Origin of the sequence: Micromonospora sp. A200, assembly GCF_029893845.1 — a bacterium.
GTDB classification, from domain to species: Bacteria; Actinomycetota; Actinomycetes; order Mycobacteriales; family Micromonosporaceae; genus Micromonospora; species Micromonospora purpureochromogenes.
In genome coordinates, this window is sequence record NZ_JARXXY010000019.1 from 1 (window position 1) to 56,534 (window position 56,534).

The window sequence follows — 56,534 nt, forward strand, 5'->3', positions numbered from 1 at the left end:
AGGCCGGCCACGAACCCGGTGATGGCCAGGAAGCCCGCCGCGATCATCGCCATCTCGCCGAGGTCGAACTTCGACAGCGTCGTCATCAACGTGGCGATCGAGTCGAAGAAGCTGTTCAGCTGCGGGACGATCTTCTCCAGGTCCGAGGTGACCTGCTGAAAGGCCAGGCCCAGGCCGGCCACGAACCCGGTGATGGCCAGGAAGCCCGCCGCGATCATCGCCATCTCGCCGAGGTCGAACTTCGACAGCGTCGTCATCAACGTGGCAATGGACTCGAAGAAGCTGTTCAGCTGCGGAACGACCTTCTCCAGGTCCGTCTTGAACTGCTGGAACGCCAGCCCCAGGCCGGCCACGAATGCGGTGATGGCCAGGAAGCCCGCCGCGATCATCGCCATCTCGCCAAGGTCGAACTTGGCGAGGGCGTTGATCAGCGGGATGAGCCCGAGCGACAGCAGTACGACCGCGGCCGCGGCCTTGAGGGCGCCGGCGCCGAACGTGGCCAGGGCCGCGCTGACTCCGAACAGGAAGGCGACGATGATCGCCAGTCCGAGGGCCAGCAGCCCGAGCAGTCCCAGCAGTTTCCACAGGTCGATATTGGCGAGCGGGTCGGCGCCGGTGACGATGATCTGGATGGTGCCGGTCAGCCCGATGCCCTGGTTCAGCTTGTCCAGGATCGCCTGCAGCAGGCCGATGATCATGGAGCCCATCCCGCTGACCTCGGTGGCGAAGGCGGCCACCAGGCTCTCGATGCGGGCGAGGCCCTCGATGATCTGGTGCAGGTGCAGGTGCGAGCGCCCATCCAGCCAGCGCATGTAGCGGATGTGGTCGAGCAGTTCAAGGAAGGTGTTGTAGCTGAAGTACGCCACCGCCCAGCGGGTGGCCTCGATGTTGTCGAGCAGGCTCTCGTTCATCACCTGGACCTTGAGGCGTCGGTCCGTGATGCCGTTGAACACGTCGACCACGTCGATGCTCAGCATCCGCAGCCCGTTGTTCAGCTCCAGCAGGTGCGCCTCGATCCGATCCAGGGGCGGTCGTACCACGTCGATGAGGCCGCTGCGCACGTACGCGCCGATGATCCGGGCGCTGTCGTCGGTCAGTGACAGCGAGATGGGTAGCAGGCCGTCCACAGCGAATCACCCTCCTTTCTGGTGCGACCGGGCGCTCAGTGCCGGGTCTGTGCCCGGGCGCGGTCCATTTCGGCCTTCTGCTCGGCGAGGACGTTGGCGAGGAGCCGTACGTACGCCTGCCGCTCGTCGATCTCCAGTCCCATCGCCTCCGAATAACTCCAGTGCAGGTGGTAACCGAGAGCGAAGATCTCCTGACGGAGCCGGTCGGTCTCGGTCAGCTCGGGGTAAAAAAACTGGTCAGGTCCAGCGAGGTCCGCATGGGCCGGCCACAGGTGCCGCAGTCGAACTCGCGACTGAGGTCGAGGCCTGGCATCTCCTCGCGGAAGGCCCGTTCGATGCGGCCGCGGTCGCCCATCGTGAGGTCCGAGAGGATCTTCGTGCCGAGCGCCTCCCGGCGGTTGTCGGGCATCTCCTCGCCGTCGCCGCTGACGCTGATCAGGCAACGCGCCAGCAACGCGTTGGTGCCCTTGGCCGCGTTGTCCTTGGCGATCAGCGACACGCGTTCCTCGTCGGAGCCGATCGGGAGCCGGAAGCGCAGTACGTCGTACCAGGCGTCCTTGGCCCGGTCGTCGTACCCGTCCTCCAGTTCCACCACGATCTCCGGGATACCGGTACCGTCGCTCAGGCGCACGGGGAAGGTGTCCAGATCCTCGACGACTACGGTGGTCTCCCGGCAGGACGGGCAGGTGTAGCTGGCCTCCAGCTCGGTGCCGAAGGTGAGTTTGCGCAGTTCCAGCAGCAGGAAGTTGCGGTCCGGCGAGGTGAGCGCGCTGATGAGCTGCCGGTTGACCTGGGTGATCTCACCGAGGCCGCGTACGCAGCCGTTGAGCAGTTCGGTGACCAGCTTCCCGCCGTTGGCGCGCAGCTTGCGGTCGGCGAGCAGGGCCTCTTCGTGCCCGGTCATCTTGCGCAGCTTGGCGGCGCGGTGCAGTCGCCCGTCCGGGTCGAGATGGCCGACGGGAAGCCGCACCTCGTACTCGCGGGCCCGGCGCGGCCGGGTCTCGACCTCGGTCACCGTCACGAGACACGCTCCAAGCCCTCGTGCTCGAGCTCGAGGGTCTGCTTGAACAGGCCCGAGGACCCGGCCTCGAGATCGGAGAACTTCGAGGATTTGACCCAGGCGCCGTAGAAGGCGAACCGGAGCACCTCCTGGCCGTTCTCGAGTTTGATGACCGCGCCGTTGCGGCGGACCGATGAGGTCTGGGTGTTCCCGGTGAGCTGGAACATCTCGCCGAACCAGTCCTTGAAGAACCCGTCAAAGCGACTGCCGTCCACGTTGCGTTCGATCACCAGCGCGTCGAACTTGATGATGCCGCTGGCGATCTTGTGCACCGTCGGGGAGCCGCCATCGGGCTGCTCGATCGCCTCCGTCATGCCCTCGTTGAGGCCGGTGACCTTCGTGACGGGGCATTGGGTGCCCTCGATTTCCACGAGAAAACCGTGCGTACGGTATGACTCCTGGAACGTCAGCTCTGCCATGCGTCTCTGCCTTCCTGTGTGCTCGTGCCGCGATCCGGGCTCAGCGATCGGCGGCGGTGGCGCCGCTGTCCTGCTGGCCGACGACGATGAGGATCGCCTCGGCGGGTTTGGCCGGGTAGAAATAGACCTCGAGGGTGAACAGCCCGTTGGAGACGTCCGGCGGGGAGTTGTTCTCGGCGTCGCACTTGACGGTGAAGACCTGTTCGGCGGGGTCGGATCCGAAGGCACCCTGGCGCCACAGTCCCAGCAGGAACGGCGTGACGACGTTGAAGCGCACCATTCGGCGCAGGGCCTCGTCGTGGGGTTCCTGGGCGACCCAGGTCAGCCCGTCCCGCAGCGAACTCTTGATGAAGTTGAAGAGCCTGCGGACGTTCACGAACAGCCATCGCGGATCGGTGGACAGGGTCCTGGACGCGTCGACGATGATGCCGGCCCCGGGCAGCGCCCGGATGCCGTTGACGCCGCCGTTTCGCACGAGGTCGGTGTGGTCGGCATCGGTCATGTCGTACTCGACGCCGAGGGCGTCGCCGAGCCTGGCCTCGTCCCCGGCGGGCGCCTTCCACACGCCGCGGGCGTCGGCGATGCGCGCGTACGTGCCGAGGACCTGCCCGACCGGCGGGATCCACACCAGCGGCTGCGCGGCGGCGGTTGCCACGTCGGGGTTGACGACCTGGATCCACGGACCGTAGAGGGCGCCGAAGACCTTCCGGCCGCGCAGGGCAGCCGCGTACGCCTTCGCTCCCTCCCGGTCGAAGTTGTAGGGGACCGTTCCGACGAACATCGCGTCGCCCCGACGTTCGCAGTACGCGATCGCGCCTGCGGCCACGCCGACCGAGGTGGTCTCGGGGCACGCCAGCAGTTGGATGGCGGCCCCGTTGAAGGCCTCGAGACCCGTGCGCAGCGAGGGGTCGCCGAGGAAGGCGGTGTCGGCCGGGTCGGCGCCGTCGGAACCACCAGTGAGCGGATAGATCCCGGTGGCCGGGGCGTCGAGGCCGACGCCGGAGGCGCTGTCGAGATCGGTGACCACCAGGTACGCCGAACCGCGCTGCGGGTCATTGACCACCGCTTCCACGTAGGAGTCGTGACCGTCGACCATGCTGACCGGCCCGAAGCGTTCCACCTCGATGCCGTCCCTGCGGACCACGAGGTCGAACTCGACGGTGGAGATCCGCACGGCGGGGGCCGGCATCGCCGGGAACGCCAGGGAGGCGCCCCAGCCGATGAGCCGGTACGTCTCCGAGGCCGCGGTGAGCTCACGGAAGGCCTGTGAACCGGCGACGGGGGTGGCGCCGGTGAGTCCGAGCGCGGTACGGGCGTCGCCGCCGGCCGCGGGGGCGGCCACGGCGATCGTGGAGCCGGTGCCGTCGCTGTTGGCCAGCAGCGCCAGCCGGTTGTTGTGGGTGATCTCGGCGCTGAAGGCCGTGGCCTGCCGGTTGATGGCGGCGACGACCTCGGCGACGGTGATCGCGGCGGGGCTGGCGAAATCACCGGTGTGGAACACGACCGTCTCACCGGGGCCGCCGTTGGTGGTCACCAGAATTCCCGCGCCGTCAGCGACAGTCGCCGCGACCGCGGCGGTGGAGATGACGTGGCCGCGGACGGCGAACCGCACGGCGGAGCCGACCCGGAATCCGCTTGCCGAGGACAGCGCCGCGACGGTCCGGCCCGCGGCCAGGGAGCCATCGCTGTTGGCGTTGGCGCCGGTGAAGCCGAGGCTCGCCGGGGCGGTGATCGCGAGGCGGGACCACACGCGCGGGTCGGTGGACACTGCGGCGACGGCGATGTGCCCGTCGGGGGTGACCGCGGCTCGTACCGCCGTGGTCTGCCGGTTGATCGCGGCGGCCACCTCCTGCGCCGAGGCGGCGCCGATGGTGGCGAAGTCGCCGGTGTGGAAGGTGACCGTGCTGACCTGGTCGGCGCCGCGGATGGTGACGGTGAACTGGGCGGTGGCGCCGTCGGTCACGGTGAAGGGTTCAGCGGTGGCGCCGACGGCCTGCGCGGGCACCGAAGCCACACCGAGGGGGTGTGCTTCGATGGCGACGCTCAACGCGTTGCCCCAGGCGCCGGGATCGGCGGCACCCCTGGCTCCGGCGCGCAGGCGCAGTGTCGGTACGGGCGTGCCGGCCCGGTCGTTGACGTCCGTCGTGGCCGGTACGGCGCCCGCGCCGACGACCCGGACCACGTACGCGGCTGAGCCGCCGTTGTCGAAGAAGCCGCGCACCGCGTACGCGCCGAAGGCGTCGGGTGTGTAGCCGCCGAAGTTGGCGACGAAGTCGGCGAAGCCGCGGATGCGTATCGCCCGGTCCGGAGCGCCGCGCTGGCTGCGGATGAGCAGCCCTGCGATGGAGGTGGGTGCGGATGTGATCGTCGGTGATGACTTGCCGTCGACTTCCACGACGGTGACACCGAGGTTGATGGTCATCAGGTACCCCTAGGCTTCCGTGGCGGAGCCGCCGCCGGGCTGCTGGCCGACGATGATCTGGACGGTTTCGGCCGGACGGACCGGGAAGAAGTAGACCTCCACCTTGAACAGCCCGAGGTCGACGTCGGATGGCGGGTTGTTCTCGGCGTCGCACTTGACGGTGAACACCTGCTCGGCCGGATCCGAGCCGAAGGCGCCCTGTCGCCACAACCCGAGCAGGAAGGGTGTGATCACGTTGAACCGGACCATCTTCCGCAGCGCCTCGGTGTGCGGCTCCTGCCGTACGAAGCGCAGTCCGTCCCGTAGGGAGGCCTTGACAAAGTTGAACAGCAGCCGGACGTTCACGTACTGCCAGCGAGTGTCGGTGGACAGGGTCCGCGAGGCGGCGACGGCGGGGCTGCGCCCACCGGGCGACACGATGCCGTTCGTGCGGCCGTTGCGGACCAGATCGTCGTGCTCGCCGGCGCTGAACCCCGCCGACAGCGCCAGGGCGCCGCGCACGGTGGCCGCGTCGCCGGCTGGGGCCTTGTGGATGCCCCGTTCCTGCTCGGTTCGCGCGTACACGCCCATGACGTGGCCGTCGGGCGGGACGAACCTGACCGGTGCGGGACCCACCCCCGCGGGGTCGACGACCAGGATCCATGGCGCGTACAGGGCCCCGTAGACCTTCGAGCCCTGGAACTGGGCCGAGTACGCCTTGACGGTCGCGGTGTAGTGGGCGACGGTCTCGGTGTAGTCCGAAGCGGATCGGGGAGTCACCCCGGCCGGGGAGCCACGGTCGGGCGCCGAGCCGACGTACATGCAGTCGCCGCGTGCGGCGGCGTAGTCGAGCGCGCCCCGGGTCACCACAACCCCGCCCGCCGCGGCGAGCAGGTGGGTGTCGGGCACGGCCAGCAGTTGCACGGCTGCGGTGTCCAGGGCGTGGAGGCCGGTGCGCGCGGCGGCGTCGCCGAGGATGTCGCCGGCCGCGGCGGCGTTCTCACTTCCTCCGGTGAGGGCGACCCCGCTGACGACCGCCGGGAGGTCGACGCCGGGTCCGGCACCGCTCAGGTCGGCCATCGTGACGTACCGGGAGCCGGTGACGGGATGGTTGAGGCGGTCGAGGACATAGTCGGCCGAGCCGGGCTGCATCGACAGGTTCGGCCAGGTCTCGACGACGTTGAAGGCGCCGGTCGCGGGGTCCTGCTGCCTGATGACCAGGCGGAACTCGGCAGTGGTGACGGCGACGCCCGCGGCGACGGCCTCACCGGTGGCGGCGCCGATCGTGACCATGCGAGTCGCCCGATCGACGGCCGTGACGACGCGGAAGAGCGTGGTCGTGGAGGCGACGCGCAGGACGGTGCCGACGTCGACGTTGGACGTGGAGGCCAGCTGGAGGGCGGTCGCGGTGGCGGTCGCGGCGGCGCTGGTGGTCGTGGTCGCCCCCGGGTCGTCGCGTACGTCGATGCGTAGCGCGTGCGCCCAGACTCCCGGGTCCACGACGCCGCGGTACCCGGAGGTGACGCGCAGGCTGGGGGCGGGGGTGCCCTGACGGTCGTTGAGGGTCGCCCCGGCCGGCAGGCTCCCGGCACCGGTGACGCGGACGATCTGTGCCTCGCGTCCGCCGTTGAGGAAGAACCCGGTGACCGACTGCGGGAGGTAGCCGTCGGAGTGGTGGCCGCCGAAGCGCGCGGCGAACTGGTCGAGGCTGGTCACGCGTACGGCCTGGTTCGGCACGCCCCGGCGGGTGCGTCCGACGAACGCCGCCACCGATGTGGGCGCGGCCTGCAGCGCGGGACTGGCCCGCCCGTCGACCTCGGTGACGTTCACCCCTACCTGAAGTGGCATCGCTACGACTTCCTTTCTGGCGACATCCGTACCGTTCCCTGCGCGACGAGGCGAAGGAGCGGGCCCTCAGCCGCCATGTCGCGGGCGACGACGAGGCGTCCGCGGGCTGGCAGCACACACCGGCCGGTGGGCAGCTGCAATTCGATGGGGGCCGAGGTGAGGTTTTCCACGACCGTGGTTTCGGCGGCCGGCCGGCAGACGAACCGGGCGGGTTCGGTCCGGTAGGGATCGCTGTGCGCGGCTTCGCCGGTGAAGCCGAGTACGGCTGCGGCATCGGGCAGGTCGCCGGCTGGTTCGGTGACAGTGAGTCGGGAGCCGACGCCCTGGGTGGGCGAGGTGATGTGTAGGCGCCCCTCGCCAGTGGCTCTGGCGACCTTGCGACGCAGTTGGCGGTTGATCCGCGCGGCGACGTCCTCGGCGGTCCACTGCTCGTGTTCTTCGTCGTCGAAGGTCACCTTGCGGGCCTTGCCGTCCACATGAACGGTCATGGAGGCCGCTGGCGGCAGCTCGTACGGCCCGCAGTGAACGCTGGTGAGACGGGCTGAGCCGGGACCCTGGCCGCTGGCGGTGACCCTCCCACCCGGGCCGAGCCCGAGGGCGGCGGCCGCGGTGGACGCCACCGGGTCCACGTCGAGGACCGTGGTCTCGCCCGTGTCGACCGTGGACAGCACGAGATTGCCCTCGGCATCCACGTCGCCGGTGACGCCGTCGAAGGTGCCGACAGCCTCGGCGAGGTCCTCACCGGTCGTCTCCAGATCTCCCCCGGGGGTGGTGGTCGCCCGTCGGAGATTCGTCCCGTCGAACACGAGGGTCTGCCACGGTCCGTCGTCGACGCGCAGAACGAGGGTGGCGCCCTCGGTGAGTCGGTAACTGGTCATATCCGCAGCACGATTCCTTCCTGGTCGTCGGGGCCGGGCACCGGCGGCGACTCCGGTCCGCTGGGATCCCACGGGGTGTCCAGCGGGCCGGACAGCACCTGTCCCTGCCGCGCCCACGGCACCTCGGCGCGTGCGCCCTGCTCGATGCGGGCGCCGATGTGCAGATAGATGGGGGCGGGTACGGCGCGGGCCCGGATGTCCAGCGGCGGTGGCAGCAGCGTCTGCACTGGCAGGACGGTGCCGTTGACCCGCAGGCCGGTGTCGACCCCGATGAGTCGCAGGATCTCCGTGCGCAACGCCAGTGAATGCCCGCGATGGCTCGCCGCGGGCAGGATCTGGTATTCGGCGAGGACGGGCCGCGGGGGCGGGCGCAGGCTGCACACCGTGAGCCCGTCCCGCACGCGGAACGAGTCGCGCTGCCGGATGTTCCAGCCTCGCTCGGGATCCTCGCGCTGATCCGTGAGCGTGATCAGCAGGACCGGATCGGGCAGCTCGCCGACGTCCGTGACCTCGGTGAACGGCGCCTCTTCGACGACAACAGGGGCCGTGACGGTGACGCTCGCCCCGGGACCCGTGGCCGCCGTCAGGGCGGGTTGAATGGTCAGGGTCGTGGTTCCCGCGACCTCGTCGTGCACCGCCTCGGTCACCGAGTGGCGCCCGCCCGCGCCATCGATCGCGATCCGGTTGCCGGCGTACAGTGCGCGATTGAGCCCGACGACGAGGGTGCCTGCGCCGGCCGCAGCGGGGTGCACCGGCAGCGCGGTCACGCCGGGCAACGGCAGCCCGTCGAGCAAGCCGGCCAGCGCCGCCTCCACATCCGACAGGCTCTGTTCGTGGACGGCCAAAAGCTCGTCGAGGTAAATCTCGAACGGCACGTTCGTCAGGACTCGCAGGGAGAACCAGGTGATCTGGCTGCGCCGGTCGCCGGCAATGCCGAAGCGGTGTTGCTCCCACGTGCGCCTGTCGTTGACTGGTACGAGCCAGCGGTGCTCTTCGCCGGGAGTGTCGAATGCGTCCTGATAGGACAATTCGAGCAAGAACGGCGCGGCCGGGGTGCCATCTGCGGGGCGGGACGCGTACGTCCACAGCCGCAATTCGTCGTACGCGCCCAGATCCAGCGGGGTCGGGGGGGCGAAGTGCGCGGCCGTACCGGCGGCCCCGGCCCGAGCCGTGAGCTGCAGACCTCCGGTGCCCTGTACCCGGAATGCGGTGACAGTGCTGTCGAGCAGGGCCGGGTCCGAGGACGGCCATGCTTGCTCGAAGCCGTGCACCAGTGCACTCGCCATGCGTTTCCCCTCAACTTCGCTGGGTCTCGTCGACTCTCTTCTTCACATGTCCGGGTCCTCGTTCGCGCGGATGGCCGCGGCCAGCTCGGCCGGTGTCGAGCAAGCGAACTCAACGAGGTGTGGGCGCAACCGGTAGCTCAGCGCCGTCCCCGCCCCGGTGAGGGCCAGGACCCGGATGTCCGGGTGTTGGTCCAGCAAATGCGTGGCAACACCTGGCAGCGCGCCGGCGACAGCCGCCACCACGACCACGTCCGCTCGCAGCGCGCTCGCGGCACGTAACAGCTCCGAAGGCCCGGCGGCGACCCCGATCAATTCCACGTCCGCCTGCCCGCCGACCGCGTCAGAAACGGCATCTCGCACCGTCGTCGGCAAGGCGCCGAGAAGTACACGAATAGATGGCACATCGGCCTCCTTTGCGAGGCACCCATCACGATACGGAGGGCGACAACGACAAAAGAATGGACCTTGATGTTCAATTAAGGACCAGTGCGCGGACTGGTCCTTTGGTACCAGCACCGGTGGCGCTTCGTCACCTTTCGAGGGCGTTCGGGCCAGGCTGACGAGCCGGCGTGGACCGTGTCGCGACTCGGGTCCGTCGAGTGAGGCACCGTGGGGACAGCTCGAACTGCCAGTCGTGCCAGGCGGTGCGGCCAAGGTCCGGCGGCGATGCGCGCGGCAGCCGCCACCCGCAGGTGCGTATCGGGGGACTTTTCTTGTCAGGTGCCGTTGGTGCGCGCGGCGGTGACTGCCATGGTCGCGAAGAACAAAGGAAGCTGCCGGCCATGCCGTGGCCGGCAACGTTCGAGGGGCTGGTCGCTCACCACATTGGCCGACCAGACTTCACCGACACCGTCTGCAGGCTCACCCGGCGATGACACATCCGCCCGATCAGCGGTGGGTGGCCCGCAGAAGGGCGGCCGCCTCGCCACGCCGATGCACCTTGAGCTTCTCCAGCAGGTTGTGCACGTGGTTCTTGACGGTGCGGATTTCTATGTTGAGCTTGCGGGCGATGTCCTTGTTGGACATGCCCTCATCGATGAGGCCGAGAATCTCACGCTCGCGCGTGGTGAGCCGGCTCGCCCCGGTCCGCACGCCCATGTCCCGCCCATGCTGCCCCATCCGGCGCACCAGGGCCGCAGCGACCGGGGGAGGGCAGGAGATCTCGCCGCGTCCCGCGGCCGCGATGACACTCAACAGCGCGTCGTACGTCTCGTGGCGCAGCAGGTAGCCGGTGACACCCGCCTCCGCGCACGCCACGACCTCGTCTTCGCTCCCGGAGACACCCAGCGCGACCACCCGAGTCCCTTTGGCCGAAGCGATCAGTTGCCGGCAGATGGCAAGGCTTCCCGCGGTCGCCATGCTCACCAGTACCACCCCGAAACCGTAGTTCGTCAGCTGGCGCAGGGCCTCCTCGCCGTCGGACGCTCCGGCCGCGTGTTCGATGAACGGTTGCGCCTCGAGGATGTTGATGAGCTGGTCGCGGAAGAGCCGTATGTCGTCGACAACGAGGACTCGCACAGGGGTCTCATCGGAATTAATCATCACTTTGATGCTCCCCGGCCCGAACAGGCATAGCCGTCAGCATTACGTATATGAAATAGCCGGGTGCGCCGACGCGCAAGGCCTGTGACGCCTTGGCGACATGCCCTGTGCCACTGCCCTCATCGAAGGGTCTCTAACAAGATCTAACGAACCGATGCCGATCAGCGCCATCAGTAAGATATCGGATGTTTCGGTCCGGCATGAGATCCTGATACTCCAGCCGGAAATGTTGATTTGAGCTGAACGTCACCGTCGCGCTGCACCCTTCTACCTGGCCAGCGGGCAAATCGGGGGATGTCGCATCGGCTGAACAGCCGCGGGCGGCTTGACGAATAACTGGTGTCTCGTCGGGTAGGCGGCTGCGACACGCGAGGAGTGCCACATGACCGTCACCGTTCCCGACGTGATTGTCCGCTACTACCAGCTCACCGGCGAACCCGACATTGACGCCTTGGTCTCCTGCTTCACCGACGACGCGAGCGTGATGCTGGCCGGCAGCCAGGCCCAAGTCGCGGTGAACGAGGCCGCCGACGACGCCGGCCGCAGCGACGAGGTTCTCGCCTACGGGCAGATCGTCTGCACCCTCACCAGCCGCCACGAGGTGACGACGGTGGCGTTCCTGCGTGACGGGGCGCCTCTCGGCGTGCCCCGGGCCGACGGGTCACTCGCCGTGCAACCGCTCACCCGCGCCGACTATGCCCCACTCATCAGCCGACGGTGACCCTGTCGGCGGTGGCGCCGAGGCCCGCACTGCGACAGGCGTGACGGCCGGCGTCGCCCGCCGCCTGGCCGGGTGGGCCGTACTCCGACCGTGCCGGGAGCCGGCGGAGGCGGTCGAGCGGGTCCGGGCACCGCGAGGCGCGGCGGCGTCGTACTGCTGCTGCGCCTCCAGGTCGCGGGCCAGTTGCACGGCGACGGCGACGGCGACCGGGTCGGCCGGTGCGGCTTCCTGCCGGGCCGGCCGGTCGAGGCGATGGGTGGCGACCGCCACCGACGCCACGAGGGCCACCACCCCGACGGACACCGCCCGCCAGGCCCGACGGGCGGCCCGGGCGCCCGAGGCCGCGGCAGTGTCCGCCCCGGGTACGGCCCGGCGCGCGTGGGGACGCAGCGTCCGGCGGGCGGCGTACCCGCCGCCCAGCAGGGCCAGCACGGGCACGCCCCAGAGCACCCGTCGAGGTCGCGCTCGCCGCTCAGGCCAGGTCGAGCTGCACCGTGGCGATCTCCCAGGCGCGCAACGGCAGGCGGACCAGGCCGTCGGCGTCGACGCTCAGCCGCTCGCCCGGCCGGCCGAGCAGGTCGGCCCGCCACGCCCCCCGGACAACCCGCCCGGCCCCGATGACCGCGCCGGTGTCGGTCGGGGTCTCGGCCACCACCCGCACCTCGACCCGGCCCTGCCGGTCCCGGACGCTGGTGAGCGCCACCCCCGGGCCGGTCACCGACAGGCCGGTGGCCGGGGTCGGCAGGGCGACGGACGGCTGCGCCGTGCCGGCGAAGGCCAGCGGCTCGTGCCGGTACGCCTCGGCCGCCTCGGTCACCCCCGCGCCGTGCCACTCGCCCCGGAACGGCAGCACCGCCAGCTCGACGGTCCGCTCGCCCCGGCACTGCGCCGACGGGGTGGGCAGCTGCGGGCCGGCCGGCTCGTCACGCAGCGCGTGCCGGTTGCGCGACAGCATCCCGATCGACCGCAGCACCGTCACGGCCAGCTCGCGCCCGGAGTCGGTCAGCTGGTACTCGGTGGGCTGGGTCAGCAGCACCGCCAGCGCGCCGTCCGCCCCGCCGGCGGCCACGAACCCGGACGCCGGGAACGTCGGCAGCGGCACCTCACCCCCGCCGCCCTCCGCGGTCAGCCCGCGCTCCACCACCGCGAACTGGCCCTCGGCGTACGACGTGCGGGCCGGGGACGGCAGCGGCAGGTGCAGCCGCACCCGATGGTCGTCGCAGCGGTTGTCGAACTCGAGCCGCAGCCGGGCGAACCGCTCGCCGGAGCGCAGCTCGACCCGGGTGGTGACCACCACGGCCTCCCGGTCCACCGCGCGGGAGCCGGCGTCCACGTCGGCCGCCACCGGCCAGCGGTACTCGCGCACCACGTCCACGACGGCCACCAGCGGACCCGCGTGCCGCACCACCGTGCGTACCGCGCGGGGCTTGTCGACCAGCTCGTCGGCGGTTGGCGGGGCGTAGTTGTAGCTGTCGCCCACGTCGCCGCCGTCGACGATCCGGCCCACCCCGTCGACGGTGACGCCGTCCGGGGTGGACAGCCGCAGCGTGCCGTCCTCGGCGACGTCGACGCGCAGCAGTCCGTTGTCCAGGCTCCGGTCGGCGACGGTGACCGGTCCGGGCACCGGGGCGGCGCCGGCCGGCAACGGCACCGGCCGCACCGCTGCGTGGCCGAGCGCGGGCACGTCGACCAGCGCGGCCACGGTCAGCCGCGGCGCGGCGACGATGCGGACCCGCCAGTGGTCCGGCCGGCCGGCGTCGGCCAGCGCCAGGCGGACATCCGCCACGTCGAAGGCGGGGTCGCCGTGCCGGGCCACCTCGAAGGTGAGGGTGGCGTCGGCCGGCGACACCGACCACCGGGTGACCTCCTGGCCGTAGAGCTCCCGGCCGTGCACCCGGTTGAGCACCCCGGGCAGGTCGACGGCCGGCACCAGGTCGTCGGCGAGCAGCGTCCGGGCCCGGTCGAGGACCTGCGCGCCCACCGTCGTGCCGTCCGCGCCGGCCAGCCCCACCGCCGCGCCGTCGGGCGCCTCGACGTCGAGGCGCACCAGCGCGGTCCGGGCGGTCGGGCCGGGGTTGAACACCAGGTACCCGTCGCGCGGCACGGCGGCGGCCAGCCGGGCACCCACCAGATCGCAGACCGCCCGGCCGAGCTGGTCGGCCTCGGCCAGCCGGGCGGCCACCTGCTCGGCGGTCTCGTCGCAGCCGCAGCCGGTCACCGAGTCGTGGCAGCTCGCGTCGATCAACCGGGTCCACGCCATGTCCAGGAAGCGCTGCACCGACGGGTCGTGCCAGAGCGCGGCGAGGGGTTCGGCGTACCGCTCCACCCGGCGCTCGGCGCGGCCCATCGCCTGCTTCAGATGGGCGCGTACGGAGATCACGCCGGGCAGGATGTTCGCCCGGGCGTGCGAGCGCAGCTCCCCGCGTACGGTGGGCAGCCCGTCCACGGTGGTCGGCTGGGCGGCGAAGTACTCGGCGAGCGTGCCGAGCCGGAACCGGATGCCGTCGACGTCAGCGGCGGCGAGCAGGTCGGGGGCGTCCGGGGCCGGCGCGGCGTGGTCGGTGCCGTACATGGCCAGGGTCGGCCCGCCCGCGCCCTCGGATCGCCAGCCGCCGAGCCGGTCGGCCAGGTCGGTGGCCCGGCGGGTGACCAGCGCGGCGTCGTCCATCAGGCCGGCCGCGTTGCCGTACCCGCCGGGCAGGTACTCGGTGCGCACCGTGGTGCCGTCCGGCGCCTGCCAGGCGAACGCGTGGGTGCGGACCCGGTCGGGTACGCCGCGGAACACGCAGGCGTGGGCCAGCCCGGCCCCGGCCAGCAGCTGCGGCATCTGCGCGATGTGGCCGAACATGTCGGGCAGGTAGCCCACCGGCATGGCGCCGCCCAGCTCCGCGCTGCGGGTCAGCCCGCGCTCCAGGTTGCGGACGATGTTCTCCCCGGAGCAGAGGAACTCGTCGAGCAGGATCTGCCACGGCCCGACCGCCAGCCGTCCGGCGCGGACCAGGGCGATCACCTGCTCGCGCCGCTCCGGGCGCACCTCCAGGTAGTCGTCGACCGCGGCGAGCTGCCCGTCGAGGGTGAACCGCTGCCGCTCGTCGCGTTCCATCCGGTCGAACACGTCGTCCAGCAACGCCACCAGCCGCAGCCGGAACCGCTGGAACGGCTCGTACCACTCCCGGTCCCAGTGGGTGTGCGGCACGACGATGATGTCGGTCGGTCGTGTCATGAGCTGGCCGCCTCTCCGCCGATCGCCGCCCCGGTCAGCTCACCGAAGCGGCGTACCACCTGTTGGCTGGTCCGTACGTCGGTCGCGCCCTCGGCGATCCCGGTCAGCGGCGGCGCGCCCGCGGTGACCATCGCGTGGAAGGCGACCAGCTCCTGCTCGAACGCCTCGGTCACCGACCGGAACGCCGCCCGCCGCTCACCGCCGCCGTGCGCCTCCACCAGGGTCAGCGTGGTCGGGGCGTTGAGCAGGTACGGCGACGGGAAGACCAGTTCCAGCGAGCCCCGGGCGTGGTGCAGGGTCACCGTCTCCCGGTAGGCCGGGTAGTCGGGCAGGTTGAGCCAGCGGATGCCGTAGCGGGCCCCACCCGACAGCCGCCCGCTGATCTCCACCGACGGCTCCGCCGGCCCGTCCGGCGCCAGCGGCCAGGTCGCGACGTGCTCCACGGTGGCCGGCGCGCCGGTGAAGAGCCGCAGCAGGGACAGGTCGTGGGAGATGCTGTTGATCAGGATCTGGTAGAGGGTGCGCGCGCCCGGGTCACCGCCGACCGCGGCGTCGAGCAGCGCGGCGTCGGCGGCGCGCAGCCGGGCCACCTCGGCGAACGGCACGTCGGCGGGGGCCGGTGGCAGGTTGGCGAAGGCGAGCTGCCCGTCGCCGCCGGCGTGCAGCACACTCACCTCCACGGCGTGGACCCGCTCGGCCCCGCCCCACTCGTCGAGCAGCCGGGCGGCCTCGGCCACCGCCGGGTCGTACTGCTTCATGTAGCCGACCATCAGCGCCGGCGCGCCGCCGCTCAGCTCGGTCAGCCGGGCCGCCTCCGCCAGGGTGTAGGCCAGCGGCTTCTCGCAGAGCACCGGCAGGCCCGCGCGCAGCGCCGACGCGGCCAGCTCACCGTGTGAGCCGGAGGTCGCCAGCAGCAGCGCGTCGTACCCGCCGTCGGCCAGCATCGCGGCGGCGTCGGTGTACCGGCGGCCCGGCTCGACCCCGTACCGGCCGCCCAGCTCGGCCACCCGGGTGGGGGAGAGGTCGCCGAGCGCGACGATCTCGAACAGGTCGCCGCGGCGTTGCAGCAGCGGCAGGTGCACGGTACGGGCGATGATGCCGAGCCCGGCGACCGCGATCCGGATCCGCTTGCCCGGTTCGGTCATCGCAGCGCCTCCTCGAGCCAGCGCCGGTTGGCGCGCTGGCCGGCCAGCGTCCGGTCGAGGTCCCGTCCGTGCGCCGGCGCGTCCTGTTCGATCACCAGCCAGCCGGTGTACCCGATGGCGTCGAGGCCGGCGAGCACCCCGGCGAAGTCGACGTCGCCGGCTCCCAGGGCGCAGAAGCCACCGGCGGCGACCACGTCGGCCAGGCCACCGCCGGCCGCCCGGACCCGCTCGTGGACAGCCAGGTCGGCGTCCTTGAGGTGCACCTGCCCGATCCGGCCGGCCCACCGGCGGACCGCCGCGATCGGGTCTCCGCCGGCCAGCAGCAGGTGCCCGGTGTCCAGGCAGACCGCGATGTCGGTGAGTTCGAGCAGCCGGTCGGCCTCGGCCTCGGTCTCCACGTCGGTGCCGAGGTGGTAGTGGAACACCGGTTCCAGTCCCCGGTCCCGGCACCGGTCGGCGGCCTGCTGCACCCGGGCGGCGAACTCCGGCCAGGCGGTGGCCGGCAGCACCGAGGTGAGGTCGGGCGGCGTGCCGGGCCGGGCCATCCGGCCGGGGTTGCCGGGGCAGGCCAGCGTGGGTCGGGGGGCGAACCGGGGGTCATCGGCCGGGACGGCGGTGAAGGCGTCGAGCGCCGCGTCGAGCTGGACCAGGTCCGCGCCGAAGCCGTCCGGGTCGGCGTAGCGCAGGTCGACCCAGCCGCCGGCGAGCCCGATGCCGGTCGCCGCGAGCCGGCCGGCCAGCGCCTCGCCGGTGCCGAGGTAGCCGATCGGTCCGGAGTCCACCCCGTCGTACCCGTCGCGGGACAGGGCCGCGAGCAGGTCGTCCGGGGCGAGGAGCGTGTCGTCGTGCTGGTAGATGCCGTGGTTGACCGGTGCGCCGGCCACCCGGGTACGTCCGCTCAGCTGCACAGTGCGACCACCTCCATGCGGTGCGATTCCAGGACGTGCAGGCCGTCGCCGGCCGGGAGCCGGCACCGGTCGCCGCGGACGACGCGGTGGCTGCCGTCGGGGTGGCCGAGCAGCATGCCGTCCGCGTCGAGGGCGAGCAGTTCGTCGCCGAGGCGCAGCAGCAGTGGCGCGCCGGGGCTGGCGGACACGGCGGTACGACCGGCCCGCAGCGCGTCGAGCACGGCGGCCTGCGGCTCGCGGTCGTCGTCGACCAGCAGCCAGGTGGTGGGGGAGCCGGGCGGCGCGTCGTCGCCGGGGCGGTGGAAGTCGCTGCCCCCGATCGGCACCACGTCCGGGCGCCAGGCCCGCGCCCAGGCCAGCGGGGCGCCCCAGGTGCGGTCCCACCAGCCGGAGTGCCACACCTCGGCCAGCCGGGTACGCGTGGTCAGCGGCTGCCGCCAGGCGCAGTCCCCGCCGAGGGGGTGGTTGACGGACATCAGCCCGCCGGCCCGCTCCGCGCCGGCCAGCCACTCGTCGGGCGGCTGCCGGAAGTCGACCCAGCCGACCGGGCCGAACACGTTGGCGTGTCCCCGGTCGGTGGTCACCTCCTGCCCGGGCAGCAGGGTGAGGCCGTACCGGGCCGAGGCGGCGGGCAGCCACGGGTGGTGGCTGACGGTGTTGTGGTCGGTGACGGCGAGGAAGTCCAGGCCCCGGGCGGCGGCGAGGGCGGCCAGCTCGTCGATGGTGGCGGCGCCGTCGCTGTGCACGGTGTGCGCGTGCAGGTCCCCGGCGATCCAGCGCCGGCCGTCCACGCCGGGCAGCGCGCGGCGGGGCGGGCGGTCCGGGCGCGGTGGCGCGGCCGGCGGCGTCGGGGCGTCCGGCCCGGTGGTGCTGGTGGTGGCGGTGACCTCGTAGCTCAGGCCGTCCGGTGGGATGCGGTGCAACCGGAGCAGCACCTGCCATTCGCCGGGTTCCAGCTCACCGGGCAGGTAGCCGGGGGTGGCCCAGTCGGCGGCCACGGTGTAGCCGTCGCGGGCACCGCCGGACCAGCCCCGGAAGCCGGCCGGCCCGAGGCAGCCCAGGTCGAGCACCCCGGCCTGCCGGGGATAGTCGAGTCGTACGGTGAGCGCGGCGGTGCCCGGCGGCACGGTGACCGGCAGGGTCCGCAGCACGCTCTCGGCGCGGTCCGCCAGCGTCCACCTACCCCGGTGCACCGCCATGGCTCACTGCTCCGCGCCGGTACGCGCGGCGGGCACGGCCGTCGCCGCTCCGCTCACCAGCTCGCCGTCCCGGTAGAGCAGTGACCGGCCGGGCCGGGGCACCACCCAGCCGGTGTCACCGGGCTCGGGCTCGCGCCCCTCCGGCACGACGACCTGGACGCTGGTCCCCGCCGCCCCGGCGACGTCCCCGCCGGCCACGTCCAGGGAGACCAGCGAGAAGCTGCCCAGGTTCTCCACCACGACCACCTGCCCGCTCAGCGCCCCCGGCACCGGTTCGGCGGAGTAGTCCAGGTACTCGGGACGTACGCCGTAGACGAGCTTCTCGCCGGCGCTGACCCGGTCCCGGACGTCGTCCGGCATCGGCAGCCGGGTGCCGGCGACGGCCAGTTCGCCGTCCTGCGCCTCGGCGTCGACGAGGTTCATCGGGGTGGAGCCGATGAACCCGGCGACGAAGGTGTTGGCGGGGCGGCGGAACACCTCGGTCGGGGTGCCGACCTGCCGGATCCGGCCGCCCTCCATGACGGCGATCCGGTCGGCGAGGGCGAGCGCCTCGGCCTGGTCGTGGGTGACGAAGACGGTGGTGACGCCCAGTTCGCGTTGCAGCCGCTTGAGGAAGGTACGCGCCTCCAGCCGCAGCCGGGCGTCGAGGTTGGACAGCGGTTCGTCGAGGAGGAAGACCTGCGGGTGGCAGGCCATCGCCCGGGCGAGCGCGACCCGCTGCTGCTGCCCGCCGGAGAGCTGCCCCGGGCGGCGTTGCAGCAACGCGGACAGGCCCAGCTCGTCGGCGGTCTCCGCCGCCTTCTCCGCCCGGCCGCGACGGTCCATCTTCTTGATCCGCAGCGGGTAGGCGATGTTCTCCTGCACGGTCATGTGCGGGAAGAGCGCGTAGTCCTGGAAGACCATCGCCACGTCCCGCTTGCCGGGCGGCAGGTTGGTCACGGTGCGGTCGCCGATGTGCACGTCGCCGCCGGAGGCGACCTCCAGCCCGGCGATGGTGCGCAGCAGCGTGGTCTTGCCGCAGCCGGACGGCCCGAGCAGCGCGAAGAACTCGCCGTCGGCGATCTCCAGGTCGAGGGCGTCCAGGGCCCGCACCCCGTTGGGGTAGACCTTGGTCAGGTCGCGCATGGTGATGGCGGACATCAGCGCTTGATCCCTCCGTGGAAGCGGAATCCGTACCGGCTGCTGACGAAGACGAACATGAGCGCCACCGGCAGCGAGTAGAGCAGCGAGAACGTGGAGAGCAACCGCAGGTCGGCCTGGCCGCCCTCGGTGTAGAGGGTGTACATGATCACCGCGGCGGGGGCCTTCTCCGGCCCGCGCAGCAGCAGGAACGGCACCAGGAAGTTGCCCCAGACGTTGGCGACCGCCCACACCCCGACGGTGGCCAGGCCGGGGCGGACCAGCGGCACCACGATGTGCCGCATGATCTGCAACGGGCTGGCGCCGAAGACCCGGGCGGACTCCTCGTAGGACGTCGGGGTGCCGTCCATGAAGTCCTTGAGGATGAAGATCGCCGCGGGCAGCAGCCCGCCGGTGAGGATCAGGATGACGCCGAGCCGGGAGTCGATCAGGTTGAGCCGGAACGCCAACTCGAACAGCGGCACCATGGTCGCCGTGCCGGTGACGATCGACGAGAGCAGCAGCAGCCCGTAGAGCAGCGCGTCGCGGCCGGGCACCCGGACCCGGCTCAGCGCGTACGCGGCCAGCGCCCCGAACGTCACCACCAGCGCCGCCGTGCCGCCGGCCAGGTAGACGGAGTTGAGCAGCGAGCTGAGCGCGTACGGGTTGTCGAGCAGCGCCCGGAAGTTGTCCAGGGTGAACCGCGGCAGCGACGCGGTGATCGTCGGAGTGTCGTCGAACGGGGCGGTGGCCAGCCAGAGCAGCGGCAGCGCGAAGAACCCGAGGACGGCGCAGAGGAAGGTGTAGCGGGCGACCCGGCCGAGCAGGTGCCGGACGGCTTCCGTGCCGGCCTTCGGGTCGGTGGTCGGCGCGGGCGCCGTGCTGGTCGCGCTGCTCACGTCGTCTCCTTCCGCCGGCCCAGCATGCGCAGGTAGACCAGCGCGATGACCAGGTTGATCAGCAGCATGACGAACGAGATCGCGGCGCCGAAGCCGAGTTCACCGCCGGAGAGCGCCACCTTGTAGACGTAGACCGGGAGGATCTCCGAGCGCTGCTCGGGGCCGCCGGCGGTGATGAGGAACGGCGCGAAGTCGTTGAACGTCCAGAGGCTGATCAGCAGCAGATTGGTCAGCACGTGCCCGCGGATGCGGGGGAAGACCACGTCGCGCAGTTGCTGCCAGGTGGACGCGCCGGCCAGCCGGGCGGTCTCCAGGTGGGAGCGGGGCACGTTCTCCAGGGCGGCGGCGTAGAGCATCATCGAGAACGCGGTGCCGCGCCAGGTGTTGAACACGATGATCGACAGCATCGGGTGGTCGAGCAGCCAGGCCGTGCCCGGAATGCCGAGCAGCGTGTTGAGGGTGCCACCATCCCGGTCGAGCAGGGCGATCCAGAGGAAGGCCACCACCGAGCTGGGCAGGATCCAGGAGAGCAGGACGAACGCCTCGACCACCCGGCGCAGCGGGCCGCGCCGGTCGCGCAGCGCGAAGGCGATGGCGAAGCCGAGCCCGGCCTGGCCGATGACCGCCGAGCCGAGCACGAACTGCAGGGTCAGCACCAGCGAGGAACGGAACCGCTCGTCGCTCAGGGCCCGGGTGTAGTTGTCCAGGCCGACGATCTCCGGGTTGGCGGCGGCCAGGCCGGTCAGCCGGTAGTTGGTGACGCCCAGGTAAATCGTCCAGGCGGCCGGCACCACGAGGAAGAGCAGGATCAGCACCATGCTGGGCACGAGGAACCCGGTGGCCCGGGCCCGGCCCAGGCCGGCGGCGTCGGGGGCCGGGGAGGCGCCCGTCTCCGGGCGCCTCCCCTCCACCACCTGGTCAGGAGGTGACGTTACCTGCGCCACCGACAATCCCTTCCAGCTTCTTCTGGTACGCCCCGGCGGCCTCGTCGGCGCTCCGGCCCGACGCGGCGGCGGCGGTCGCCTCCTGCAGCGCCACCGACACCTGCGGGTACACCGCCAACGGCGGCCGGTACGCGGTGACCGGCAGCACCTTCTCGGTGACGAAGCTCAGCATCGGGTCGCCCGCGAGGACCTCCTTGTTGACGTCCATCCGCGCGGTGATCCGTGCCTCGCCGGCGAGTTCGGCCTTGACCGCCTCCGCCGAGTGCATGAACGACAGCAGCTCCCAGGCCTGGGACGGGAACTTGGAGTTCGGGTTCAGCACCCGTACGCCGCCGCCGGACATGCTGACGAAGTCCTGCCCGCGGATGCCCGCGCCGGGCTGCTTGGCGGGGATCAGCGCGTACCCGACGGCGGTGTCCCGGTCGGCCATCTTGGCGATGCCGGTGCTCGGGTTGATGACGCTGCGCCAGAAGTAGTCGCCCTCGGCCAGGATGCCGATCTTGCCGGCGGCGAACTCCGCGAAGGACTTGTCGCGCCCCTTCGCCTCCTGTTGCAGCTTGGGATCGCCCAGGCCGCCGCCGTAGATCTTCGTGTAGAAGTCGAGCGTGTCCTTGACCGGCTGGCTGGCCCCGGCCCACTTGCCGTCCTTGTAGATCTCGCCGCCGGCGCCGACCAGCAGCGGCAGCGCGCCCTGCATGGAGGTCGCCTCGCCCATCGCGGTGCCGGCGTTGATCTGGATCGGGGTCACCCCGGGCAGCGCCTTGAGCTTGGCGCCGGCGTCGAGGAGCTCCTGCCAGCTCTTCGGCTGCCAGTCGGCGGGCAGGCCGGCCTGGGCGAAGAGCTTCTTGTTGTAGTAGAGGACGCGGCCGTCGGTGCCGAGCGGGATGCCGTAGCGCTTGTCCTCGAAGCTGCCGAGGCCCTGCACGGTCTCCGGGATCTGCGACCAGCCGTCCCAGGAGTTGGCCTGGTCGCCGGCCACCTCGGACAGTGGCTTGAGGTAGCCGGCCTGGACGAACTCGCCCACCCAGATGCCGTCCACCGCGATGACGTCGGCGCCGCCCTTGGAGCGCAGGTCCAGGGCCAACTTGGTCTTGTACTGCTCGTCGTCGACGCCGCTGGGCACGAACGTCACCTTGGCGGTGACGCCCTTGGCCTTCTGCGCCTCGACGAACCGGGGGATGACCCACTTCTCGATCCACTCCGCTCCGGCGGAGTTCTTGCCGCCCATGATGGAGTTGGCGGAGATCGTGAGGGTGATGTTCTTGGCGTCCTTGCCGGCCGGCTCGGACGAGTCGCCGCAGGCCGTGAGGCCCAGGGCAAGGGTGGTGAACGCGGCGAGCACGCCCGCTGCGCGTCTCGGCTTGGATGTCATGGGCTGCTTCCCTTCGCAAGGAGACTTCGAAGAGACTCGCGGGTCGCCCGCCGGCCGCACGTCCGCCGCCGGCGGTGTTTGCGGCCACAATGTCATGACAGCCTGACGACGTAAATACCTGTCACTGAAATGAGCCCGAAACATCCACCGTCACCGCTCGGCGACGGTCACCTCGAGGGAGTAGCGGCTGGCCCGGTAGAGGTGTGCGCCGTGCTCCACGTACCGGCCCTGGTCGTCGTAGGCGGTGCGAGTCATGGTGAGCAGGGGCGCGCCGCGCCGCTCGCCGAGCATCTGCGCCTCGGCGGCGGTCGCCGCCCGCGCGCCGATCCGCTGGTGGGCGCCACGGATGCGCATGCCACCGGCGCGCAGGATCGCGTACAGGCCCTTGGCCTGCAACGCGTCCATGCTGAGCCGGACCAGGTCGGGCGGGAGCCAGTTCTCCATCACCGCGAGGGGTTCCCCATCGGAGAACCGCAGCCGGCGCAGGTGCTGCACCTCGCTGCCGGCCGGTACGCCGAGCGCGGCGGCGACCTCGGCCGGGCAGGCCACGGTGGCCAGTTCGAGCACCGAGGTGGACGGCTGCTGGCCGGCGCGCAGCAGGTCGTCGTGGAGGCTGGTCAGCTCCACCGCCCGGCGCACCTCGCCGCGCACCACCTGGGTGCCCACTCCGCGGCGGCGCACGATCAGTCCCTTGTCGACCAGGTGCTGGATCGCCTGTCGCACGGTCGGGCGGGACAACCCGAGCCGGTCGGCGAGCTGCAACTCGCTGTCCAGCCGGTCGCCGGGCGCCAGGTCGCCGCGCTGGATCGCCGCGGCGAACTGCTCCGCGACCTGGAAGTAGAGCGGGACCGGGCTGCTCCGGTCGACCGCGATCTCGGGTCCGGTCACGGCACCTCCTCGCTGGGCACGAGCGGGATCTCGGGGCACGATGATGGGCGCCACTGTACCGAAGTGGTCACCGAACGCAGAGGGCGGATGTCATGACAACACATTGACAGAACTCGTAGAGCGCTGTTACCAATCAGGGGCAGGGCCGGCGGGCACGGCATCGCCTGGCCGGGGAAGGACGCCGCATGCTCGATGTGCTCACCATCGGCCGGGTCGGGGTGGACATCTATCCGTTGCAGATCGGCACGCCGCTGGCCGAGGTCGAGACGTTCGGCAAGTTCCTCGGCGGCAGTCCAACCAATGTGGCCGTCGCGGCGAGCCGCCAGGGGCTGCGCGCCGGCGTGATCACCCGCACCGGCGCCGACGCGTTCGGCGACTACGTGCACCGGGCGCTGCGCGACTTCGGCGTCGACGACAGCCAGGTCCACCCGGTCGACGGGCTGCCCACCCCGGTGACCTTCTGCGAGATCTTCCCGCCGGACGACTTCCCGCTCTGGTTCTACCGCACTCCGACCGCCCCCGACCTGCAGATCCGTCCCGAGGAACTCGACCTGGACGCGATCGCCGCGGCCCGGGTCTTCTGGCTCACCGGCACCGGCCTGTGCCAGCAGCCGAGCCGGGACGCGCACGCGGCCGCGCTGGTCGCCCGCGACGGGCGCCCGCACACCGTGCTCGACCTGGACTACCGGCCGATGTTCTGGTCCGATCCGGCGGCGGCCACCGCCGCGGTCGCCGAGGTGCTGCCGCGGGTCACCGTGGCCGTCGGCAACCTCGACGAGGTGGAGATCGCCGTCGGCACCCGCGACCCCGAGCGGGCCGCCGGGCTGCTGCTCGACCGTGGGCCCCGGCTGGCGGTGGTGAAGCTCGGGCCGGCCGGGGTGCTGGCCCGCACCCGCACCGAGACCGTCCGGGTACCGCCGGTGCCGGTGACGGTGGTCAACGGGCTCGGCGCCGGCGACGCGTTCGGCGGCGCGCTCTGTCTGGGCCTGCTGCGCGACTGGCCGCTGGAGCGGACGCTGCGCTTCGCCAACGCCGCCGGCGCCATCGTCGCCTCCCGCCTGGCCTGCTCCGCCGCCATGCCCGATCACGCCGAGACCGCGGCGCTGGCCCGTGCCGTCCAGTCGGAACCGGCGTCGTCGACCGCCGCCCGGGGAGGAGAAGACCGGTGAGCACCGAGTACGACGCGCTGACCCTCACCCGCGCCCACCGGCCACAGGCGATCGCCGAGGCCGCCGCCCGCCGGACCCGCCGACCGTGGCCGGACCACGGCCGGCCGCTGTTCATCATCGCCGCCGACCACCCCGCCCGCGGCGCCCTCGGCGTGCGGGACCGGCCGATGGCGATGGCCGGGCGCGCCGACCTGCTCGACCGGCTGCGCCTGGCGCTGTCCCGGCCGGGCGTCGACGGCGTGCTCGGCACCCCGGACGTCCTGGAGGACCTGCTGCTGCTCGGCGCGCTGGAGGACCGCCTGGCCATCGGCTCGATGAACCGCGGCGGCCTCTCCGGCGCCACCTTCGAGCTCGACGACCGGTTCACCGCGTACGACGCCGACAGCATCGCCGCGATGCGCTACGACGGCGGCAAGATGCTCTGCCGCATCGACCCGGACGACCCGGGCACCGCCCCGACCCTGCAGGCCTGCGCCCGGGCGGTCACCGCCCTCGCGGCGCACCGGACGGTGGCCCTCGTCGAGCCGCTCTGGGTGGCGCGCACCGACGGCCGGGTGCACGCCGACCTGCGCCCCGAGGCGGTCATCAAGGGCGTCAGCGTCGGCCAGGCCCTCGGCGCCACCTCCGCGTACACCTGGTTGAAACTGCCGGCGATCGACGAGATGGAACGGGTGATCGCCGCGACCACCCTGCCGGTCCTGCTGCTCGGCGGCGACCCGGTGGAGGCGCCGGACGTGGTGTACGCGCGGTGGGCCCGGGCGTTGCGGCTGCCCGGTGTGCGCGGCCTGGTGGTCGGCCGGGCGCTGCTCTACCCGCCGGGCGACGACGTGGCCGCCGCCGTGGACCTGGCCGGATCGCTGCTCCCCACCGGACAGCAGGCGTGAGCGCCGTCGAGGCGCACCTGCCCTGGGGCACCACCACCCGGGCGCCGTGGGCGCTGGAGGTCACCCCCGAACGGGCCGGTTGGCGCTACGCCGGGCTGCGGGTGCTCACCCTGCCCCCCGGTGGCACGGTCAGCTTCGCCACCGGCGACGAGGAGATGCTGGTCCTGCCGCTGGCCGGCGCCGCGACGGTGCACTGCGACGGGCTGAGCCTCACCCTGGCTGGCCGCGCCTCGGTGTTCGCGGCCGTCACCGACTTCGCGTACCTGCCGCGCGACGCCACGGTGACGGTGCGGGGCGAGGGCCGGTTCGCCCTGCCGTCGGCGCGCGCCACCCGCCGGCTGTCGCCCCGCTACGGCGCGGCCCGGGACGTGCCGGTCGAGCTGCGCGGGGCGGGACCGGCCAGCCGCCAGGTCAACAACTTCTGCTCCCCGGAGGCGTTCGACTGCGACCGGCTGGTCGCCGTGGAGGTGCTCACCCCGGGCGGCAACTGGTCGTCCTACCCGCCGCACAAGCACGAGGAGGACCGGACCCACGACGACGGCCGGGTCGAGGCGGAGCTGGAGGAGATCTACTACTTCGAGGTGGCCGGCGGCGTGCCCGGCGACCCCGGGGGCCCGGTCGGCTACCAGCGCGTCTACGGCACCGCCCGACGGCCGATCGAGGTGCTGGCCGAGGTGCGCGGTGGGGACGTGGTGCTCGTCCCGTACGGCTACCACGGGCCGTCGATGGCCGCGCCCGGCTACCACCTCTACTACCTCAACGTGCTGGCCGGGCCCGGTCCGGCGCGGAGCATGGCCTGTGTGGACGATCCCCGGCACCACTGGGTCCGCGGCAGCTGGGCGGACCAGCCGGTGGACCCGCGGCTGCCGCTGACCGGCCCGACGACGCGGGAGGCGTGATGCCCAGACTGACGGTGGCGCAGGCGCTGGTGACGTTCCTGGCCCGGCAGTGGTCCGAACGCGACGGGGCGCGGCGACGGCTGATCCCGGCCTGCTTCGGCATCTTCGGCCACGGCAACGTCGCCGGGATCGGAGAGGCGTTGGCCGGGCCGGCGGGCGCGGAGCTGCCGTACCACCTGTGCCGCACCGAGCAGGGCATGGTGCACACCGCCGCCGCGTACGCCCGGATGACCGACCGGCTCAGCACCCTGGCCTGCACCACCTCGATCGGTCCGGGCGCGACGAACCTGGTCACCGGCGCCGCCGGGGCCACCGTCAACCGGCTGCCGGTGCTGCTGCTGCCCGGCGACATCTTCGCCACCCGGGTGGCCAACCCGGTGCTGCAGGAGCTGGAGGACCCGCGGTCCTACGAGGTCAGCGTCACCGACGCGCTGCGGCCGGTCTCCCGCTACTGGGACCGGATCAACCGGCCGGAACAGTTGCCGGCGGCGCTGCTGGCCGCGATGCGGGTGTTGACCGATCCGGTGGAGACCGGCGCGGTTACCCTCGCGCTGCCCCAGGACGTGCAGGCGGAGGCGTACGACTGGCCGGCGGAGTTGTTCGCCGACCGGGTCTGGCACGTGCCGCGTCCCCGCCCGGACTCCTCGGCGGTCGCCCGGGCCGCCCGGGCCGTCACCGCGGCGCGGCGGCCGCTGGTGGTGGCCGGCGGCGGGGTGATCTACAGCGGGGCGTGCGCGGCGCTGCGCCGATTCGCCGAGGAGCACGGGGTGCCGGTCGCCGAGACGCAGGCCGGTACCGGTGCCCTGCCGTACGGTCACCCGCTCGCGCTCGGCGCGGTCGGCGTCACCGGCACCCCCGCCGCCAACGAGATCGCGGCGGGCGCGGACCTCGTGATCGGGGTGGGCACCCGCTACAGCGACTTCACCACCGCCTCCGGCACACTCTTCGGCGACGACGCCCGGTTCGTCAACGTCAACATCACCGGCTTCGACGCCGCGAAGCTCTCCGGGGTGCAGGTCGTCGGGGACGCCCGGGAGAGCCTGGCGGCGCTGGACGCGGCGTGCGCGGGCTGGGGCACCGAGCCGGCGTACCGGGCGTCCGTGGCGGACCTGACCGAGCGGTGGGCGGCCGTGGCGGACCGGGCCCGGCACGCCGACCCCGAGGCGCGGCCCACCCAGACCGCCGTGATCGGCGCGGTCAACGACGCCGCCGGGCCGCGCGACGTGGTGGTCTGCGCGGCCGGGTCCATGCCCGGCGACCTGCACCGGCTGTGGCGCAGCGCCGACCCGAAGAGCTACCACGTCGAGTACGGCTACTCCTGCATGGGCTACGAGATCCCCGGTGGGATCGGGGTCCGGCTGGCCGCGCCGGACCGCGAGGTCTTCGTGCTGGTCGGTGACGGCTCCTATCTCATGCTGCCCAGTGAGCTGGCCACCGCGGTGGCGGAAGGGGTGAAGCTGGTCGTCGTGCTGGTGGACAACCAGGGGTTCGCCTCGATCGGCCGGCTCTCGGAGAGCGTCGGCGCGCAGCGGCTCGGCACCGCCTACCGCGACCGGGCCGGCGGCCGGCTCCCGGTCGACCTGGGCGCGAACGCGGCGAGCCTCGGCGCGGACCTGATCCGGGTGACCACCACGGCGCAGCTGCGGGCCGCGCTGGCCACCGCCCGGGCGGCGGAGCGCACCACGGTCGTCCACGTCGAGACCGACCCGTTCGAGGCCGGCCCGGACGGCGGCGCCTGGTGGGACGTGCCGGTCGCCGCCGTCTCGACCACCGCGCTGACGCGGGCCGCCCGGGCCGCGTACGAGGCCGGGTCCAAGGCCCGCCGTACCCGCCTGAGCGGTGATGCCACGACCTGAACCGGGTCCAGCCCGCCCGCTCCGAGCGGCGACACCGCCCACACCGGCCCGATCGGGACGCCCCGCCCTCGTCACGGGCGCCTGCGGTGGCGGGAGGTTGGACGGGTGCCTGCCGGGTAACCGCCGCCATGGCCCATCGTCGTCCGGGCGACGGTCCCGTGCGCTCAGCGCTCGACGCGGTCGCCGAGCGGACCGTCCGGTCGGTGGCCGAGGCCCGCCGGCGCGGCGGCGCGGGCGGTCGGGTGCGGCTGCGCCAGCTCGAGGTGACCGTCGTGATCGCGGTGCAGGCCGGACTGGCCGCGGCGCTGGCGGCCCTGATCGCCCAGTACCTGCTCGGCCCCGGGGCGCACGTCTTCGCCCCGGCCGCGGCGGTCGGCACCATCGCCACCGCCATCGGGCAGCGGGCCCGCCGTACCTTCGAACTGCTGGCCGGGGTCGGGATCGGCATCATGGTCGGTGACGGGCTGCGGTTCCTGCTCGGCTCCGGCCCCTGGCAGACCGGGGCGGTGGTCGCGTTGGCGATCGCCAGCGCGCTGCTGGTGGCCGGTCGGGGTGGGGCCCTGGTCGGGCAGGCCGGCGGTACCGCCGTCCTGATCGCGACGCTCGCCCCGATGGAACGGGGCCTCGAGCTGCCCCGGGTCTTCGACGCGCTGGTAGGCGGCGCGGTCGGCCTGCTGGTGGTGGCGCTGCTGCTGCCGATCAATCCGCTGCGGGTGGTGGACCGGGCGGCCGCGCCGCTCTTCGCCGCCGTCACCGAGCAGCTGTACGCGGTGGCCGACGCCCTGTCCCGCCGGGACGCCGACGCCGCGATCCGGGCGCTGGACCGGCTGCGGGGGCTGGAAGCGGACATCGGGCGGCTGAACGAGTCGCTCAGCGGGGCGGAGGAGGTGGTGACGCTGGCGCCGGCCCGCTGGCACCGCCGGGCCCGGTTCCACCGCTACGCCCGCAGCGCGGAACACCTGGAGCGCCTGATCCTCACCAGCCGGGCCCTGGCCCGCTGGAGCGCGACCGCCCTCCAGTACGGCGAACCCGTCCCGGAGTGCCTGCCCCGGGCGGTTCGTCGGTTGGGTGACGGCGTGGCGGAGCTGCGCCGGGAGAGCCGGGCGGATGAGGAGCCCGAGCGGACCCGGCAGCTGGTCCGGGAATGCGCCCACCTCGCCGGCCGGGCCTGGGCGGAGGGGGTGCGGTCGTACGGGGACGCCCTCGTCACCGATCTTCGTACCGCCGCCAGCGACCTGCTGCGGGGCACGGGGTGCGATCCGGAGGACGCCAACCGGATGGTGCGCCAGGCCGCGCTGGCCGGGGTGGCCGAGGTCCGTCCGCCGCTGCGCCGGGAGCTGCGCCGGCCGCGGCGTACCAGGATCACCGGCACCCGGCGGCGGGCGCGGCTGGCCCGGCGGGCCCGCCCCGAGGGGCGGGCAGCCGCGTCGTACCCGCCGGTGCGCTGAAGCGCTGCGCCGTCCCCATTCCGGGCACCCGGGCCGCCTGGCGGACCCCGGGTGCCGCGCGGGGCGGCACCCGGGGTCGCGCCGGTGGTCGGCGCGGCCGGCCCGGTCAGGTGGCGACGCGGGCCAACAGCGTGAACGCCCGAACCGGATCGTCGGCGAGCTGGGCGCGGTCGGCCTCGGCGATCAGCGTCGCCCAGTCCGCCGGCGCGCTTCCCCGGACGACCGCGGACTGGGCGGCCTCGCGGGCCACCGCGAGGATCGCGTCGTTCCGCGCGGCGGAGCCCTGACCCGTGCCGAGCTGCCGGCCGAGCGGCCGCAGCACCTCCGGCGCGTTGCGGAGTGAGCCGTCGGCGTTCCAGTTGCCCGGCGCCAGCGCCGCGCGCAGCTCCGGCCGCTGGTCGGCCACGGCCGCCAGCCCGGACCGGCCATGGTCGGTCCGTAGTCCCCAGCCGAACGGGTACAGCGGTTGGTAGTCCCGGTCGCCGACGTTGATCGGCACCTGGGCCTCGCTGCGCGGCCAGGTCACCGGGAGGCGGCCGGTGAAGGGCCGCCGGCCGAAGAGGACGTCGGCGACCCCGGCGCCCTCGCTGCCCGGCAGCCACGACGCCACCAGGGCGTCGATCTTGCCGAGCTGGTCCGTCACGATCTGCGGCCGTCCGGAGACCAGCAGGACGACGCACGTCTCGATCTCGGCGCAGACCTTGTCGATCACGGCCTGGTCGGCGGGCTGCAGGCGCAGCGACTTCTCCTCCTGCTGGGGCGTCGAGCACCAGCCGCACTCCGGGCCGCCCACGTCGCCGTACCCCTCGGCGTACGGCGTCTCGCCGACCACCACCACGCCGACGTCGGCGCCGCCGGTGGGCGCGGAGGCGTCCGCGCTGTAGGTGACCCGGGCCTGCGGCGCCACCTGCCGGATGCCCTCCAGGATCGTGGTGCCGGGGATGAGGTCGCCCGACTGGCCCTGCCAGGTGATCGTCCAGCCGCCGGCCTGGTTGCCGATGTCGTCGGCGTTGCGGCCGGCGACGTACAGGTTGGTGTCGCGGCGCAGCGGCAGCGCCCGCCCGGCGTTCTTCAGCAGCACCTGCGACTTCGCCACCGCGTCCCGGCCGATCGCCCGGTGCTTCGCGCTGCCGACCTGGTCGACGTTCGCCGCCGAGGCGTACGGCTGCTCGAAGAGCCCGAGCTCGAACTTCTTGCGCAGAATGCGCCGCACGGCGTCGTCGAGGCGGGCCCGGCTGACCCGGCCGGCGGTCACCTCGGCCAGGAGCAGCTCCTCGAACTGCGGGGCGCTGTTCGGTTCCATGAACATGTCGGTGCCGGCGTTCACGCCGACCCGGACCTTGTACGCGGTCAGGCCGGTGTTGGTCGGCTCGGCCGGGTCGGGAATCTGGTGGATGCCCTCCCAGTCGGAGATCAGGAACCCGTCGAAGCCCATCCGGCCCTTCAGGACGTCGGTGAGCAGCTCCCGGTTGGCGTGCATCTTGGTCGGGTTGCCGAGCCCGTCCTCGGTCCAGTCCACGCTGGAGAAGGAGGGCATCACGCTGCCGACGCGGTGTCGCCACAGGGCGGGACCGTAGGGCGAGAGGTCGGTCCGGGCGAAGTGGGCCTGGTCGGTCACCGTCACGCCCTGGTCGATGGGGTACCGCTGCTCCCACCACGGCTTGCCCTCGTTTGCGGCCGCGGTGGCCTCGTCGTAGTCGGTGTCGCCGTCGCCGGCGTAGTGCTTGGCGGTGGCCAGCACCCGGTCGGCGTCGTCGAGCTGGCCGGCGCGGCGTCCCTGCAGGCCGTCGATGACGGTCTCCATCGGGATGACCAGCGCGGGGTCCTCACCGAAGCTCTCGTAGCTGCGCCCCCACCGCTCGTCCCGGGAGACGCACACGCACGGAGCGAAGTTCCACGGGATGCCGGTCGCCCGCACCTCGGTCGCGGTGGCGTGCCCGATCCGCTCCACCAGGGCGGGGTCACGGGTGGCCCCGAGGCCGACGTTGTGCGGGAAGACCGTGGCCCCGTACACGTTGCCGTGCCCGTGCACGGCGTCGATGCCGTAGATCATCGGGATCTGCAGCCGGGTGCTCAGCGCCTGGGCCTGGAACTCGTTGACCATGTCGACCCAGGCGGCCGGCGTGTTGGTGGCGGGCGTCGAGCCCCCGCCGGACAGCACGGAACCGAGCCGCCACTGCGCGACCAGCGTGGGGTCGGCGGCCACGGCGGCCCGCTCGGCCTGGGTCATCTGGCCGATCTTCTCCTCGACCGTCATCCGGCCGAGCAGGTCGGCGACGCGCCGGTCGACCGGCAGTCTCCGGTCGAGGTACGGCAGGCCGTGCGCGTTGACCACCAGGACCGGCTGGCCGCCGACGGTGGCGCCGGTGGAGGCCGTGGCGAGCGTCAGTGGGATGGTCTCGGCCGTCTCGGCGGTCCGGTCGACGTGGACGGTGACGGTGATCGGCCGGGCGGTGCCGGACCGGCTGCCGGCCGGAAAGGTCAGTGCGCCGGCGGCGGGGGCATAGTCGGCGCCGGCGGTGGCGGTGCCGCTGCCCGTGGTGTAGCGGACGGTCGTCGAGGTCGCCAACGGGCGTCCGTCCGACGTGGTCACCGAGACGGTGACCTCCGCCCGGCCACCCTCGCCGACGGTCTGGACCATCCGGTTCGCGGCGACGGTGACGGTCTGGGTGCTCGTGGCCGAAGCGGAGGACGACGGCAGCAGCGATGCGGCCAGGACGACGGTTCCGACGAGTGCGACGCGGCTGCGCCAGCATGAACTCATGTGGTGCCTCCCTACGGGAGTCGGCCGCCCGCACCCTCTCGTTGCGGGACCGCCCTCGTCCCGGTAAGGAATCCTTCCCAATCCCATCAGGGCGCGTCAATATTACGGCGCAATAAAAGTTGGGCGGAGGCGGGCGGCGGCGCCGGACGGGGTGTCGGCGAACGAGGCGCGCCCGGCATCCGGGACGGCGCGAAACGCTTGGCAGAGTTGGTGTGAGGAGCGGTATGCTCCCTCGCGATGATGACCCCTCGTGGCAGATTGGGGGTTCCGTCCGCGCAAGGTGAGTGCTGATGCACTCCCGGGCCGCGGATGCGGATCCTCGCCTTTCCTTGTGGCGGCGCGTGCGCGAGTTCGCCGTGCCGCCGTCCATGATCGAGATTGCGACCGCCCGTCGCCGCGCCGGCGACTGGGCCGGGGCGTGCGCCGCCGCGCGCGTCGACGTCGACCCGAGCCTGCGCGCGGTGGCCCGCACCCACGGTCGGGAACTCGCGGCCCGGGTCCGGGCCGACCTCCGGGAGCTGGCGCCCGACCTGTTGCGCTGGCACCTGCCGAGGATCGCCCCTGACGGGCTGCTACGCCCCGGCCTGACCATCGCGCTCGCCCGGTACGAAGAGGCCGGACGCGACGGCGACGCCCCCGTGCACCTGGTGGCCCGCACGCCACCGGCCTGGGCGGACGCCGGTCAGCGATTCAGTCTGGCGCTCTGGGACGGCCACCGGGACGGCCGTCACCCCCATCCACACCCCGACCGTCGGTTCCGTCTCGACCTGCACCGTCACCTCTGGGACGCGCGCCGGGCCGCCGAGCTGAGGACGCGGTCGGGAGCGGACCGGTTGCCCGCCGACCGCCTCGCCGCACTGGACGCCGGTCCGTCGGAGGCGGCGCCGCCAGGTCTCGACCGCGCGGTGGACCGGTGGGCGGCCGAGGCCGCGATCCTGCTCCGCGCCGAGGGCCGGACCGGCGGTGCCGTCGCCGTACGGCTCGGCGGCCGGCGTCGGCTCGTCCTGGAGCTGGCTCCGGACGGAGGCATCCTCCGGTCGCCAGCCCGGCGGGGCGCCGAGGAACTGCCGGTGCTTCCGGACGCGGCGACCTGGGTGCTGCCGGACCTGGCACTGCTCCGCGCCGGGCTGGTCGAGGTCGACCGGCTGCACCCGCTGGTGGCCTCGGCACTGGCACCCGAGCATCCGGCGGTCGGCGTGCCGTGGATGCCGCAGCGGGCCGGTCAGCCACGGCTCGTCCGGTGCCGGGGCGCCCAGCACCGGATCGGCCTGGTCGACGGGGTGCTGGTCGCGCTGGACCACGACCAGGCCGAGATCCGCCGGGAGGAACTGCTGGCCGCGCTGACCGGCACCCCGCTCGCCTGCCTGCGGGCGATCGACGAGGCGCACCGCCACCCGGAATGCCTCGACGACGTCCGCGCCCGGCTGGACCACGGCGACACCGCCGGCGCGCTGGCCGCCGTCGAGGCGCTGCTGGGCCCCGCGGCGCTGCTGCGCGCCGGTGCGCTGCGCGACGAACTGGAGACGGCCGCGTCGCGGCGGGTCACGTACGGGCTGTTCCGGGCGGGGCTCGCCGGAAGCGGGCCCGGCCCCGCCCACTCGGACCGTCGCCGTACCCGTGACCGCCGCTCCCGCCCGCGCCACGGCACCACGCGCTGACCGGTGGGTCCGACCCCGCCGCGCTGTCCCACCCGTCACGAACCCAAAGGTGATCACACATGCCCATGCCGACCGACATCTCCGCCGAAGCCGCCCAGCTCGACGTCGCCGCCGAGTTGCTCGCCCTGCTGGGCGACACCACCACCGAACCGCGCCCCGACACCCAGTTGGAGGCCCTGACGCTGGCCGTCGCCGCCGACCTGCCGGTGCTGCTCTGGGGCGAGCCGGGGATCGGCAAGACCGCGGCCCTGACCCAGCTCGCCGCGTCCCTGGACCTGCCGCTGACCACGGTGATCGCCAGCGTCCACGAGCCGTCCGACTTCTCCGGGCTGCCGGTCGTCGGCGACGACCCGGCCGTGCAGGGTGTGCCGATGGCCCCGCCGGACTGGGCGGTGCGCCTGGTCCGCGCCGGCCGGGGGCTGCTCTTCCTCGACGAGCTGTCCACCGCGCCGCCGGCCGTGCAGGCCGCCCTGCTCCGCCTGGTGCTCGAGCGCCGCATCGGCGCCCTGCGACTGCCGCCCGGCGTGCGGATCGTGGCCGCCGCGAATCCGCGCTCCTCGGCCGCGGACGGCTGGGAGCTGAGCCCGCCGCTGGCCAACCGCTTCGTCCATCTCCAGTGGACCCACGACCACGAGGTCGTCGTACGCGGCCTCGGCGGAACCTGGCCCCGGGCGGCCCTGCCCCGGCTCGACCCGCGGCGGCTGTCGGCGGCCGTCGCCTTCGCCCGCCGCGCGGTGTGCGGGCTGCTGTCGGCCCGGCCGACGTTGGTGCACCGGCTGCCCACCACCGAAGGTCGCCGGGGCGGCGCCTGGCCGTCGCCGCGGAGCTGGGAGATGACGCTGCGCCTGGTCGCCTTCGCGACCGCGGCGGGCACCTCCCGGGACGTGTTGTCGATGCTGGTCAGGGGCGCCGTCGGGGACGGCCCGGGGCTGGAGCTGCTGGCCAGCATGGACCGGATGGACCTGCCGGACCCGGAGGTGCTGCTGGCCGATCCGGCCGCCGCCGTCCTCCCGCAGCGGGGGTGACCTGCGCCAGGCCGTGCTGGACGGCGTGGTGGAGGCGGTGCGCCGGCGTCCGGAGAAGTCCCGCTGGGACGCGGCGTGGACGCTGCTGGTCCGGGCGCTCGACACGGGAGCCCCGGACCTGGTGGTAGTCCCCGCGTCCACCCTCGCCGCGCTGCGCCGCGAGGACTGGGACGTTCCGGCGTCGATCGAGCGGCTCGCCGGCGCGGTGTCGCTGTCCCGGCGGGCCGACGAGGCGGCGGCCCGGGTGGCCGCCGCCATGGGGGCCGGCCGGTGACCGCCGACCGCACCGACATGCTGGACCTCGACAAGCTCTTCGCCGCCCGGCTGCACGCCGCCCGGGTCCGGCCCTACCTGGCGACGGCGCTGTTCGCCCTGCACGTGGTGCCGTCGCGGCAGGTGCCGACGATGGCCGTGGACCCGCACTGGCGGTGCTACGTGGCACCGGCGTTCGTGGACCGGACCCCGGTGGAGGAACTCGCCGGGGTGTGGGTCCACGAGGTCTCGCACCTGCTGCGCGACCACCACGGGCGCAGCGACCGGGTGGCGCGCGAACGCGGCCTGACCGGGCCGGGGGAACGGCTGCGGATGAACATCGCCGCCGACTTCGAGATCAACGACGACGTGTTCGGTGACGGCCTGGCCCGGCCCGACGGGGCCGTCGATCCACGGCACCTGGGCCTGCCCGAGGGCGAGCTGATGGAGGACTACCTGCGCCAGTTCCGGCTCGGGCCGTATACCCAGGACCTGGCCTGGTTGGACTGCGGCAGCGGGGCCGACGGGCTGGAGCGCGGGTGGGACCTGGGACCCGACGGCGCGCACGGGCTCACCGCGCAGGAGCGGGACGCGGTGCGGTTCCGCGTGGCCGAGGGCATCGCCGCCCGGCCCGGGACCACGCCGGCGGGCTGGCGACGGTGGGCGGAGGAGGTGTTCCACCCACCGCAGCCGTGGCGGGACCTGCTGGGCGCGGCGGTCCGTTCGGCGGCCTCCGCCCCTGGGGTGGGGGAGGACTACACCTACGGGCGGCCGTCGCGGCGCTCCGCCGGCGTGCCCGGCGCCATCCTGCCGAGCCTGCGGCGCACGCCCCCTCGGGTCTGCGTGGTGATCGACACGTCGGGGTCGGTCAGTGACACCGAACTGGGCAGCGCGCTGCTGGAGGTCGCCGCGATCTCCCGGGCCGTGGGCGGGCGGCGGGACCTGGTCAGCGTGCTGCCGTGCGACGCGGCGGCCCGGGTCGTGCACCCGCTGTGTCGCGCCGAGGACATTCCGCTGGTGGGCGGCGGGGGCACAGACCTGCGGACGGGTTTCGCCCGGGCCCTGCGCAGCCGGCCCCGACCGGACGTCGTCGTGGTGCTGACCGACGGTCAGACGCCCTGGCCGACCTCGCGGCCGTCGTGCCGGACGGTGGTGGGGCTGTTTCCCCGCGCCCGGCCGGTGGACGAGGAGAATCCCGACTACGTGCCGGACTCGCCGCCGGACTGGGCGCGGGTGGTCGTCATCGGTGCCAGGTGAGGTGGTCCGGGCCCCTGCGCGGCCGGTCAGGCCAGGGCGGCCACGGCGGCGTCCGCGCCGTTGCGCCAGAGCACGCCGACCTCGCTGAAGCCGGCGGCGCGCAACGCCGCCAGGTGCCAGTCGGCCGGCGGGTTCCACTCCGGACTGTGCCCGGTGGGGTAGATCTGTCGCCGCTTCTCCACCAGTGGCCCGAGGGCCGGATCCTCGGCGGCCTGCTCCCACCATCCACTCCACGACTGGGCCGCCCCGGCGGCGTGGCGGGCCGTACGCCGCTGCCGGGCGCGGTCGGCCAGCCGGGCGGTCAGCGTGGGCAGGGCCTCGTCGGGCATGTGGTCGGCGTTGACGAACACGCCGCCCGGGCGCAGCGCCGCGCGGATCTCGCCGTACAGGGTGGCCAGGCGGGGGCCGTCGAGCCAGTGCAGGGCGGTGGCGGTGAGCACCGCGTCGTACCCGTCGTGGGGGAGCGCGGCGGTCCAGTCGGGACGGTTGAGGTCGGCGGTGACGACGGTGGCGCGGCCGGCCAGGGAGGCCTCGGCGATCGTGAGCAGGACCGGGTCGAGGTCGACCAGGGTGACCTGCGCGTCCGGGCGCCGGGCGAGGGCGCGCAGGCTGATCGAGCCGGTGCCGCCGGCGAGATCCAGCAGCCGCAGCGGTCCGTCGCCGGCGACGGCGTCGGCGGCGTCGAGCAGCGCGGCGAAGCGGTGTTCCCGGTCCGGCAGGTACGCCTCCTGCTGCCGGTCCCAGCTCTCCTGCCAGGCCCGCACGTCAAATCGGTAAGGAGTCATAGCCCAGACGTTAGTTACCGGGAGAGGGGCTGTCGAGAGCTGACGCGAACTTGTTGCCAGAGTTTGGCAATTGCAGAGGCTCGCCGATAGCGGGATCGCCGGCGATGCACACCGCTGAGGCGGATCGACGTGGGCCGGGACGGAGATGCCTCGACGCGGACGCCGGCCGGGGGTCGCCGGGACCGCTGTCCCGGGGAGGGGTCGTTACGCTGCTCGCATGGCAGACGAGGGCGTGCCGACCACCCATGCCGAGGCGGTGACCTGGTCGGTGGACGCCCCGATCGTGGCGGCGGTGCGGCAGGTGCTGGCGGCGATGCCGTCCGGGTGCAGCTGGCTGCTGCCGGTGACCCAGGACGGTGAAATCGTCGACTTCCGCGTGGCCGCCACCAGCGAACAGGGCCGCGACGTCTACGGCCGGGGAGCCGGGCGGGTGGGCGGGCTGCTCAGCGCCCTCTATCCCGGCATGGTCGGCGGCGTGCTGTGGCAGGCGTACCACCGGGTGCTGGCCAGCGGCGTGCCGGCCCGGGTGCCCCACTTCCGGTACGAGGGCAAGCAGGCCGGCGTGGTCGCCGACTCGCTGTTCGACATCAGCGTGCAGCGGGTGCTGGGCGGCCTGCTGGTGTGGTGGGAGCGGCTCGACGAGCACCAGCGTCGGATGGAGCGTACCGAGCTGCTGGGCAGCCTCGGCTGGGCGGAGTACGACCTGATCACCGGCCGCAGCGAGTGGTCGCCCGGCATGTACCGGATCTTCGAGCGTGATCCGGCGCTGGGCCCGCTGTCGCGGGCCGAGCAGTCCGCGGCGATCGTCCCCGACGACCACGGGCTGCGGGAGGCCGCCTGGCAGACGTTGGACAGCGGCGCGGCGTCGGACGTCACGGTGCGCTTCCGGGCGGGCTCGTCGGTGAAGTACCTGCGCATCCTCTCCGACGTCGCCCGGGATGCCGACGGCGCTCCGGTGAAGATCTACGCCGTGGTGCAGGACGTGACGGCCCGGGTGGCCTCGCGTACCGCCATCGAGCGGCTCAGCGACCAGCTGCACACCCGGGAGCTGACGGCGCTGGCGGAGCATCGCCTGGCCCGGCAGTTGCAGAACCTGATCCAGCCGGTGCCCCACGAGCCGGTCCCGTTGGCCGGCCTCGAGGTGCTGGTCGGCTACCTGCCGGCGGAGAGCGCCGTGCAGGTGGGCGGGGACTGGTACCACGCGCAGACGTTGCCGGACGGGCTGGTCGCGCTCGCCGTCGGCGACGTCGCCGGGCACGGCCTGGAGGCGGCCAGCGGGATGGCGCACCTGCGGTTCGCGCTGGTCGCCTGGCTCTCGATCGGCGTCCGGGACCCCGGAGTGCTGCTCGGGCACATGAACCGGCTCTGCGGGCAGCTGAAGATCACCGCGACCGCGGTGGTCGCCGTCTACGACCCGGCGACCCGGTCGCTGTCCTGGGCGCAGGCGGGCCACCTGGCCCCGTTGCTGGCGCGCGGCGGGACGACCGCCGAACTCGACCGGCCCGCGGGGATGCTGCTGGGCGCCGACGCCGACTCGACCTATCCGGTCGTCGCCCCACGGCTGCGCGGGGACGACCTGCTGCTCTTCTACACCGACGGGCTGGTGGAACGCCGGGTCGGCGACCCGGTCGACCTGCTCGGCCCGGTGATGCGGACGCTGTCCGATGTCTCCCGTGAGCCCGACGCACAGACCCTGCCGCGGCTGCGCGACGTGCTGCACCAGCCCAGCCCGGAGGACGACACCTGCACCCTTGCCGTGCGCGTGCTGCGCTGACCCGTCCTCAGAGGCGGAACCGGAGCCGCACCACCGTCCCGGCCGGGGTGGGCTCGACGGCGACCTCGTCGCAGATCCGGGCGACGATCGCCAGCCCCCGACCGCGGATCGCCTCGGCGGTGGGCATCTCGCGGGCCACCGTGCGCGGTCCGCCCTGATCGACGATGTCGCAGACGAGCTGGCCCGCCTCGGCCCACACCCGCACCAGGCCGCCCCCGTGGGTGTGCTGCAACGTGTTGGTCGCCAGTTCGCTGACCGCCAGCGCGAGCAGCTCCACCCGGGCCGCCGGCAACCCCCGGGCCAGGGCCCGGGAACAAACGAACGCGCGGACGTGCACCAGGTCGTCGGCTTGCGCGTACGGCATCGTGGCGACGGCGGAGGACGGGCCGGCGGGACGGTCAGACACCGTCGTCCTCCACCGGCCGGCGGGCCGTCACCGCGGGTCCACGCCGTCGTCGGTGGGCGGTCGCAGCAGGTCGGCGACGCCGGTGATCGCCAGGACGTTCGCGACGGGCCCGCGGGCGTTGACCACGTACAGCCGGCCGCCGGCCGCGCGGGCCGCGTGGTGGGCGGTGACCAGGCCGTGGATGCCGGTGGAGTCGAGGAAGTCGAGCGCCCCCGCGTCGACCAGCACGACCTGGGCGTCGGCCACGGCGGCCAGCAGCGCGGCCGTGAGCTCCTCCCGGGCGGCGAGGTCACACTCGCCGGCGAGCCGCACCACCGCCCGCCCGGGTTCGGTGGACGTCCTCGCCTCGAAGTGCGCCATAGGGCAGCTCATCCTTCCCCGCGCGCGGAGCAGTCGGCCGGTTCGCGCACATGATGTCACCTCCCCGGAGAACGTCGCGCCCGGCGCGGCAGCCCGACGGTCCGGCTCCGGGACACCGGCCGGCGACCTGGCCGCTCGTGACCGCCGCCGGCGTGGCTCTGCCGCAGGTGAGGGTGGGTGGCGACCGGTCCCGCGGGTCAGGCGGCGGGCTCCAGCCAGGCCACCGCCCGGCGCACGGTGGCCTCGGGTACGTCGTGCCCACCGTCGAACTCGTCGTAGGTGACGTCGTAGCCGAGGGTCTGCAGGCGCGGCACGAGGGTGCGGCTGCACCGGTCGATCGACAGCACCCGGTCGGCGGTGCCGTGCGAGATGTAGACGCGCGGCGTGCCGTGGGTGAGCAGCGGGGCGGCGAAGCCGGGGGAGAAGGCCAGGACGGCGTCGAAGACGTCGCCGTTGATCAGTCCAATCGACAGCGCGTACGACGCGCCGTCGGAGAACCCGCCGATCAGCATGCCGGCGATCGGGTAGCCGGTGACGATCTCCTGGAGCACCCGGTCGATCCGGCGCACGTCGGGCCCGAAGCCGACCCCGATCATGTCCCAGGTCGCCGCGGCGGACTGCGGCGCGACGAGCAGCAGGCGTTGGTCGTCGGCGACCGGCAGCATCAGCTCCAGGGCCTGCCGGGTTGACCCGCCGGCGCCGTGCAGCAGCAGGGCCAGCCGGTACGGGCCGCCGTCCGCCGGCGCCGGCACGTAGGCCTGGGCGACCAGCTCACCGTCCGGTGCGTCGAACGACACCAGGCCGGTGCGGCCCGTGGCGGCGACCGGTGGACCCGGTCGCACGGTCAGGCGGCCGTGCCGGGAGTTCTCCTCCGGCTGCTCGTGCGGTCGGGCGGTCTCCGGGGTGATCGGCATGGGTGCCTCCGCTTCGGCGGGACTGTCCGGCGGGCTACCCGGTTCGGCGCGAAGCAATCCCGCCCCGGCGGGGAGAGTGCTCCGGCGTGCGTAAGGGCGCCTGAAGCGAATCGTAAGCGGGATCCGGCAATGTTCTGGGCGTCACCGGAAGCGCCACCGACAGCCAGGAGATCCCGATGCGCAAGCTCATCAACTCGACCTACATCACCCTCGACGGCGTCATCGAGAACCCCATGTGGACCATGCCGTACTTCGACGAGGAGGCCGCCGCCTTCGCCGGCGGGCAGACCGACGAGGCCGACGCGCTGCTGATGGGGCGGATCACCTACGACGGCATGTCCGCCGCATGGCCGACCCGGGACGAGAGCGACCCGAGCACCGGCGCCGCCTACTTCAACAACGTCAAGAAGTACGTCGCCTCGACCACCCTGACCGACCCGACCTGGAAGAACAGCGAGGTGCTGCAGGGCGACCTGATCGAGGAGGTGACCCGGCTCAAGGCGCAGGACGGCAAGGCCATCCTCCAGTACGGCTTCGGCTCGGTCACCACCCAGCTGATCGCGGCCGGTCTGCTGGACGAGGTCCGGTTCTGGATCCACCCGGTGCTGGAGGGCGGCGACAGCGTGACGGCACCGCTGAAGGACTTCAAGGCGTCGTTCGAGCTGGTCGACACGAGGGTCCACCGCAGCGGTGTGATCATCGCCTCGTACCGGCCGACGGCGGCCCGCTGACGGACGCGCTCTCCAGCTGGGCCCGGGCCTCGCCCGGGCCCAGCCTGCCGCCCTCGGTGACCAGCGCCTCGAAGCGTTCCCGGCCGAGGGCGGCGACCAGCCGTACCGTCACCCGGTCGGTCTCGTCGCGCTCCGCCGGCGCGGCCGGGGCCCCGGCGGCCTCCCGCGCGGCGGCCGCGGCGCCCAGTAGGCGGGCCGCGACCTCGGGCGAACGCACCGCCGAGGCCATCCCCTCCAGCGCGTTGACGGCGTCGCGCGGGGACTCCATCGCCTGCGCGGCGTCGAACGCCTCGACGTGCAGGGCCAGCGCGGCAACCGGGTCGCCGTTCTGCTCGGCCGCGTAGCCCAACTCGACCAGGATCATCGGCAGGTACAGCGCGGGCTGCGCCTCGCGGCGGCCCTGCTCGGCGATGCGGGTCAGGTGCGTGACGGCCACGTCGAGCTTGCCGTCGCGGCGGGCGGCCAGGCCGAGGCCCATCTCCGCGAAGATCATCGCGTTCGGCGCGTCCTGCTCCACGGCCAGCTGGTACGCGCGTTCGGCCAGCTCCCGGCCCTGCGCGTAGTCGCGGGTCTGCACCGCCAGCCAGGCCAGCCAGGACAGCTTGCTGCCCACCTCGGGCCAGAGCGACAGCTCCTCGGCCCAGCGCAGCCCCTCCCGGTGCAGGGCGGCGGCGCGCTCGTGCTCGCCGCGCATCTCGGCCAGGCCGCCCACCCAGTCGGTCGCCTGCAACCGGCCCCAGCGGTCGCCGAGCTGCGCGAACAACGCCGCACTACGGGTACCGGCGTGCTCCAGCGTGGCCAGGTCGCCGGTGGCGTGGGCGAGCTTGGCCCGTGAACTGAGCACCGCCGCCTCGGTCCAGGGGTCGTCGACGGTGCTGGGCAGCAGCTCCGCCGCCAGGGTCAGGTCGCTGCGATCGATGACCGCGTTCGCGACGAACCACGCGGCCCGGCCGCCGGGGTCGCCGGCCAGGGCGGCGCGCAGGTCGCCCGGCGCCATCGGTTCGCCCTGCAACAGCGCGAACCCGGCCCGCCACGGCGCGGCGCGCGCCTCCTCGGCCGGGTCGCCCCGCATCGCCAGCGCCCGCCGCGCCTCGGTGAGCCGGCCGCGCAGGAACCAGTACCAGCTCAGCGCGACCGCCAGGCGCAGCCCGCCGCCGTGGGCCAGCGCCGAGCGCAGGTTCGCCGCCTCGGCGTCAAGCCGGGCCAGCCACTCCTGCTGGTCGGCGCCGCGCAGCTCCGGGTCGGCGCGTTCGGCCAGGTCGGTGTAGTACGCCGCGTGCCCCGCCCGGACGTCGTCGGCGTCCTCCAGCCGTTCCAGGCAGAACGCGGCGACCGACTCCAGCAGCCGGTAGCGGGGGCTTGCCCCCGAGTCGTCCATCGCCACCAGCGAACGGTCCACCAGCCGGGCCAGCGCGTCGAGGTCGGTCCGGCACACCTGCTCGGCCGCGTCGGGCGTGCAGCCGTCGCTGAACACCGCGAGCCGGGCCAGCACCCGGCGGTCGGCCTCGGCCAGCAGGTCCCAGCTCCAGCCGATCACCGCGGTCAGCGTGCGCTGCCGCGGCGGCATGTCCCGCTGCGCGGTGGCGAGCAGTCTGAACCGGTCGTCGAGCCGGTCCACCACGCCCTGCACGCCGAGCGCGCGTACCCGGGTCGCGGCCAGTTCGAGGGCCAGCGGCAGGCCGTCCAGCCGGCGGCAGAGCTGCGCCACCGCGGGCGCGGTCCGCTCGTCGAGGTGGAAGCCGCGGTGCTGCGCGGCGGCGCGGGCGGCGAACAACCGGGCGGCGGCCGAGCGCCGGACCGCGTCCAGGTCCCGGTCGTGCTCGGGTACGGCCAGCGGCGGCACCTCCCAGAGCAGCTCGCCGGTGAGGCCGAGCGGTTCCCGGCTGGTGGCCAGCACGGTGACGCCGGGCGCGTCCCGCAGCAGCCGGGCGACCAGCGCGGCGACCGGCTCGATGACGTGCTCGCAGTTGTCCAGCACGAGCAGCAGCTGCCGGTGCCGGAGCACCGCGGACAGCCGGTCGACGGCGGACACACTGGCGCCCGCCGTCTCGCGCAGGTCCAAGGCCCCGAGCACCTCGTCGGCGACGCGCGGGTCGCCGACCGGCAGCGGCGCCAGCTCCACGAGGTGGGCGCCGTCCGGGAGGACCAGTTCGCGGGCGGCCTCGGTGGCCAGCCGGGTCTTGCCGACCCCGCCCGGCCCGACCAGCGTGACCAGCCGCTGCGCCGGGAGCAGGGCGCGCAGCTCGGTCAGCGCCTCAGCCCGTCCGACCAGCCCGTCGAGGCGGGCCGGCAGGCTGTTCCGGATGATCGCGGTCTTCGGCGGGGCGCTCAGGCCGGCGTCCTGTTCGAGGATCCTGCGGTGCAGGGCGACCAGCTCCGGCCCCGGGTCGAGGCCCAGCTCGTCGACGAGCCGGTCGCGCAGGTCGGCGTAGCTGTCCAGGGCCTCGGACGTACGGCCGGCCGCGTAGAGCGCGCGCATCTGCAACGCCCGCAGACCCTCGCGCAGCGGGTGCCGGGCGACCAGCTCGGCCAGGTCGGCGGCGACCAGGTCGTGCTCGCCGCGGGCCATCCGGGCGTCAGCGAGCCGTTCGTGCACCACGAGGCGCTGCTCGGCCAGGCGGGTGGCCTCAGTGCGGGCGAACTCGGCGTCGGCCACGTCGGCGTACGCGTCGCCGCGCCACAGCGCGAGGGCGGCGGTCAGCCGGTCCACGTCGGTGGCGGTGGCCAGCTCGGCGAACCGGTCGGCGTCCACCGCGCCGGTACGCAGCAGGTAACCGGGCGGCCGTGACTCGACCAGCTCGCGCGCGCCCGGCTCGGCGTCGTTGAGCGCCTTGCGGAGCTGGGACACCCGCACCTGGAGGGCGCCGGCCGGATTGGCCGGGACGTCCTCGCCCCACAGGTCGTCGATCAGGCGGTCCGCCGAGACCACCTGGTTGCGGTGGGCCAGCAGGTCGGCCAGCAGCACCCGCACCTTGGTGCCGGGTACGACGACCGGCTCGCCGGCGTCGGTGCTGACGGCGAGCGGCCCGAGCAACCCGAACTGCACGGCGGCCATCCTATCGACGCGGAAGGCGATCTGAAGCCGACCGTAAGCGCCGTGGCCCACCGTGGGCACATGGACATCCACCACGAAGAACACGGCACCGGCGAGGGCCGCCCGGTCGTCCTCGTGCACGGGGCGCTCTCCGGCATCGGCACCTCGTTCGGCAGGATCCTGCCGCTGCTGGCGAAGAGCCGGCGGGTGATCGCGATCGAGCTGCAGGCACACGGTCGGACCCCGGACATCGACCGTCCGCTGACCGTGGAGAACTTCGCCGCCGACGTGGTCGAGCTCCTCGACCGCCTCGGTGTCGAGCGGGCGGACCTGTTCGGCTGGAGCATGGGCGCGGCGGTCGCGCTGCGCCTCGGCACCGACCACGCCGACCGGGTCGGGCGGCTGGTGCTCGCCTCGGTGAGCTTCGACGACGGCGGTCTGCACCCGGGACTGCTGGACGGCATCCAGGACCTGCAACCGGAACACCTGCACGGCTCGGAGTTCCACGAGGAGTACCTGCGGACCGCGCCCGACCCGGCCGGTTGGCCCAACCTGGTCACCAAGATGAAGGTCCTGGACGCGAACCTGCCGCAGTGGACGCCCGCGCAGATCCGCGCGCTGGCCGCGCCCACGATGATCGTGCTGGCCGACTCGGACATCGTCCAGCCCGAGCATGCCGTGCGGATGTTCCGGCTGCTCGGCGGCGCGGTGGCCGGCGACCTGACCGGCCTGCCGTCCTGCCGCCTGGCCATCCTGCCCGGCACCACCCACACCACCATCCCGCACCGCGCCGACTGGCTGGCCCCGATGATCGACGAGTTCCTGGACGAGGATCACCGCGGGTAGTTGCCTTCTCGCAAGGGTCGCGGAAATTTCCACCGTGGGTAACCTGCGAGCGTGAACGACGACGCTGCGGCTTTCGACCCGGGGCTGGTGAGCCCCCGGCCGACCGCGGCGTCCGTGCTCATGTCCGAGGACTTCACCGCCTCCACCGTGACCGCGCTGCGGCACCGGTTGCGGGCGGCGGTCAGTGGCGCGGGACTCGTCGGCGATGAGGGCTACGACTTCGTTCTCGCCGTGCACGAACTGGCCACCAACGCGGTGCGCCACGGCGGCGGCCACGGCCACCTCGAGCTGTGGCGTCGGGACGACGTGCTGATCTGCGAGGTCAGCGACCACGGGGCGACCGCGTCAGGTCTTCCGGTGCGGCTGCCCCCTGTCGATGTCGCCGGGGGACGCGGCCTGTGGCTGGCCCACCGGCTGAGCGAGGGCCTGCTGCTCACCCGAGGAGTCGATGGCGTCACCGCCACCGTGACCGCATGTCTGGACGCCGTCGCCGGCCCGCCCGTCGTCGACGGCGCGACCGCTGAGCCGCACCCGTCCGCCGAGGACGACCCGCGCTGACGCGGCGGCCGGGCTGACGGCACCGGATCAGCGCCGGCCTACCGCCCGAGGGTCGACTCCGGACTCCGCCCGGCGCCGGCCCCGTCGGCGGTCGCCGTCAGGGTCGGCGGCGCGTCGGGTCGGGCCCCTGGTCCCACTGTTCGCCGCGCCTGCGGCGGTCCTCCCGTACGGCGCTGCGGATCGACCGCAGGGTGGCGTCGGGGGCGAAGATGAGCGCGTACCAGCGGTCGAGCATCGCGTGCAGGTCGCTGAGCGTGGCCGTCGCCCGCTCCGTCTGCTCCCGGGCCGTCCTCAGCTGCTCGCGGGCCGCCTGTGCCTCCGCCTCCAGCTCTGCCACCCGTACGCGCATCGGTTGCACGAGGGTCAGCGCCGCGTCGGTGAGCATGTCCGCCGCCTCCGCCTTGAACTTGCCGCGTTGGGCCACGACGGCGGCGATGGCGGCCAGGCCGCTGGCGCCGCCGAGCACGCCCAGCACGGACAGGAGGACCTGTACCCACTGCGGGGCGGTGGTGGTGTCGGCCGGCGGCGTCATCGTCGGCCGCCGGTGGGACAGTTGCCGCTGTCCACGTCGATGTTGCGGATCAGCCTCCGCAGGTCGAGCAGGATCTCCGTGGCGCGCCACCACGAGCCCACCGCGACCGCGGTGATGAACGACGTCGCGGCGATCGCCATCCGGCCGGACATCACCACCAGGGCGACGGAGTACATTCCGGCGAGGGTGCCCAGCAGGAGCATCGTCGCGAGTTCGATGCCGAGGGCGGTGGAGACCCGTCCCGGCCAGGCCAGGCCGAGCAGGCCGCCCAGCCCGACGACGATGAGGCCCAGTTCCCAGCCGATCCGGATCGGTCGCGGCATCGCCATCTCCACCGAGGGCGGGCGCACGTTGAGGGTGATCAGCAGGAGCCCGCACACCGGCGCGGTGACCAGGACGGTGTTCTCGAACGGTCGCCGGTTGCGCCAGATTCGCATGCTCTGCACGGCAACTCCCTGAGGTCGATGCGGGTACCCGTCGGGAGCGCTTGCCGGAGGCGTACGACCACGCTGCCCGGGTGGCACCCGCTGCGGTGCCGAGGTGTGACGACGAGCGCCATCGGTGGTCGACACCTCTAGTCATACCACCCGTTTCCGGTCGCCCCAACTGATGGGATCCGACATAAGCGCTGGTCAGGGGTGGCGCGAGCGGTCTCGGACGGGCAGCCGCGGGAGGTTGAAGGGGTGAGTCGAGCGACGTCCGGATGTCCCCTCTCGACGGTCGTGCAGGCGGCCTCGCCACTGTTCAGGAACAAGACACCTTCCGGGCAAATGGCCAAAAAGGCGCAAACACCAATGGACCCGGTCGCCGGGCGACGGCGGGGGAGCGTTTGCCGACGGTGGCCGCGGGTAGCCACGCTGCCTCGCCACGGGAAGGACGTCGCATGGCCGAGCTGAAGTTCGTCGAGAAGGTTGCCGCACGGGCGGGCGTACCGCCGGAGACGGCGCGGTCCCTGACCGAGGCCACCCTGGGCACTCTCACGCAGCGGATCAGTGGTGGCCAGGCCGGGGCCCTGGCCGGCCACCTCGCCGACGAGCTGAGCCCGTTGATGATCAAGGGCACGGAGGATCCGGAGGCGTTCGGCTACGACGAGTTCCTGCGTCGGGTGGCCGACCGCGCCGGGGTGGACCGCGGGGTCGCCGAACGGGGCGTGCGGGCCGTCCTGCAGACCCTGCACCGGGTGGTCGGACATCGGGAGTTCGAGGACGCCATGGTGCAACTGCCGGCGGACCTCCGTGCCCTGGCCGAGCCCCTGCCACACGGGCCCTGACCGACGCCGGCCCCCGGTCGTACCCGGGCCGGCCGGCGACGGTGGATCCCCCGGCACGCCGCCGCGCGCCCGACCGGCGCCGGCCGGGGGTGGGGGCGGGTCAGCCGACGGCCACCGCGGCCAGGTACTGCTCCGCGCGGTCCGGCGCCATGAACCAGTCGTCCAGGTCGTTCGGGTCGCAGAAGCCGTAGGCGAACCGACGGGCGATCGCCGGACTGGTCGCGGCGGTGGCGAGGATCTGCTGCACGTGTGGGGGCAGCGGCTGGAGCATGGCGTTCGTCCAGTGGGTGACCGCCTGGCCGGTGTCGGCCCAGAACCGCTCGAACGTCCGCTCCATCCACTCCGGGTCGAAGGGCTGGTCGGCGCGGTCCAGGATCGACCGCAGGTACGCGTCGGCGCACTTCGCGGCGGTGTTGCTGCCCTGGCCGGTGATCGGGTCGTTGGCGATCACCACGTCGGCCATGCCGAGGACGGCGCCGCCCGAGGGGAGTGCGCCGACCGGGTGGCGCACCGTGGGGGTGTACCGGCCGGACAGGGTGGCCCGCCCGTCGGTCAACTCCACCCGGGCGCACCGCTCGTGGATCCACGGCGTGTACTGCCGGGTCAGCTCCAGGGTCAGCCTGAGGTGCTCGGCCGGATCCCGCCGCTCCTGCCACAGGTCCAGCGGCCCGCCCGGCACCGCCTCCCAGAACAGGATGTCGCACGGTCCGGACATGGTGAGCGCGGGAATGACGAAGAGTTCCCCGAGCCCGGGCACCGCGTTGAAGCTGACGTGCGGCTGCGGCCACAGCGGGTCCGGCGTCATGCCGTGCACGTACGCGACGGCCAACCCGCGCTGTGGCGTCGCGTAGACCGACCGCTGCGGGTCACGGTCGAAGACACCCACCAGATCGCCCTTGCCGGCCGCCACGACGGTCAGGTCGTAGCGGCCGAGCCGGGTCAGCCCGTCCAGGTCGGCCGTGGTCACGCCCTGGTAGTGCACGGTGCCGCCCCGCTGCTCGAACAGCTCCAGCCAGGCGGCCATCTTCAGCCGCTGGTCGGTGCTCTGCGCGGGGTCGTCCAGCGGGCAGGGAACGCGCAGGGCCCGCTCGCCGGGCGGCGCGGACAGCGACACGTGCAGCCCCTGGATCTGCGGCGTCTGCTCCGTCCAGAGATCCAGGCCGTACCGCCGTTCGGTGTGCAGGGCGGCGGCGAACATGGCCTGTGTGCTCATCACCCAGCCACGGCGGATCTCCTCGGGCGTACGGGCCGACATGATGGTCACGTCGTAGCCCTCGGCGAGCAGGCCGAGTCCGAGCTGCAGCCCGGACTGACCGGCCCCGACGATCAGGATTCTGCGCATCTGTACCTCCAGGTGGGTGAGCTACCGGACCGCGCCGGCGGTGCTGGCCATGGTGTGCTCCACGACCGTCACCAGGGCCCGCGCGACCGACGAGGGGTCCCGGACGTCGCAGGCGACCAGGGGAACGTGGGCGGACAGTCCGAGGGCCTCCCGGACGTCGTCCAGGCGGTGGGTGAGCACGCCGTCGAACAGGTTGACGCAGACCACGAACGGCAGGTCGGTGTCCTGCTCGAAGTAGTTGACCGCGGGGAAGGACGCCTCCAGGCGTCGGGTGTCGGCCAGGACGAGGGCGCCCACCGCGCCGCGACACAGGTCGTCCCACATCGGCCAGAACCGGGGCTGGCCGGGCGTGCCGAACAGGTACAGCACCAGGTCCCCGCCGATCGTCAGCCGGCCGAAGTCCATCGCCACGGTGGTGGTCGTCTTGTCGATCCCCGGATCGAGCCGGTCCACGGTCTCGCTCGCCGCCGTCATCCACGCCTCGGTGTTGATCGGCGGAATCTCCGAGATGGACTGCACGCACGTCGTCTTGCCGACCCCGAAGCCGCCGGCAATGACGATCTTCGCCGAGGTCGGCAGGGGGTGCTCAGGCGAGCTGACGGAGGCCATCGCGGAGTCTCTCCAGAAGGCGGTGGTCGAACGGGGAGGCAGCGGTGTCGCCGTGGATGCACAGTCGGTCGGTCGCGGCGAGGTCGTCGACGACCACCCGGGTCACCCCCAGCGACATGCCGCAGACGGCGGACAGCTCGGCGACCGACCGGGTCGTGCGGGCGTGCTCGTAGAGCGAACGGGGCTCCGGCAGCAGGCCCGAGGCGAACACGGCGTCGTAGTACGGCACCGACACCAGGGTGTGCACCAGCAGGTGCTGCCGGGTGCGGGTGCGCCCGCCGGTGAGGACGTAGGGCCGCACCTTCCAGTACGGGGTGGGCATGGTGGAGACCTCCTTGGGCTCCGGGACGGTCAGCGGGCCGGCCGGCCGGCGGTATGGCGGTGCAACTCGCTTCGGACCTGCGGGGTGAGCGCGTGCCGGACGGCGCCGACGAACTGCGTCATCCGGTAGGCGACGACGCGGAGGTCGCAGCCGGCCGTGGCGGCCACGGCCAGGCCCGCCGACTCGCCCACTCGCATGAACAGCAGGTGCCCGTGGGGCAGCCGGACCGTCAGGTACTCCGACGGCCCCAGGTCGAGCAGGGCGGCGCTGCGGTCGGCGATGCTGAGCAGCCCGGAGGTCAGGGCGGCGAGCTGGTCGCCGAGGTCGCGGGGCACCCGACCGGACGCGGCGAGCTGGAGTCCGTCGAGGGAGACGAGCACTGCGTGGGTGACCCCGGGTACGTCGTCGGCGAACTGGCGGACCAGCCAGGCGCAGTCCGGCGGGCTCTGGCCGGCGACCTGCTGGTGGCGTGCGTCGAGCGGTCCGGTCATCAGGGGTGTCCTTCGTCGAGGGTGGCTGGTCGGGCGTCGCCGACCCCGGCGGCGAAGTCGGCTGTCTCATCGGGCCAGGCAGATCCGCCGGGCGCTGAGGCCGGGGGCTGGGATGCCGTACCCGGTGGCGGCGGGCGGTGCGCCCCGGGCGAGGGAGCCTGCCCACGTACGCTCTCGCGTACCCGGCGGGGCAGGCCGCCGGCCGGCTCCGGCGGGCGGGTGTCCGGGGCCGGGCCGTCGCCGGCCGGCGCGGCATCGAGGAGGGTGGCCAGGCGCACCGTCGGGGCGTGCCTGCTGTCGTCGGACCTGGACATCTGCGCGCTCCCTTGCGGGATTCCGGCCCAGACGGGTGGCCGGCCGCCCGCCGTCGTCGGCGCGGTGCCGGCAGGCCTCGGCCGGGCGGCGGGCGCCACCTCGCAGAGCAGGGATCCGGGGATCAGCACCGTCGCGGTGGTGCCGCCCGAGGGGCGGGCGGTGAGGTTGATCCGCAGCTGGTGGGCGCGCGACAGGTGCGCGACGACGAGCAGGCCCAGGTGGGCCGCGGGGTTGCCGGTGGCCGGTGCCGGCGCGGTGCCGGCCAGCATGGCGTTGAGCTGCGGTAGTTGGCCAGGGTCGATGCCCACGCCGGCGTCCTCGGCCCGGAGCAGCACGCTGCCGTCCTCGGTGACGTAGGCGGAGACGACCACCGACGAGGTGGGCGGCGAGAAGCGGGTCGCGTTGTCGAGCAGTTCGGTGAGTACCCGGATGACGTCGTCGGCGGCGAACTCGACGACGCCCAGGTCGACGACGTGTCCGACCCGGACCCGGGGGTAGTGCTCGATGGCCGAGGAGGCGGCCCGGACCACGTCGACCAGGGTGACGGTCTGCGGGCTGGCGTCTTCGACCCGGCGGCCCAGCAGCACCTGGAGGTTCTCCGCGTGGCGGCGGATGCGGGTGTTCGCGTGGTCGATGCGGTAGAGCCGTTCGAGCCGTTCCGGGTCCTGCTCGTCGGTCTCCACCGCTTCGAGGTGGCTACCCATCTGGTACGCCGAGGCGAGGATGCGCAGCGCGAACTGGTCGCAGATCGCCGGCCAGAGGTCCTCCGCGTGGTTCTCGGGTGGGGGTGGGCTTGCCGCGGCGGCGTCCGCCTGCGCGAGCGCGGGATCGAGCCACCGGGCCGCTCGCTGTCGCCACGTCATGCGTCGACGATGCGGTGCCGTCACTGTGGACATCTCGTCGTCTTTCACGAAATAGCAGACCTATCGGTAATCAGGGTTTCTGACACGGTGCAGCAGTCAACCACCGTTCCCTGATGGTGGCAACGCCGTACGGCCGATCTGAGGCTTGTCGCGCCGCGCCACCACCCTGTCCGAGGCCGCGCAGGACGGGGTGGCCTGCGCGATGACGGCAGGCGTACGGGTCGACCTGCGTCGATCAGCCGGTGGTCGTGCCACCGCATGCCTGCCGTGCCGGTTCCGGGCCGGTCGCGTCGATGCCATGTCTGTACATCGCGCGCAAAGGTCAGAGCGCAACATCATTTTCTGGGTGAGCACCGCGCTCGGCTGGTCAGGTGCCGTCCACCGTCTCCGCTGGACCCGAGACGAGGTGGTGTCAGGTGCGGACGTCGGGCGGCGGAGTCACCGGCCGGTACGGGGTCACGGACCGCGCCCCGCCAGTGCGCACGAGGGCCCCGCCCGGCGGCCGGCGCCGCCAGTGCGCACGAGGTGGTGGCTGCGGAAGCCGGTCGGGTCGGCCGGGGCGGTGGCGGCCGGTGTGCAGCGCCGATCCGTTGCCGTGACCGACCGACCGTCCCGGCCGGGTGGCACGACGCTGCGCCGGCCCGGACGGACAGTCAGCCGAGCAGGTCCCCGGTGGGCAGCGGCAGCTCCGGCAGTGGCGGCAGCAGCGACGGGCTCGGCGCCGGCGGCGGGGGAAGCTTCGGCAGCGACGGCAGCGACGGCAGGAGCCCGGACCCGGAGCTGGGCCGCGGCGAGGGCCGCGCCGACGGCGGCGCCGGGGCGGTCGGGGGTGGAGCCGGGGCTGGAGCGCTCGGGGAACTGCTGGTCGTCGAGGCGGCCGGCGCGGGCGGCGCAGGCGGGGCGCACCGGGGCCAGCCGGGGCAACTCGCCGGTGCCAGGTCCCGCAGGACAGCGTCGATCTCGGCGCGCAGCCGGGCCGCGTCGGCGGGGTCGGTGACCGAGGTCAGGTCCTGTTGGGCCTGGTCGACCCAGTGTCGGGCGTCGTCGAGCCGGCCGGCGGCGACGGCGTCGCGGGCGCGGGCGATGCTCTGCTCGACGGTGCGCACCGCGGCCTGCTCGGGATGCAGGACCTTGGTCAACGACCACAGCGGGCTCGTCGGCCCGGCGTTCTTGCTGCTCACCCCCAGTCCCGTCGCCAGCACGAGGACGGCGGCCACGGCGGCGGCCAGCCGCAGTGCCCACGGCCGGGGCCGTCGCGGTCGGACGCGGCCGGCCCGGGCGTCGTACGGCCCGGAACGGAGGTCGGCCCCGCCCCGCCCGTCGGCGTGGGTGCCGACGGCGGGGAAGCGGTCGCTCGTCCCGGTCTCGTCGACGCCGGCGGTGACGTCGGCCTGCCAGGCGGCGAGCATGGCCGCGAGGTCGTCGCCGTCGGTGCCCTCCTCGCCCCGCCCGAGCGCGTCGAGGAGCAGGTCGTTGCGGGTGACCGTACCGAGGTCCAGCTGCTCGCCGCTGTCCGGCTCGTTCCTGGTCATGCCGCCACCTCGTCAAGTCCGCTGCCCGCAAGGGTACGGAGCCGGGCGAGGGCGCGGGACTGGGCCACCCGTACGGCTGCCGCCGACATGCCCAGGATGCTGCCTACCTCCTCGGCGGTCAGGCCGACCGCCACCCGCAGCGTGATGATCTCCCGCTGGACGTCGGGCAGCCGCTGCAACAGCACCGACAGCCGGCGGGCCAGGTCGGTGGCGACGGCCTGCTGCTCCGGACCCGGCGCCGCGTCCGGGTGCTCCACCGGGGTGTCGGTCATGGTGACGGCGGAGTCGCGTACCGCCGCCCGCTGGGCGTCGGCGACCTTGTGCGCGGCGACGGCGAAGACGAACGCCGAGAACGGCTTGCCCTGCTCCCGGTAGCGGGGCAGGGCCTTCAGCACCGCCAGGCAGACCTCCTGCGCGACGTCGTCGGCGGTGGTGTACGCCCCACCGACCCGGCCCAGCCGAGCCCGGCAGTAGCGGACGAGTCGCGGCCGTACGTCGGTGAGCAGGGCCGACACCGCCGTCGGGTCGCCATCGGCGGCCCGGCGGACGAGCTCTGGCTCGATCGCTGTGGTCATGGGTTGCGAGGCACCTTCATTACCGGCGGGTTAACGGCACGCTATCCAGACGTGGGCCATTTTGCATAGGTCACCCTCTGTGGCTGCCGGCATGCGTAAAGAAGTGTGTTGCGTTCCGTCCGGCCGGCGCGATGTCAGTGATGTCGACGGAGGGAGGGCGCATGGGTGTCGAAGTGGCGGTGCAGGGACTGACCAAGTCCTTCGGCGGGCAGCCCGTCTGGTCGGACGTCAGCCTGACCCTGCCGGCGGGCGAGATCTCGGTGCTGCTGGGTCCGTCCGGCACCGGAAAGTCGGTGTTCCTGAAGACCCTGGTGGGGCTGCTCCGGCCCGACGCCGGTTCGATCTGGATCGAGGACAAGGACCTGCCCCGGCTCTCCGAACGTGCGCTGTACGAGGTGCGCAAGCTGTTCGGCGTGCTGTTCCAGGACGGCGCGCTGTTCGGCTCGATGACCATCTACGACAACGTGGCGTTCCCGCTGCGGGAGCACACCCGCAAGTCCGAGTCGCAGATCCGCGACGTGGTCAACGAGAAGCTCGACATGGTCGGCCTGGTCGGCGCCGAGAAGAAGCTGCCCGGGGAGATTTCCGGCGGCATGCGCAAGCGGGCCGGGCTGGCCCGCGCGCTCGTGCTCGACCCCCGCATCGTCCTGTTCGACGAGCCCGACTCCGGGCTGGACCCGGTGCGCACCGCGTACCTGAACCAGCTCATCATCGACCTCAACCAGCGGACCGGGGCGACGTTCCTGATCGTTACGCACGACATCAACACCGCGCGGACGGTGCCGGACAACATCGGGCTGATCTACCACGGGCACCTGGCCATGTTCGGGCCCCGGGAGATGCTGCTGTCCAGCACCGAGCCGGTGGTGCGACAGTTCCTCAACGCCCAGCGGGTCGGCCCGATCGGGATGGCCGAGGAGAAGGACGCCGAGGAGTTGCAGGCCGAGGCGGACGCCGGGGCCGAACTGCCCCCGCTGCCGCCCATCCCGCTGCAGCTGCCGCCCTCGGACGGGCTGCCCCGCCAGGCCGAGCGCCCGCCGGGGCAGTGGTGCCGGGACAACGGCGTCACTCCGCCACCCGGCTCCTTCGAGGGCCGCCGCGACACCGCGCAGCCGACCATCGAGCTCGGCCGGGAGCTCGCCGCCGACGGGCGGCACCACCGGGAGGTGGCCGGATGAGCGCCCCCGTCGCCGCCGTCCGCGCCACCGGCGACTTCTTCGCCTTCTGCCTGGACACCCTGCGCGGCCTCGGCCGCCGGCCGGTGCAGGTCCGCGAGTTCGTCCAGCAGGCCTGGTTCATCAGCTCGGTGTCCATCCTGCCGGCCGCGCTGGTCTCCATCCCCTTCGGCGCGGTCATCGCGTTGCAGCTCGGATCGCTGGTCCGGCAGCTCGGCGCGCAGTCGTTCACCGGGGCCGCGTCGGTGCTCGCGGTGGTCCGCGAGGCGGGCCCGATCGTCACCGCGCTGATCATCGCCGGCGCGGGTGGCTCGGCCATCTGCGCCGATCTCGGCTCCCGCAAGATCCGCGAGGAACTCGACGCCATGCAGGTGCTGGGCATCGACCCGATCCAGCGCCTGGTGGTGCCGCGCGTGCTCGCCTCGATGCTGGTCGCCGTCCTGCTCAACGGCCTGGTCAGCGTGGTCGGGGTGAGCGGTGGCTACCTGTTCAACGTGGTCATGCAGGGCGGCACGCCCGGCGCGTACCTGGCCAGCTTCCAGGCGCTGGGGCAGCTGCCTGACCTGCTGGTGGGCGAGGTCAAGGCCCTGCTGTTCGGTGCGGCCGCCGCGCTGGTCGCCTCCTACAAGGGGATGACCGCCAAGGGCGGCCCGAAGGGCGTCGGCGACGCGGTCAACCAGAGCGTCGTGATCACCTTCATGCTGTTGTTCGCGCTGAACTTCGTCGTGACGGCCGTGTACTTCCAGGTTGTACCGCAGAAGGGAAGCTGACATGCCGGGCCTGCGGTACCTCGACGACCTGGGCGGCCAGCTCGCCTTCTACCTGCGCGCCTTCGCCTGGACCCCGCGCACCGTGCGCCGCTACAAGCGTGAGGTGGTCCGGCTGCTGGCCGAGGTGAGCTTCGGCTCCGGCGCGCTCGCCGTGGTCGGCGGCACGGTCGGCGTCATCTGCTTCCTGACCTATTTCACCGGCACCGAGGTCGGCCTGCAGGGCTACCAGGCGCTCAACCAGATCGGCAGCAGCGCCTTCACCGGCTTCGTCTCGGCGTACTTCAACACTCGTGAGATCTCCCCCCTGGTGGCGGCGCTGGCGCTGTCGGCCACCGTCGGCTGCGGTTTCACCGCCCAGCTCGGAGCGATGCGGATCTCGGAGGAGGTGGACGCCCTCGAGGTGATGGGCGTGCCGTCCCTGCCGTTCCTGGTCACCACCCGCATGATCGCCGGCTTCATCGCGGTCATCCCGCTCTACGTGGTGGGGCTGCTCACCAGCTACCTGGCCACCCGCACCATCGCCGTCTTCTACTTCGATCAGTCGGCCGGCACCTACGACTACTACTTCAATCTGTTCCTGCCCCCGGTCGACGTGCTGTGGTCCTTCTTCAAGGTGCTGGTCTTCAGCGTGATCGTGGTGCTGGTGCACTGCTACTACGGCTACACCGCGAGCGGTGGACCGGCCGGCGTCGGCGTCGCGGTCGGGCGCGCCGTCCGGCTCGCGATCGTCGCGGTCAACATCGTCGACTTCTTCCTGTCGCTGGCCATCTGGGGCGCGACCACCACCGTCCGGATCGCGGGGTGAACATGAGAAATCGCATTCTGGGCATCGTCTTCATCGCCCTGCTGACCGCGGCGCTGACCGCCTCCGTGCTGCAGTACAAGAAGGCGTTCACGCCGGTCGCCTGGGTGACCCTGCACGCCGGTCGGGCCGGGCTGCAGCTCAGCCCGGGCGCCGACGTCAAGGTACGCGGGGTGGTCGTCGGCGAGGTGCGCTCGGTGGGCAGCGAGGGCGCCGGCGCGAGGATCCGGCTGGCCCTGGACCCGGCCACGACGCCCCTGATTCCGGCCGACGTCAGCGCGCGGCTGCTGCCCAAGACGCTCTTCGGCGAGCGGTACGTCGAACTCGTCCCGCCGAC

Annotated in this window: 51 protein-coding genes and 1 pseudogene (1 of these 52 running past the window's edge); 18 read left to right on the forward strand and 34 right to left on the reverse strand. The window is 73.2% G+C overall.

Annotated elements, in window-relative coordinates:
• The 9 genes from M2302_RS19355 to M2302_RS19395 form a co-directional block, all read right to left on the reverse strand.
• The coding region (locus M2302_RS19355; RefSeq protein WP_280839257.1) for a hypothetical protein at positions 1 to 1,127 on the reverse strand (1,127 nt) is incomplete at its 3' end.
• 214 nt (positions 1,128 to 1,341) lie between these two features.
• The gene (locus M2302_RS19360) at positions 1,342 to 2,148 is read right to left on the reverse strand and encodes a hypothetical protein (protein WP_280839258.1); all 807 of its coding nucleotides are present in this window, start codon (positions 2,146 to 2,148) and stop codon (positions 1,342 to 1,344) included.
• Positions 2,145 to 2,606, reverse strand: coding sequence for a phage tail protein (locus M2302_RS19365; protein ID WP_280839259.1), 462 nt, complete (start codon positions 2,604 to 2,606; stop codon positions 2,145 to 2,147). The genes M2302_RS19360 and M2302_RS19365 overlap by 4 nt, the downstream gene beginning before the upstream one ends.
• Before the next feature lie 40 nt (positions 2,607 to 2,646).
• Positions 2,647 to 5,028 (reverse strand): hypothetical protein, encoded by a 2,382-nt coding sequence (locus M2302_RS19370; RefSeq protein ID WP_280839260.1) that lies wholly within the window; start codon positions 5,026 to 5,028, stop codon positions 2,647 to 2,649.
• 9 nt (positions 5,029 to 5,037) lie between these two features.
• Complete coding sequence (locus M2302_RS19375) at positions 5,038 to 6,855, reverse strand: hypothetical protein (RefSeq protein ID WP_280839261.1); 1,818 nt, start codon at positions 6,853 to 6,855, stop codon at positions 5,038 to 5,040.
• A gap of 2 nt (positions 6,856 to 6,857) precedes the next feature.
• Complete coding sequence (locus M2302_RS19380; protein WP_280839262.1) at positions 6,858 to 7,661, reverse strand: hypothetical protein; 804 nt, start codon at positions 7,659 to 7,661, stop codon at positions 6,858 to 6,860.
• A gap of 68 nt (positions 7,662 to 7,729) precedes the next feature.
• Positions 7,730 to 9,019 carry a hypothetical protein gene (locus M2302_RS19385; protein WP_280839263.1) on the reverse strand — a complete coding sequence of 430 codons (1,290 nt, stop codon included), beginning with the start codon at positions 9,017 to 9,019 and terminating at the stop codon, positions 7,730 to 7,732.
• A 42-nt stretch (positions 9,020 to 9,061) separates the two neighbouring features.
• Positions 9,062 to 9,391: a hypothetical protein gene (locus tag M2302_RS19390; RefSeq protein ID WP_280839264.1), complete on the reverse strand. Its 330-nt coding sequence runs from the start codon at positions 9,389 to 9,391 to the stop codon at positions 9,062 to 9,064.
• Between the two features lie 516 nt (positions 9,392 to 9,907).
• Complete coding sequence (locus tag M2302_RS19395; protein ID WP_280839265.1) at positions 9,908 to 10,561, reverse strand: response regulator transcription factor; 654 nt, start codon at positions 10,559 to 10,561, stop codon at positions 9,908 to 9,910.
• A gap of 382 nt (positions 10,562 to 10,943) precedes the next feature.
• Here M2302_RS19395 and M2302_RS19400 point away from each other — a divergent pair, with 382 nt between their 5' ends.
• Positions 10,944 to 11,282 (forward strand): GerMN domain-containing protein, encoded by a 339-nt coding sequence (locus tag M2302_RS19400; protein ID WP_280839266.1) that lies wholly within the window; start codon positions 10,944 to 10,946, stop codon positions 11,280 to 11,282.
• On the opposite strand, the gene M2302_RS19405 is transcribed toward M2302_RS19400, so the two are convergent.
• From M2302_RS19405 to M2302_RS19450, 10 genes are all read right to left on the reverse strand, one after another.
• Positions 11,223 to 11,720, reverse strand: coding sequence for a hypothetical protein (locus M2302_RS19405; RefSeq protein WP_280839267.1), 498 nt, complete (start codon positions 11,718 to 11,720; stop codon positions 11,223 to 11,225). The genes M2302_RS19400 and M2302_RS19405 overlap by 60 nt on opposite strands.
• Before the next feature lie 34 nt (positions 11,721 to 11,754).
• Positions 11,755 to 14,505: a glycoside hydrolase family 38 C-terminal domain-containing protein gene (locus M2302_RS19410; protein WP_280839269.1), complete on the reverse strand. Its 2,751-nt coding sequence runs from the start codon at positions 14,503 to 14,505 to the stop codon at positions 11,755 to 11,757.
• Complete coding sequence (locus tag M2302_RS19415) at positions 14,502 to 15,650, reverse strand: Gfo/Idh/MocA family oxidoreductase (protein WP_280839270.1); 1,149 nt, start codon at positions 15,648 to 15,650, stop codon at positions 14,502 to 14,504. Before M2302_RS19415 ends, M2302_RS19410 begins: the two co-directional genes overlap by 4 nt.
• Entirely contained in the window at positions 15,647 to 16,558 is a 912-nt protein-coding gene (locus M2302_RS19420; protein WP_280839271.1) for a sugar phosphate isomerase/epimerase, read from the reverse strand. The genes M2302_RS19415 and M2302_RS19420 overlap by 4 nt, the downstream gene beginning before the upstream one ends.
• The gene (locus tag M2302_RS19425; protein ID WP_280839273.1) at positions 16,549 to 17,757 is read right to left on the reverse strand and encodes a CehA/McbA family metallohydrolase; all 1,209 of its coding nucleotides are present in this window, start codon (positions 17,755 to 17,757) and stop codon (positions 16,549 to 16,551) included. The genes M2302_RS19420 and M2302_RS19425 overlap by 10 nt, the downstream gene beginning before the upstream one ends.
• Positions 17,758 to 17,760: 3 nt before the next feature.
• Complete coding sequence (locus tag M2302_RS19430; RefSeq protein ID WP_280839274.1) at positions 17,761 to 18,897, reverse strand: ABC transporter ATP-binding protein; 1,137 nt, start codon at positions 18,895 to 18,897, stop codon at positions 17,761 to 17,763.
• On the reverse strand, positions 18,897 to 19,775 hold the full coding sequence (locus M2302_RS19435; protein ID WP_210778670.1) for a carbohydrate ABC transporter permease: 879 nt from the start codon (positions 19,773 to 19,775) through the stop codon (positions 18,897 to 18,899). Before M2302_RS19435 ends, M2302_RS19430 begins: the two co-directional genes overlap by 1 nt.
• Complete coding sequence (locus M2302_RS19440) at positions 19,772 to 20,719, reverse strand: sugar ABC transporter permease (protein ID WP_280839276.1); 948 nt, start codon at positions 20,717 to 20,719, stop codon at positions 19,772 to 19,774. The genes M2302_RS19435 and M2302_RS19440 overlap by 4 nt, the downstream gene beginning before the upstream one ends.
• Positions 20,694 to 22,091 carry an extracellular solute-binding protein gene (locus M2302_RS19445; protein ID WP_280839277.1) on the reverse strand — a complete coding sequence of 466 codons (1,398 nt, stop codon included), beginning with the start codon at positions 22,089 to 22,091 and terminating at the stop codon, positions 20,694 to 20,696. The genes M2302_RS19440 and M2302_RS19445 overlap by 26 nt, the downstream gene beginning before the upstream one ends.
• 150 nt (positions 22,092 to 22,241) lie before the next feature.
• Complete coding sequence (locus tag M2302_RS19450; RefSeq protein ID WP_280839278.1) at positions 22,242 to 22,979, reverse strand: GntR family transcriptional regulator; 738 nt, start codon at positions 22,977 to 22,979, stop codon at positions 22,242 to 22,244.
• Between the two features lie 185 nt (positions 22,980 to 23,164).
• On the opposite strand from M2302_RS19450, the gene iolC reads away from it, so the two are divergent.
• The 5 genes from iolC to M2302_RS19475 all read left to right on the forward strand — a co-directional run bounded on the left by iolC (position 23,165) and on the right by M2302_RS19475 (position 29,235).
• Positions 23,165 to 24,148 (forward strand): 5-dehydro-2-deoxygluconokinase, encoded by a 984-nt coding sequence (iolC, locus tag M2302_RS19455; RefSeq protein ID WP_280839279.1) that lies wholly within the window; start codon positions 23,165 to 23,167, stop codon positions 24,146 to 24,148.
• Positions 24,145 to 25,032, forward strand: coding sequence for an aldolase (locus M2302_RS19460; protein ID WP_280839280.1), 888 nt, complete (start codon positions 24,145 to 24,147; stop codon positions 25,030 to 25,032). Before iolC ends, M2302_RS19460 begins: the two co-directional genes overlap by 4 nt.
• Positions 25,029 to 25,931: a 5-deoxy-glucuronate isomerase gene (gene iolB, locus M2302_RS19465; RefSeq protein ID WP_280839281.1), complete on the forward strand. Its 903-nt coding sequence runs from the start codon at positions 25,029 to 25,031 to the stop codon at positions 25,929 to 25,931. Before M2302_RS19460 ends, iolB begins: the two co-directional genes overlap by 4 nt.
• A complete protein-coding gene (gene iolD, locus M2302_RS19470) occupies positions 25,931 to 27,787 on the forward strand; it encodes a 3D-(3,5/4)-trihydroxycyclohexane-1,2-dione acylhydrolase (decyclizing) (protein WP_280839282.1) in 1,857 nt (618 codons plus the stop codon). The genes iolB and iolD overlap by 1 nt, the downstream gene beginning before the upstream one ends.
• Before the next feature lie 158 nt (positions 27,788 to 27,945).
• The gene (locus tag M2302_RS19475; RefSeq protein ID WP_280839283.1) at positions 27,946 to 29,235 is read left to right on the forward strand and encodes an FUSC family protein; all 1,290 of its coding nucleotides are present in this window, start codon (positions 27,946 to 27,948) and stop codon (positions 29,233 to 29,235) included.
• A gap of 106 nt (positions 29,236 to 29,341) precedes the next feature.
• Here M2302_RS19475 and M2302_RS19480 read toward each other — a convergent pair whose 3' ends face one another.
• Positions 29,342 to 31,999, reverse strand: coding sequence for a glycoside hydrolase family 3 N-terminal domain-containing protein (locus M2302_RS19480; RefSeq protein WP_280839284.1), 2,658 nt, complete (start codon positions 31,997 to 31,999; stop codon positions 29,342 to 29,344).
• A gap of 290 nt (positions 32,000 to 32,289) precedes the next feature.
• On the opposite strand from M2302_RS19480, the gene M2302_RS19485 reads away from it, so the two are divergent.
• The 3 genes and pseudogenes from M2302_RS19485 (at position 32,290) to M2302_RS19495 (ending at position 36,191) form a co-directional block, all read left to right on the forward strand.
• On the forward strand, positions 32,290 to 33,657 hold the full coding sequence (locus M2302_RS19485; protein WP_280839285.1) for a hypothetical protein: 1,368 nt from the start codon (positions 32,290 to 32,292) through the stop codon (positions 33,655 to 33,657).
• Positions 33,658 to 33,716: 59 nt separating this feature from the next.
• Positions 33,717 to 34,956 (forward strand): annotated as a pseudogene (locus M2302_RS19490) (MoxR family ATPase).
• Positions 34,957 to 34,973: 17 nt separating this feature from the next.
• Positions 34,974 to 36,191: a VWA-like domain-containing protein gene (locus tag M2302_RS19495; protein ID WP_280839376.1), complete on the forward strand. Its 1,218-nt coding sequence runs from the start codon at positions 34,974 to 34,976 to the stop codon at positions 36,189 to 36,191.
• 26 nt (positions 36,192 to 36,217) lie between these two features.
• Here the strand turns inward: M2302_RS19495 and M2302_RS19500 are convergent, their stop codons facing one another.
• Complete coding sequence (locus tag M2302_RS19500; RefSeq protein ID WP_280839286.1) at positions 36,218 to 36,976, reverse strand: class I SAM-dependent methyltransferase; 759 nt, start codon at positions 36,974 to 36,976, stop codon at positions 36,218 to 36,220.
• Positions 36,977 to 37,193: 217 nt separating this feature from the next.
• On the opposite strand from M2302_RS19500, the gene M2302_RS19505 reads away from it, so the two are divergent.
• Positions 37,194 to 38,750: a PP2C family protein-serine/threonine phosphatase gene (locus M2302_RS19505; RefSeq protein ID WP_280839287.1), complete on the forward strand. Its 1,557-nt coding sequence runs from the start codon at positions 37,194 to 37,196 to the stop codon at positions 38,748 to 38,750.
• 7 nt (positions 38,751 to 38,757) lie between these two features.
• Here the strand turns inward: M2302_RS19505 and M2302_RS19510 are convergent, their stop codons facing one another.
• The 3 genes from M2302_RS19510 to M2302_RS19520 all read right to left on the reverse strand — a co-directional run bounded on the left by M2302_RS19510 (position 38,758) and on the right by M2302_RS19520 (position 40,430).
• Positions 38,758 to 39,156, reverse strand: coding sequence for an ATP-binding protein (locus M2302_RS19510; protein WP_280839288.1), 399 nt, complete (start codon positions 39,154 to 39,156; stop codon positions 38,758 to 38,760).
• Positions 39,157 to 39,183: 27 nt separating this feature from the next.
• A complete protein-coding gene (locus M2302_RS19515) occupies positions 39,184 to 39,516 on the reverse strand; it encodes an anti-sigma factor antagonist (RefSeq protein ID WP_280839289.1) in 333 nt (110 codons plus the stop codon).
• Positions 39,517 to 39,713: 197 nt separating this feature from the next.
• Positions 39,714 to 40,430 carry a phospholipase gene (locus M2302_RS19520; protein WP_280839290.1) on the reverse strand — a complete coding sequence of 239 codons (717 nt, stop codon included), beginning with the start codon at positions 40,428 to 40,430 and terminating at the stop codon, positions 39,714 to 39,716.
• A 176-nt stretch (positions 40,431 to 40,606) separates the two neighbouring features.
• Between M2302_RS19520 and M2302_RS19525 the strand changes: the two genes are divergently transcribed.
• Positions 40,607 to 41,161: a dihydrofolate reductase family protein gene (locus tag M2302_RS19525; protein WP_280839291.1), complete on the forward strand. Its 555-nt coding sequence runs from the start codon at positions 40,607 to 40,609 to the stop codon at positions 41,159 to 41,161.
• Here the strand turns inward: M2302_RS19525 and M2302_RS19530 are convergent.
• On the reverse strand, positions 41,127 to 44,207 hold the full coding sequence (locus M2302_RS19530; RefSeq protein WP_280839292.1) for a BTAD domain-containing putative transcriptional regulator: 3,081 nt from the start codon (positions 44,205 to 44,207) through the stop codon (positions 41,127 to 41,129). The two genes, M2302_RS19525 and M2302_RS19530, sit on opposite strands and share 35 nt — an antisense overlap.
• Positions 44,208 to 44,276: 69 nt before the next feature.
• On the opposite strand from M2302_RS19530, the gene M2302_RS19535 reads away from it, so the two are divergent.
• Entirely contained in the window at positions 44,277 to 45,041 is a 765-nt protein-coding gene (locus M2302_RS19535; protein ID WP_280839293.1) for an alpha/beta hydrolase, read from the forward strand.
• Between the two features lie 51 nt (positions 45,042 to 45,092).
• A complete protein-coding gene (locus tag M2302_RS19540) occupies positions 45,093 to 45,599 on the forward strand; it encodes an ATP-binding protein (RefSeq protein ID WP_280839294.1) in 507 nt (168 codons plus the stop codon).
• Between the two features lie 97 nt (positions 45,600 to 45,696).
• Here the strand turns inward: M2302_RS19540 and M2302_RS19545 are convergent, their stop codons facing one another.
• Positions 45,697 to 46,131, reverse strand: coding sequence for a hypothetical protein (locus tag M2302_RS19545; RefSeq protein WP_280839295.1), 435 nt, complete (start codon positions 46,129 to 46,131; stop codon positions 45,697 to 45,699).
• The gene (locus M2302_RS19550; RefSeq protein WP_280839377.1) at positions 46,128 to 46,568 is read right to left on the reverse strand and encodes a hypothetical protein; all 441 of its coding nucleotides are present in this window, start codon (positions 46,566 to 46,568) and stop codon (positions 46,128 to 46,130) included. Before M2302_RS19550 ends, M2302_RS19545 begins: the two co-directional genes overlap by 4 nt.
• Before the next feature lie 446 nt (positions 46,569 to 47,014).
• Here M2302_RS19550 and M2302_RS19555 point away from each other — a divergent pair, with 446 nt between their 5' ends.
• Entirely contained in the window at positions 47,015 to 47,401 is a 387-nt protein-coding gene (locus M2302_RS19555) for a DUF2267 domain-containing protein (protein ID WP_280839296.1), read from the forward strand.
• Between the two features lie 100 nt (positions 47,402 to 47,501).
• Here the strand turns inward: M2302_RS19555 and M2302_RS19560 are convergent, their stop codons facing one another.
• From M2302_RS19560 to shbA, 7 genes are all read right to left on the reverse strand, one after another.
• Positions 47,502 to 48,743, reverse strand: coding sequence for a styrene monooxygenase/indole monooxygenase family protein (locus tag M2302_RS19560; RefSeq protein ID WP_280839297.1), 1,242 nt, complete (start codon positions 48,741 to 48,743; stop codon positions 47,502 to 47,504).
• 21 nt (positions 48,744 to 48,764) lie between these two features.
• Complete coding sequence (locus tag M2302_RS19565; protein WP_154936743.1) at positions 48,765 to 49,352, reverse strand: ATP/GTP-binding protein; 588 nt, start codon at positions 49,350 to 49,352, stop codon at positions 48,765 to 48,767.
• Entirely contained in the window at positions 49,330 to 49,674 is a 345-nt protein-coding gene (locus M2302_RS19570; RefSeq protein WP_154936744.1) for a DUF742 domain-containing protein, read from the reverse strand. Before M2302_RS19570 ends, M2302_RS19565 begins: the two co-directional genes overlap by 23 nt.
• A 29-nt stretch (positions 49,675 to 49,703) precedes the next feature.
• Positions 49,704 to 50,165 carry a roadblock/LC7 domain-containing protein gene (locus M2302_RS19575; protein WP_280839298.1) on the reverse strand — a complete coding sequence of 154 codons (462 nt, stop codon included), beginning with the start codon at positions 50,163 to 50,165 and terminating at the stop codon, positions 49,704 to 49,706.
• The gene (locus tag M2302_RS19580) at positions 50,165 to 51,343 is read right to left on the reverse strand and encodes an ATP-binding protein (protein ID WP_280839299.1); all 1,179 of its coding nucleotides are present in this window, start codon (positions 51,341 to 51,343) and stop codon (positions 50,165 to 50,167) included. Before M2302_RS19580 ends, M2302_RS19575 begins: the two co-directional genes overlap by 1 nt.
• A 653-nt stretch (positions 51,344 to 51,996) precedes the next feature.
• Positions 51,997 to 52,875 carry an anti-sigma-D factor RsdA gene (locus M2302_RS19585; RefSeq protein WP_280839300.1) on the reverse strand — a complete coding sequence of 293 codons (879 nt, stop codon included), beginning with the start codon at positions 52,873 to 52,875 and terminating at the stop codon, positions 51,997 to 51,999.
• Positions 52,872 to 53,450: an RNA polymerase sigma factor ShbA gene (gene shbA / locus M2302_RS19590; protein ID WP_280839301.1), complete on the reverse strand. Its 579-nt coding sequence runs from the start codon at positions 53,448 to 53,450 to the stop codon at positions 52,872 to 52,874. The genes M2302_RS19585 and shbA overlap by 4 nt, the downstream gene beginning before the upstream one ends.
• A 161-nt stretch (positions 53,451 to 53,611) precedes the next feature.
• Between shbA and M2302_RS19595 the strand changes: the two genes are divergently transcribed.
• The 4 genes in view from M2302_RS19595 to M2302_RS19610 are tightly spaced (at most 2 nt apart) and all read left to right on the forward strand, a layout consistent with a single transcriptional unit that may run on beyond the window.
• Entirely contained in the window at positions 53,612 to 54,628 is a 1,017-nt protein-coding gene (locus M2302_RS19595) for an ABC transporter ATP-binding protein (protein WP_280839302.1), read from the forward strand.
• Complete coding sequence (locus M2302_RS19600) at positions 54,625 to 55,395, forward strand: ABC transporter permease (protein WP_210775908.1); 771 nt, start codon at positions 54,625 to 54,627, stop codon at positions 55,393 to 55,395. Before M2302_RS19595 ends, M2302_RS19600 begins: the two co-directional genes overlap by 4 nt.
• A gap of 1 nt (position 55,396) precedes the next feature.
• On the forward strand, positions 55,397 to 56,200 hold the full coding sequence (locus M2302_RS19605) for an ABC transporter permease (RefSeq protein WP_210775907.1): 804 nt from the start codon (positions 55,397 to 55,399) through the stop codon (positions 56,198 to 56,200).
• 2 nt (positions 56,201 to 56,202) lie between these two features.
• Positions 56,203 to 56,534 carry the beginning of an MCE family protein gene (locus tag M2302_RS19610; RefSeq protein WP_210775906.1) on the forward strand. Its footprint extends 952 nt past the window's final position, so only the first 332 of its 1,284 coding nucleotides appear in the window; the start codon lies at positions 56,203 to 56,205; the stop codon falls past the right edge of the window.

Bases quoted from the DNA above. Each gene is read 5' to 3' on its own strand.
- M2302_RS19575 (WP_280839298.1), bottom strand. From the start codon at position 50,165: ATGACCGGACCGCTCGACGCACGCCACCAGCAGGTCGCCGGCCAGAGC.
- M2302_RS19445 (WP_280839277.1), bottom strand. From the start codon at position 22,091: ATGACATCCAAGCCGAGACGCGCAGCGGGCGTGCTCGCCGCGTTCACC.
- M2302_RS19550 (WP_280839377.1), bottom strand. From the start codon at position 46,568: ATGCGAATCTGGCGCAACCGGCGACCGTTCGAGAACACCGTCCTGGTC.
- M2302_RS19555 (WP_280839296.1), top strand. From the start codon at position 47,015: ATGGCCGAGCTGAAGTTCGTCGAGAAGGTTGCCGCACGGGCGGGCGTA.
- M2302_RS19500 (WP_280839286.1), bottom strand. From the start codon at position 36,976: ATGACTCCTTACCGATTTGACGTGCGGGCCTGGCAGGAGAGCTGGGAC.
- M2302_RS19370 (WP_280839260.1), bottom strand. From the start codon at position 5,028: ATGACCATCAACCTCGGTGTCACCGTCGTGGAAGTCGACGGCAAGTCA.
- M2302_RS19365 (WP_280839259.1), bottom strand. From the start codon at position 2,606: ATGGCAGAGCTGACGTTCCAGGAGTCATACCGTACGCACGGTTTTCTC.
- M2302_RS19400 (WP_280839266.1), top strand. From the start codon at position 10,944: ATGACCGTCACCGTTCCCGACGTGATTGTCCGCTACTACCAGCTCACC.
- M2302_RS19415 (WP_280839270.1), bottom strand. From the start codon at position 15,650: ATGACCGAACCGGGCAAGCGGATCCGGATCGCGGTCGCCGGGCTCGGC.
- shbA (WP_280839301.1), bottom strand. From the start codon at position 53,450: ATGACCACAGCGATCGAGCCAGAGCTCGTCCGCCGGGCCGCCGATGGC.
- M2302_RS19560 (WP_280839297.1), bottom strand. From the start codon at position 48,743: ATGCGCAGAATCCTGATCGTCGGGGCCGGTCAGTCCGGGCTGCAGCTC.
- M2302_RS19520 (WP_280839290.1), bottom strand. From the start codon at position 40,430: ATGCCGATCACCCCGGAGACCGCCCGACCGCACGAGCAGCCGGAGGAG.
- M2302_RS19595 (WP_280839302.1), top strand. From the start codon at position 53,612: ATGGGTGTCGAAGTGGCGGTGCAGGGACTGACCAAGTCCTTCGGCGGG.
- M2302_RS19535 (WP_280839293.1), top strand. From the start codon at position 44,277: ATGGACATCCACCACGAAGAACACGGCACCGGCGAGGGCCGCCCGGTC.
- M2302_RS19375 (WP_280839261.1), bottom strand. From the start codon at position 6,855: ATGCCACTTCAGGTAGGGGTGAACGTCACCGAGGTCGACGGGCGGGCC.
- M2302_RS19580 (WP_280839299.1), bottom strand. From the start codon at position 51,343: ATGACGTGGCGACAGCGAGCGGCCCGGTGGCTCGATCCCGCGCTCGCG.
- M2302_RS19425 (WP_280839273.1), bottom strand. From the start codon at position 17,757: ATGGCGGTGCACCGGGGTAGGTGGACGCTGGCGGACCGCGCCGAGAGC.
- M2302_RS19385 (WP_280839263.1), bottom strand. From the start codon at position 9,019: ATGGCGAGTGCACTGGTGCACGGCTTCGAGCAAGCATGGCCGTCCTCG.
- M2302_RS19430 (WP_280839274.1), bottom strand. From the start codon at position 18,897: ATGTCCGCCATCACCATGCGCGACCTGACCAAGGTCTACCCCAACGGG.
- M2302_RS19395 (WP_280839265.1), bottom strand. From the start codon at position 10,561: ATGATTAATTCCGATGAGACCCCTGTGCGAGTCCTCGTTGTCGACGAC.
- M2302_RS19525 (WP_280839291.1), top strand. From the start codon at position 40,607: ATGCGCAAGCTCATCAACTCGACCTACATCACCCTCGACGGCGTCATC.
- M2302_RS19570 (WP_154936744.1), bottom strand. From the start codon at position 49,674: ATGCCCACCCCGTACTGGAAGGTGCGGCCCTACGTCCTCACCGGCGGG.
- M2302_RS19605 (WP_210775907.1), top strand. From the start codon at position 55,397: ATGCCGGGCCTGCGGTACCTCGACGACCTGGGCGGCCAGCTCGCCTTC.
- M2302_RS19495 (WP_280839376.1), top strand. From the start codon at position 34,974: ATGCTGGACCTCGACAAGCTCTTCGCCGCCCGGCTGCACGCCGCCCGG.
- M2302_RS19585 (WP_280839300.1), bottom strand. From the start codon at position 52,875: ATGACCAGGAACGAGCCGGACAGCGGCGAGCAGCTGGACCTCGGTACG.
- M2302_RS19480 (WP_280839284.1), bottom strand. From the start codon at position 31,999: ATGAGTTCATGCTGGCGCAGCCGCGTCGCACTCGTCGGAACCGTCGTC.
- M2302_RS19545 (WP_280839295.1), bottom strand. From the start codon at position 46,131: ATGACGCCGCCGGCCGACACCACCACCGCCCCGCAGTGGGTACAGGTC.
- M2302_RS19505 (WP_280839287.1), top strand. From the start codon at position 37,194: ATGGCAGACGAGGGCGTGCCGACCACCCATGCCGAGGCGGTGACCTGG.
- M2302_RS19565 (WP_154936743.1), bottom strand. From the start codon at position 49,352: ATGGCCTCCGTCAGCTCGCCTGAGCACCCCCTGCCGACCTCGGCGAAG.
- M2302_RS19600 (WP_210775908.1), top strand. From the start codon at position 54,625: ATGAGCGCCCCCGTCGCCGCCGTCCGCGCCACCGGCGACTTCTTCGCC.
- iolC (WP_280839279.1), top strand. From the start codon at position 23,165: ATGCTCGATGTGCTCACCATCGGCCGGGTCGGGGTGGACATCTATCCG.
- M2302_RS19515 (WP_280839289.1), bottom strand. From the start codon at position 39,516: ATGGCGCACTTCGAGGCGAGGACGTCCACCGAACCCGGGCGGGCGGTG.
- M2302_RS19485 (WP_280839285.1), top strand. From the start codon at position 32,290: ATGCACTCCCGGGCCGCGGATGCGGATCCTCGCCTTTCCTTGTGGCGG.
- M2302_RS19410 (WP_280839269.1), bottom strand. From the start codon at position 14,505: ATGACACGACCGACCGACATCATCGTCGTGCCGCACACCCACTGGGAC.
- iolD (WP_280839282.1), top strand. From the start codon at position 25,931: ATGCCCAGACTGACGGTGGCGCAGGCGCTGGTGACGTTCCTGGCCCGG.